Source organism: Microcoleus sp. Pol14D4 (assembly GCF_036701245.1).
Taxonomy (GTDB): Bacteria; Cyanobacteriota; Cyanobacteriia; order Cyanobacteriales; family Microcoleaceae; genus Microcoleus.
In genome coordinates, this window is record NZ_JAUBQM010000034.1 from 1 (window position 1) to 57,671 (window position 57,671).

General features: G+C 45.8%; 48 protein-coding genes and 9 tRNA genes. 43 read left to right on the top strand and 14 right to left on the bottom strand.

Annotated elements, in window-relative coordinates:
• Positions 1-163 precede the first annotated feature (163 nt).
• From QUA33_RS14120 to QUA33_RS14160, 9 genes are all read left to right on the top strand, one after another.
• Positions 164-235: transfer RNA gene (locus QUA33_RS14120), tRNA-Gly, on the top strand.
• 82 nt (positions 236-317) lie between these two features.
• Positions 318-390: transfer RNA gene (locus tag QUA33_RS14125), tRNA-Arg, on the top strand.
• Between the two features lie 354 nt (positions 391-744).
• Positions 745-818, top strand: a tRNA-Arg gene (locus QUA33_RS14130).
• A gap of 7 nt (positions 819-825) precedes the next feature.
• Positions 826-902, top strand: a tRNA-Ala gene (locus QUA33_RS14135).
• Between the two features lie 47 nt (positions 903-949).
• Positions 950-1,022, top strand: a tRNA-Ala gene (locus tag QUA33_RS14140).
• Positions 1,023-1,027: 5 nt separating this feature from the next.
• A tRNA-His gene (locus tag QUA33_RS14145) sits at positions 1,028-1,102 on the top strand.
• A gap of 4 nt (positions 1,103-1,106) precedes the next feature.
• Positions 1,107-1,189, top strand: a tRNA-Ser gene (locus tag QUA33_RS14150).
• A gap of 459 nt (positions 1,190-1,648) precedes the next feature.
• Complete coding sequence (locus QUA33_RS14155; protein ID WP_333149115.1) at positions 1,649-2,221, top strand: dihydrofolate reductase family protein; 573 nt, start codon at positions 1,649-1,651, stop codon at positions 2,219-2,221.
• A gap of 101 nt (positions 2,222-2,322) precedes the next feature.
• Positions 2,323-2,394: transfer RNA gene (locus QUA33_RS14160), tRNA-Lys, on the top strand.
• A gap of 117 nt (positions 2,395-2,511) precedes the next feature.
• On the opposite strand, the gene QUA33_RS14165 is transcribed toward QUA33_RS14160, so the two are convergent.
• Entirely contained in the window at positions 2,512-3,333 is an 822-nt protein-coding gene (locus QUA33_RS14165) for a hypothetical protein (protein WP_333149116.1), read from the bottom strand.
• Between the two features lie 247 nt (positions 3,334-3,580).
• On the opposite strand from QUA33_RS14165, the gene QUA33_RS14170 reads away from it, so the two are divergent.
• From QUA33_RS14170 to QUA33_RS14200, 7 genes are all read left to right on the top strand, one after another.
• Positions 3,581-4,123, top strand: coding sequence for a Uma2 family endonuclease (locus QUA33_RS14170; protein ID WP_333149117.1), 543 nt, complete (start codon positions 3,581-3,583; stop codon positions 4,121-4,123).
• Positions 4,124-4,197: 74 nt separating this feature from the next.
• Positions 4,198-4,271: transfer RNA gene (locus QUA33_RS14175), tRNA-Lys, on the top strand.
• A 189-nt stretch (positions 4,272-4,460) separates the two neighbouring features.
• Positions 4,461-5,423: a GNAT family N-acetyltransferase gene (locus tag QUA33_RS14180; protein WP_333149118.1), complete on the top strand. Its 963-nt coding sequence runs from the start codon at positions 4,461-4,463 to the stop codon at positions 5,421-5,423.
• Positions 5,424-6,051: 628 nt separating this feature from the next.
• The gene (locus QUA33_RS14185) at positions 6,052-6,252 is read left to right on the top strand and encodes a hypothetical protein (protein ID WP_333149119.1); all 201 of its coding nucleotides are present in this window, start codon (positions 6,052-6,054) and stop codon (positions 6,250-6,252) included.
• A 748-nt stretch (positions 6,253-7,000) separates the two neighbouring features.
• A complete protein-coding gene (locus QUA33_RS14190) occupies positions 7,001-7,462 on the top strand; it encodes a hypothetical protein (protein WP_333149120.1) in 462 nt (153 codons plus the stop codon).
• 210 nt (positions 7,463-7,672) lie between these two features.
• The gene (locus tag QUA33_RS14195) at positions 7,673-9,112 is read left to right on the top strand and encodes a hypothetical protein (RefSeq protein WP_333149121.1); all 1,440 of its coding nucleotides are present in this window, start codon (positions 7,673-7,675) and stop codon (positions 9,110-9,112) included.
• Positions 9,113-9,185: 73 nt separating this feature from the next.
• Positions 9,186-9,644 (top strand): DIP1984 family protein, encoded by a 459-nt coding sequence (locus QUA33_RS14200; RefSeq protein WP_333149122.1) that lies wholly within the window; start codon positions 9,186-9,188, stop codon positions 9,642-9,644.
• 309 nt (positions 9,645-9,953) lie between these two features.
• On the opposite strand, the gene QUA33_RS14205 is transcribed toward QUA33_RS14200, so the two are convergent.
• Entirely contained in the window at positions 9,954-10,208 is a 255-nt protein-coding gene (locus QUA33_RS14205; protein ID WP_333149123.1) for a DUF433 domain-containing protein, read from the bottom strand.
• A 415-nt stretch (positions 10,209-10,623) separates the two neighbouring features.
• On the opposite strand from QUA33_RS14205, the gene QUA33_RS14210 reads away from it, so the two are divergent.
• Entirely contained in the window at positions 10,624-10,965 is a 342-nt protein-coding gene (locus tag QUA33_RS14210) for a hypothetical protein (protein ID WP_333149124.1), read from the top strand.
• A 143-nt stretch (positions 10,966-11,108) separates the two neighbouring features.
• Here the strand turns inward: QUA33_RS14210 and QUA33_RS14215 are convergent, their stop codons facing one another.
• Positions 11,109-11,501 carry a DUF4189 domain-containing protein gene (locus tag QUA33_RS14215; RefSeq protein WP_333149125.1) on the bottom strand — a complete coding sequence of 131 codons (393 nt, stop codon included), beginning with the start codon at positions 11,499-11,501 and terminating at the stop codon, positions 11,109-11,111.
• 153 nt (positions 11,502-11,654) lie between these two features.
• Here QUA33_RS14215 and QUA33_RS14220 point away from each other — a divergent pair, with 153 nt between their 5' ends.
• The 7 genes from QUA33_RS14220 to QUA33_RS14250 all read left to right on the top strand — a co-directional run bounded on the left by QUA33_RS14220 (position 11,655) and on the right by QUA33_RS14250 (position 16,304).
• Positions 11,655-12,482, top strand: a complete 828-nt coding sequence (locus QUA33_RS14220) for a hypothetical protein (RefSeq protein ID WP_333149127.1) — start codon at positions 11,655-11,657, stop codon at positions 12,480-12,482.
• A gap of 12 nt (positions 12,483-12,494) precedes the next feature.
• Positions 12,495-13,133: a ThiF family adenylyltransferase gene (locus tag QUA33_RS14225; RefSeq protein ID WP_333149129.1), complete on the top strand. Its 639-nt coding sequence runs from the start codon at positions 12,495-12,497 to the stop codon at positions 13,131-13,133.
• A 128-nt stretch (positions 13,134-13,261) separates the two neighbouring features.
• Positions 13,262-13,711 (top strand): peptidoglycan-binding domain-containing protein, encoded by a 450-nt coding sequence (locus QUA33_RS14230; RefSeq protein WP_333149130.1) that lies wholly within the window; start codon positions 13,262-13,264, stop codon positions 13,709-13,711.
• 202 nt (positions 13,712-13,913) lie between these two features.
• Complete coding sequence (locus tag QUA33_RS14235; RefSeq protein WP_333149131.1) at positions 13,914-14,270, top strand: peptidoglycan-binding domain-containing protein; 357 nt, start codon at positions 13,914-13,916, stop codon at positions 14,268-14,270.
• Between the two features lie 282 nt (positions 14,271-14,552).
• The gene (locus QUA33_RS14240) at positions 14,553-15,119 is read left to right on the top strand and encodes a DUF924 family protein (RefSeq protein WP_333149132.1); all 567 of its coding nucleotides are present in this window, start codon (positions 14,553-14,555) and stop codon (positions 15,117-15,119) included.
• A 280-nt stretch (positions 15,120-15,399) separates the two neighbouring features.
• Positions 15,400-15,831, top strand: coding sequence for a hypothetical protein (locus QUA33_RS14245; RefSeq protein WP_333149133.1), 432 nt, complete (start codon positions 15,400-15,402; stop codon positions 15,829-15,831).
• 11 nt (positions 15,832-15,842) lie between these two features.
• Positions 15,843-16,304 (top strand): DUF6575 domain-containing protein, encoded by a 462-nt coding sequence (locus QUA33_RS14250; RefSeq protein WP_333149134.1) that lies wholly within the window; start codon positions 15,843-15,845, stop codon positions 16,302-16,304.
• Between the two features lie 59 nt (positions 16,305-16,363).
• Here QUA33_RS14250 and QUA33_RS14255 read toward each other — a convergent pair whose 3' ends face one another.
• Together QUA33_RS14255 and QUA33_RS14260 are read right to left on the bottom strand one after the other, a co-directional pair.
• A complete protein-coding gene (locus QUA33_RS14255) occupies positions 16,364-17,710 on the bottom strand; it encodes a sorbosone dehydrogenase family protein (RefSeq protein WP_333149135.1) in 1,347 nt (448 codons plus the stop codon).
• A gap of 297 nt (positions 17,711-18,007) precedes the next feature.
• Positions 18,008-18,508: an autotransporter gene (locus QUA33_RS14260; RefSeq protein ID WP_333098129.1), complete on the bottom strand. Its 501-nt coding sequence runs from the start codon at positions 18,506-18,508 to the stop codon at positions 18,008-18,010.
• A 670-nt stretch (positions 18,509-19,178) separates the two neighbouring features.
• Between QUA33_RS14260 and QUA33_RS14265 the strand changes: the two genes are divergently transcribed.
• Positions 19,179-19,814 carry a L,D-transpeptidase gene (locus QUA33_RS14265; RefSeq protein WP_333149136.1) on the top strand — a complete coding sequence of 212 codons (636 nt, stop codon included), beginning with the start codon at positions 19,179-19,181 and terminating at the stop codon, positions 19,812-19,814.
• A 196-nt stretch (positions 19,815-20,010) separates the two neighbouring features.
• Here the strand turns inward: QUA33_RS14265 and QUA33_RS14270 are convergent, their stop codons facing one another.
• Positions 20,011-21,879, bottom strand: coding sequence for a tetratricopeptide repeat protein (locus tag QUA33_RS14270; RefSeq protein ID WP_333149137.1), 1,869 nt, complete (start codon positions 21,877-21,879; stop codon positions 20,011-20,013).
• A gap of 72 nt (positions 21,880-21,951) precedes the next feature.
• Complete coding sequence (locus QUA33_RS14275; protein ID WP_333149138.1) at positions 21,952-22,725, bottom strand: Uma2 family endonuclease; 774 nt, start codon at positions 22,723-22,725, stop codon at positions 21,952-21,954.
• Positions 22,726-23,006: 281 nt separating this feature from the next.
• On the opposite strand from QUA33_RS14275, the gene QUA33_RS14280 reads away from it, so the two are divergent.
• A complete protein-coding gene (locus tag QUA33_RS14280) occupies positions 23,007-23,756 on the top strand; it encodes an abortive infection family protein (RefSeq protein ID WP_333149139.1) in 750 nt (249 codons plus the stop codon).
• A 140-nt stretch (positions 23,757-23,896) separates the two neighbouring features.
• On the opposite strand, the gene QUA33_RS14285 is transcribed toward QUA33_RS14280, so the two are convergent.
• Positions 23,897-24,103, bottom strand: a complete 207-nt coding sequence (locus QUA33_RS14285; protein WP_333149165.1) for a PAN domain-containing protein — start codon at positions 24,101-24,103, stop codon at positions 23,897-23,899.
• 160 nt (positions 24,104-24,263) lie between these two features.
• Complete coding sequence (locus QUA33_RS14290; protein WP_333149140.1) at positions 24,264-25,130, bottom strand: HEAT repeat domain-containing protein; 867 nt, start codon at positions 25,128-25,130, stop codon at positions 24,264-24,266.
• Between the two features lie 319 nt (positions 25,131-25,449).
• Between QUA33_RS14290 and QUA33_RS14295 the strand changes: the two genes are divergently transcribed.
• From QUA33_RS14295 to QUA33_RS14355, 13 genes are all read left to right on the top strand, one after another.
• Positions 25,450-26,262 (top strand): ABC transporter ATP-binding protein, encoded by an 813-nt coding sequence (locus QUA33_RS14295; protein WP_333149141.1) that lies wholly within the window; start codon positions 25,450-25,452, stop codon positions 26,260-26,262.
• 165 nt (positions 26,263-26,427) lie between these two features.
• Positions 26,428-27,165, top strand: a complete 738-nt coding sequence (locus tag QUA33_RS14300; protein ID WP_333078240.1) for an ABC transporter ATP-binding protein — start codon at positions 26,428-26,430, stop codon at positions 27,163-27,165.
• On the top strand, positions 27,162-28,022 hold the full coding sequence (locus tag QUA33_RS14305; RefSeq protein ID WP_333149142.1) for an EamA family transporter: 861 nt from the start codon (positions 27,162-27,164) through the stop codon (positions 28,020-28,022). The genes QUA33_RS14300 and QUA33_RS14305 overlap by 4 nt, the downstream gene beginning before the upstream one ends.
• Positions 28,023-28,213: 191 nt before the next feature.
• On the top strand, positions 28,214-32,029 hold the full coding sequence (gene cobN / locus QUA33_RS14310; protein ID WP_333149143.1) for a cobaltochelatase subunit CobN: 3,816 nt from the start codon (positions 28,214-28,216) through the stop codon (positions 32,027-32,029).
• Positions 32,030-32,116: 87 nt separating this feature from the next.
• Positions 32,117-33,769: a hypothetical protein gene (locus QUA33_RS14315; RefSeq protein WP_333149144.1), complete on the top strand. Its 1,653-nt coding sequence runs from the start codon at positions 32,117-32,119 to the stop codon at positions 33,767-33,769.
• 357 nt (positions 33,770-34,126) lie between these two features.
• Entirely contained in the window at positions 34,127-35,047 is a 921-nt protein-coding gene (locus QUA33_RS14320) for an NAD(+) kinase (RefSeq protein WP_333149145.1), read from the top strand.
• A 161-nt stretch (positions 35,048-35,208) separates the two neighbouring features.
• Positions 35,209-35,694: a hypothetical protein gene (locus tag QUA33_RS14325; RefSeq protein WP_333149146.1), complete on the top strand. Its 486-nt coding sequence runs from the start codon at positions 35,209-35,211 to the stop codon at positions 35,692-35,694.
• 169 nt (positions 35,695-35,863) lie between these two features.
• Positions 35,864-37,840: a carbamoyltransferase gene (locus tag QUA33_RS14330; RefSeq protein ID WP_333149147.1), complete on the top strand. Its 1,977-nt coding sequence runs from the start codon at positions 35,864-35,866 to the stop codon at positions 37,838-37,840.
• A 115-nt stretch (positions 37,841-37,955) separates the two neighbouring features.
• Entirely contained in the window at positions 37,956-38,363 is a 408-nt protein-coding gene (locus QUA33_RS14335) for an SxtJ family membrane protein (protein WP_333149148.1), read from the top strand.
• Entirely contained in the window at positions 38,364-38,528 is a 165-nt protein-coding gene (locus QUA33_RS14340) for a DUF5989 family protein (RefSeq protein WP_333069521.1), read from the top strand.
• 4 nt (positions 38,529-38,532) lie between these two features.
• On the top strand, positions 38,533-39,765 hold the full coding sequence (locus QUA33_RS14345) for an SGNH/GDSL hydrolase family protein (protein WP_333149149.1): 1,233 nt from the start codon (positions 38,533-38,535) through the stop codon (positions 39,763-39,765).
• Positions 39,766-39,784: 19 nt separating this feature from the next.
• Positions 39,785-41,110: a hypothetical protein gene (locus tag QUA33_RS14350; protein WP_333149150.1), complete on the top strand. Its 1,326-nt coding sequence runs from the start codon at positions 39,785-39,787 to the stop codon at positions 41,108-41,110.
• 6 nt (positions 41,111-41,116) lie between these two features.
• On the top strand, positions 41,117-42,451 hold the full coding sequence (locus QUA33_RS14355; protein ID WP_333149151.1) for a hypothetical protein: 1,335 nt from the start codon (positions 41,117-41,119) through the stop codon (positions 42,449-42,451).
• A gap of 67 nt (positions 42,452-42,518) precedes the next feature.
• Here QUA33_RS14355 and QUA33_RS14360 read toward each other — a convergent pair whose 3' ends face one another.
• On the bottom strand, positions 42,519-43,850 hold the full coding sequence (locus QUA33_RS14360; protein ID WP_333098166.1) for a hemolysin family protein: 1,332 nt from the start codon (positions 43,848-43,850) through the stop codon (positions 42,519-42,521).
• A 289-nt stretch (positions 43,851-44,139) separates the two neighbouring features.
• Between QUA33_RS14360 and mfd the strand changes: the two genes are divergently transcribed.
• The gene (gene mfd, locus QUA33_RS14365) at positions 44,140-47,703 is read left to right on the top strand and encodes a transcription-repair coupling factor (protein WP_333149152.1); all 3,564 of its coding nucleotides are present in this window, start codon (positions 44,140-44,142) and stop codon (positions 47,701-47,703) included.
• A 234-nt stretch (positions 47,704-47,937) separates the two neighbouring features.
• Positions 47,938-48,591 (top strand): S-layer homology domain-containing protein, encoded by a 654-nt coding sequence (locus QUA33_RS14370; protein WP_333149153.1) that lies wholly within the window; start codon positions 47,938-47,940, stop codon positions 48,589-48,591.
• Positions 48,592-48,855: 264 nt separating this feature from the next.
• Here the strand turns inward: QUA33_RS14370 and QUA33_RS14375 are convergent, their stop codons facing one another.
• Positions 48,856-49,572, bottom strand: a complete 717-nt coding sequence (locus QUA33_RS14375; protein ID WP_333149154.1) for a heme oxygenase (biliverdin-producing) — start codon at positions 49,570-49,572, stop codon at positions 48,856-48,858.
• A gap of 249 nt (positions 49,573-49,821) precedes the next feature.
• On the bottom strand, positions 49,822-51,762 hold the full coding sequence (gene gyrB, locus QUA33_RS14380; RefSeq protein ID WP_333149155.1) for a DNA topoisomerase (ATP-hydrolyzing) subunit B: 1,941 nt from the start codon (positions 51,760-51,762) through the stop codon (positions 49,822-49,824).
• A gap of 258 nt (positions 51,763-52,020) precedes the next feature.
• On the opposite strand from gyrB, the gene miaA reads away from it, so the two are divergent.
• Positions 52,021-52,923, top strand: a complete 903-nt coding sequence (miaA, locus tag QUA33_RS14385; RefSeq protein WP_333149156.1) for a tRNA (adenosine(37)-N6)-dimethylallyltransferase MiaA — start codon at positions 52,021-52,023, stop codon at positions 52,921-52,923.
• A gap of 109 nt (positions 52,924-53,032) precedes the next feature.
• On the opposite strand, the gene QUA33_RS14390 is transcribed toward miaA, so the two are convergent.
• The gene (locus tag QUA33_RS14390; RefSeq protein WP_333149157.1) at positions 53,033-53,692 is read right to left on the bottom strand and encodes a Uma2 family endonuclease; all 660 of its coding nucleotides are present in this window, start codon (positions 53,690-53,692) and stop codon (positions 53,033-53,035) included.
• Positions 53,693-53,942: 250 nt separating this feature from the next.
• Positions 53,943-54,926 (bottom strand): protein-methionine-sulfoxide reductase catalytic subunit MsrP, encoded by a 984-nt coding sequence (gene msrP / locus QUA33_RS14395; protein ID WP_333149158.1) that lies wholly within the window; start codon positions 54,924-54,926, stop codon positions 53,943-53,945.
• Positions 54,927-55,360: 434 nt separating this feature from the next.
• On the opposite strand from msrP, the gene QUA33_RS14400 reads away from it, so the two are divergent.
• Complete coding sequence (locus QUA33_RS14400; protein WP_333149159.1) at positions 55,361-57,415, top strand: serine/threonine-protein kinase; 2,055 nt, start codon at positions 55,361-55,363, stop codon at positions 57,413-57,415.
• Positions 57,416-57,671: the final 256 nt, after the last annotated feature.

Sequence of the window (57,671 nt, forward strand, 5' to 3'; positions counted from 1 at the left end):
GAATTTAACCGGCTTCTCAATTCACTTATCATAGACCTTTAGTTTTGTCAAGTCCGAATACTGAACTGACGCCCTAGGCACGAGTTCGAGCCTCGTTATCCGCTTGGCTAAATGAGAGGTTTTTTAAATCCAAAATCTCAAATTTCCCATCTAAAATCGGTTTGCGGGTGTGATGTAAAGGCTAGCATCTGAGTATGCCATTCTCAGCGCATGGGTTCGAGTCCCATCATCCGCTTTTGTAGTCCTGAGCTTCGATGGTAGAGCGTTTGCTTTACAAGCAGACGCGGGGTAATATCCTGCCAGGACTACTAATTTAGGGGAGTGTAGCTCAATGGATAGAGCGCCGCGCTTCGGACGCGGATGTTGTGGGTTCAAGTCCTGCCACTCTCGTTGTTTTTGCTTTAATTTAAGGAGGTTGATTCCATTGAATGGATAATTTTTTATATTAAGAGCGATCCTCTTCGAGGGCTTCGCTAACGCCCTTTGCGTGTCCCAATCTTTGGAGCCTACATACTTTAGTACGAGAGGAAAGGTAACGCTGTCAAAATCAGCGGGCGTTTGAGAACGGGGAGTGCCATGAACCCGGCAGGTTGGCTTAAAGGTAGCCATCCTTTAAAGAGTGTGTAATAACTCATCGGCGGAGTCCCTCTAGTAACTGAGAAAACGCAATGCTCTGATAACTTGCACGTCAAAGTGCGTGAAGCGCAGCTATCCCGTAGGGAATCGCGCATTAACAAAAAACATGGGAGTGTAACTCAACTGGATAGAGTGTCGAGCTTCTACCTCGAATGTTGTGGGTTCAAGTCCTACCGCTCCTGCTGTCTGGGGTTCGTAGCTTAATTGGTAAAGCATCTAACTGGCTGTTAGAAAGATATCGGTTCAAATCCGATCGCAATCCACCACACCAATTTTAGATTTTAGATTTACTCGACAGGTGAATCTTTTACCCGGGGTCATAGCTCAATTGGTAGAGCGCTTGCTTTGCACGCAAGAGGTTAGGAGTTCGATTCTCCTTGATTCCACTGCGGTGTCTGAAGTCGAAGCGGTCGAGACGCTAGCCCGTGAAGCTAGTTATTAGCGGGTTCAAGCCCCGTCAGACACCCCTTGGAAGATGCCGCTAAATGGTTGGCAACCAGTCTTGAAAACTGGGGTACAGGTAACTGTAAGGGTTCGATTCCTTCATCTTCCTTTTAACCACCGGAAGTCGAAAAGCGAGACACCGTGCTGATAACGCGGGGATAGGAGGGGCAGTACCTCCTCGGTGGATTGCTTATGATTTTATATATAAATAAGGGAGAATTATGGTTAATTTTTTCACGAGATTTGCTATCCTAGACTGAGCAAAATTATGGGGAGGTCGCCTAAGTGGAATGGCACCGTAAAAACTTTGGACAAGCGGCTCCCAAAAGGACGATCGGGTTTGTTGAGTAGGGTAAAAAGTTGCTTCGCGACGTTCCCTGAAAACGCAAACTGGCAGCGGGTTGCGGAGGCACTGAAAGGAATTAACAGTCCGAGATGGGGGCAGTTCTCATCTGCTTGCGGGCAGTAAGGAAGCGCGTTTCCTTAAAGTTGCTGTCGATCGATGCGGGTTCGAGTCCCGTCCTCTCCATTTATTGTCTTTAACATTTTAACAAAACAAAGGTTAAATATGAGAAAACTAAAATATTACGTTGCTTGCACAGTTGACGGTTTTATTGCTCGCGAAGATGGCTCATTTGATTGTTTTCCTATGGAAGGGGAGCATTTCGCTGATTTGTTCGATTCCTTTCCTGAGACTATTCCGGCTCACCTTCAGGAAGCACTTGGCATTCCGGCAGAGAACAAGCAGTTTGATGCTGTTTTGATGGGACGGAAAACCTATGAGGTAGGGCTAGATGTTGGTGTAACTAATCCTTATCCTAGCTTGAAGCAGTATGTCTTTTCGCGCACTATGGAAGCCAGTCCGGATGAGAATGTTCAACTTGTTTCGGACAATCCTGTTGCATTGGTTAAGGAATTGAAAAAAGAAACGGGTAAAGACATCTGGCTCTGCGGTGGTGGCGCTTTAGCGGCAACTCTTTTTTCGGAGATTGACGAGATGATTGTCAAGTTGAATCCGCTAGTTATCGGAGCGGGAATTCCTCTTTTTTCCGGTGCAATCGAGCCGACAAATTTGGAACTTGCCGATCGCAAAACCTATAGCAACGGTTTCATGTTGCTTCATTATCGAGTGAAGCATTAGCAATCAAGACTTTATTCGTTGGAATTGCTGCGGGCAAAAAATGACTGAAGTGTTTACTACACAATGATTTTTTAGTAATTACACAAACCCTGAATTTTTAAGGGTGGTTAGCAAAGCGGTTATGCACCCGGCTTTTAACCGGTATCAGATAGGTTCAACTCCTATACCACCCATTTTTAAAGGCAGAAGCTAGAAGCTAGAGAATTAAATAGGTGTTTTGCCATTCGCGAGGGCGATCGTAGTGTCGGTGCGGGCGTCGTCTCCCAAATTCTGAAATAGTTGGATTTCTTCTATTTCGCGCAGGATAGTTCCTCTGTTCTTTTCTGATAAGTAAATCGAACATTTGAGACGAAAGTACCGATACGAAAGTCAAAATTAGCGACACCTATACCTTTCTCACCAACTACTTCTAGCGTAAATTCCCCGGAATGACCTGAACTACCAGGATCATAAAAAACATCGTTTTGACCTTGGGTAGGTGCCACAAATTTTACGCTGCCTACTCGCTTGATGATGGGCTGACAGCTTTTAATTGAATTCACAACTCCGGCATAATTCCAAAATTCTTTGGACGCCCATTGCTGTCTAACTTCCGCAGGGGCTGCTACACCAGGAAAACCGTTGTTGTTAACCAATATAAATGTTAAAGCGATCGCAGACGGAATTAAAATTCTCAACAATGAAAAGATTAGATTGCTTGTGGATTTACTCCGCTTAAATCTTGCCGCAATATAAATCCCTAAAATAGAGAGCAAAAACGGCAAAACTAAAACCCAAAATGACCAAGGAAATTTGTGTCGCAGAGTCGGCATTGATGAGTAGAAATAGGCAACTAAGTAGCCGACCAGCAAACCGATGATGCAACCGAAAACCAGAAACACTGGCTCAATTTCCATTTCTTGTTCTGAAAGTTGTCGATCCACCAGAGCAATGGTGTATAGACCCAGAAGATATAGGGTCATAGCTGTCATTATCCACAAGTAAATCCACTCACCAGGTGTCGCTTCACGATAGTTCAGATAATTGCCTATGGAGATGAGGAATGTAATGTCAATCGCTGCTGTTAAAAAGCACCCTAACATATCTAATAGTGCAACTATCTTGTTTTTCATAAGGCGATTGCCCCCAAAAGTATATAGTTCCTCGCCCTACGACTGTATCTTGATGTTTTACAGAAGTCAATCTTGTATCTACGCTAATTGAAATGGTAATGCCGATCGCTCGTGTGAAGATGTCGGTGAAGTTGGTCAGCGTGATTGTCCTGCGAACAGGCTTCGCGATCGCATTTTAATTAGGTATTGAATAAGGGCGATCGTGTAAAATAAAGTTGTTCTTTTAAGAAAATGCGTTGATTCTGCAATGAAAACGCTAGCTAAATGGTTTGTGGGCGACTATCACCGCATGATTGAAGCAGGGATTCTACGCGATCGCCGTGTGGAGTTGCTAGCCGGTGAAGTTTGCCAGATGAGTCCAGAAACCCCAATTCATTACAACACAACCAAACGAGGTACTAAATACCTCGAAGAATTGCTCGCTGGTAAAGCTGATGTCCGCTTCAACGGGCCGATTACGCTATCAGACTCTGAACCAGAACCAGATATTGCGATCGTGCGATTGCCGGAGTCTGCTTGCAACGATCGCCATCCCGAACCTCAAGATATCTTTTGGATTGTTGAAGTTGCTCAAACTAGCTTGAAGAAGGATTTAGAGTTGAAAGCCGCCATTTATGCCGAGGCAGAAATTCAAGAATATTGGGTTTTAAATTTATCTGCTAAGCAAATGATCGTGTTTCGCTATCCTGAGAATGGCGAGTACGCTACAGAGCAAAAGATCGAGGCTGGAACGGTTATACCGCTGGCATTTCCCGACATTCGCGTATCCGTTGAGAGACTTTTCGGGTGATTGGCGCGATCGCCACAAATTTTTACAAAAATAGTTTATTTTTCAGAACGGTTGTGTTACACTAGCTTAGATGCGGGAGTATAGCTCAGTTGGTTAGAGCAGGTGACTCTTAATCTCAAGGTCGAAGGTTCGAGTCCTTCTACTCCCATCCCAAATCCTGAACCTGAATTTATCGAAACTCACGAGTGCAGTCAACTGCTGTAGCGGTTCGATGCGTCGGGGTGTTTGCGTTGTCGGATTTTGAATGCCGATCGACCGATCGGCTCATCTGATCGATAAAAGTGCGATCGCCCAAGCTATTTTGAAACTGAATAACAACAGGGAATGGTGATTAGCTATGATGGCAAATCTCTCGGCGCGCTGCTATGGGGGCGATCGCGATTTAGAGGCGATCGCCCATTTAATCAATACTTGCGAAGAAGTCGATCGGCTCGACGAAGGTACTTCCATTTCGGAATTGCAACAAGAATTTAACCAACCGTCGCTAGACAAAGCCCGCGATATTCGCCTTTGGGAAGATGTGGAGGGAAAATTAATCGGTTTCGCTCGGTTGTGGATTTCTGAACCAGGGGAAGTAATTGACGGTTGGCTGTGGTTTCGCGTTCACCCCGACGCGCGCGGAGGTGATGTGGAAGCAGCGGCGATCGCCTGGGGTGAAGTGCGGATGCGCGAAGTGTCTGCGATGCGGGGCGCGCGCGTGAAGCTGCGAACCTACGCGCGCGCTGAGGATTGCGATCGCATTTCTGTGCTGGCAAGTTGCGGTTTTAAGGCCGATCGCTATTTTTACCGAATGGCGCGATCGCTCTCTGAACCGATCCCAGAACCGCATTTCCCCGAAGGTTTCGCCCTGCGTCAGTTCCCCGGCGAACAGGAGGCGGCAGCTTGGGTAGAAATGTTCAACCAGTCGTTTATCGATCACTGGAATCATCACGATTTAACGGTGGATAAATTTAAGCACGAGTTAGCTAAACCCGATTACAGAAATGATTTAGACTTGATTGCTGTTGCTGATGACGGCACATTTGTCAGTTTTTGTTACTGCAAGATTAGTGTGCAAGAGTGCGATCGTACCGGGCGCAATGAAGGGTGGATTGCTTGTCTCGGCACTAGGCGCGGCTTCCGCAAAATGGGATTGGGACGAGCGATGTTGCTGGCTGGTTTGCATCGACTCAAAGCTGCCGGTGTCGCTACTGCTATTCTCGGCGTCGATGCTGAAAATTCATCAGGTGCATTGCATCTTTACGAGTCGGCTGGCTTCCACAATATTCGCGATAGCATTTCTTATGTTAAGGACGTTTGATCGATGTTACAGTTCGCGATCGCGCTTTGACCCAAGAAACCGGGTTTTTTAAGGAATCTGCGGGTTGCAACAAAATATTTTGGTGAAAAAACCCGGTTTTTCGCCACTCGTGTAAATTTTATCTAAAAAACTTTTGCTACCCCCTTGACACCTGTGTAGTATTTATGTAGTATAAAACTATGGAAAGCACAGGACAAGCAAAAACCTGTATTTTCCGTGCAAATTCTGAACCTTGACAACTAAATATTACTCAAAATTTCAAGGAACATCAATTTGAAAGTCTTGCAATACAGACTCAATTGTCATGTTGTTACTTTATACGAGACTGTTCGGTTACAAACTGACTCTACCAGAGTCAGATGCTGTAGGATATCAGTCTAATTTCAATGAATTTCATGCGGATTCAGAACAGACAAATTCGGCCAGATTTCAAGCAACCAAAAAGGCTGAGAAAATCCGCAAAATAAAACAAGCTTATCACCTAGAACGGCGCTTCTTTCAGTAAAGGTTATCAGATTTCGTGAATCTTTACCGCTACTGGCAATTTGCTAAGTCTCACAAAAAGCCAAAGTCAAGAGCAGATAAGCTACCAATCCCAAATCCAAAATTGCTCTAGGAGGTATCGGTAATGGTTCACATTCGTTTTGAAGGACGTTCCTATGACTTGGCGGAAAACCAACTGGGTATCGCGGCAGGAATGAGCGACAAGGCTATTAAGGAACGTCTGGCAAATCATTTTGATGTCAAGGGCGATCGCTTCGACTCTTACGTGCTCGATCGCCGTCCCAGCGGTGATTTAATTGTCCGCCCTGAAGCCGTTTATGGCTAAGAATTAACTTTTATTCCACGCCCTAATTCGAGAAGCCTACACACATTGGGGTTCTAGTTCTGAAAAGATTGCGGGTTCGAGTCCCGCTGAAGGCTTCGGTCTTTATGGTGGAATGGCAAACACGCTAGAAGTTGTCAAAAGCTTTTCAAACTTGCGCGGGATAAAAAAATCATCAGCTTTCGGAGGCGCACCCCAACTAAAGAAGCTTACAAACTGGTAACATTCGAGCGATCGAATAGTAGGTTCGACTCCTGCCCTCTCCGCCTCTTGGAGAGGGGTTTTAAAAATAGCTTCTCTGACTTGTGCGCCGCCAAAACCAGCAATTTTTAAAGTGAAAAAACACTTCGCGCCCTAACTGAGGAAGCTTACATACTAGCTCATTGGTAGAGCAATTCCCTCTAAAGGAAATGGTCGCGGGTTCAACTCCTGCGTATGAACAACGGCTTTCTTAACTTGCGCGAAGTGCATTTCACTACTCTAAGGAAATAATTATTTACCGAGGTAAGAGAAATAAAAAGTAAAATTATTCTCCGGTTTTGTTTAAAAAAAAATCTGTTCCGCGCCCTAACAGATGAAGCGCATACACACTATTCAATCGATTGGTCGCAGGTTCAAATCCTGCCAGTCCCGCTTAAGGGACTGTAGCTCAGGGGTAGAGCGGTCGGGCTGTCAAAACGCTTTGCTAACTTGCGCGGAACATCTCATATTTATAAATATTAGATATAAAAGTGGTGAGGAGAATTAAATTATGAAAAATACAACTCTAATTTACCGATCGCCCAAAGAGATAGACAGTCTGATTCATGCCTTCCAAGAAGGCGGCTTGCCGCGAAGTCAATGGACGCACGAAGCACATTTAACGGTTGCTCTGTGGTATCTGTTTTATGACTCGGAGCAAGAAGCAATCAATGCGATTCGCAATGGGATTCAACGTTACAACTCGGTTCAAGGAATTGAAATCACACAAAACAGCGGGTATCACGAAACACTAACGCTGTTTTGGGTGCGAACTATTCGCCGATATCTCGCCGATGAAAGTCAAAATCGGTCGATCGTAGATCTGGCTAACGGTTTGATTGCCAAATATGCCGATCGCACTTTACCATTTCGCTACTACACGCGCGATCGGCTGATGTCTTGGGAAGCTCGAAATAACTGGGTTGAACCAGATTTGAGAGCGATCGAATTAGAAACAGTTTCCCTGAAATAGTTAATTTCAAATCGCAGTTTTTGCCGCGCCCCAATCGCGAGAGCTTACATACAGACCCTATTAGGTTTAGCCATAGGTTTACTAAAAAAAGCTCCCCAAACTTGCGCGGGGATTTTTAAATTTCACTTGCTAGCGTGCAACAACTGCCAACCACCGATTTTGAATACTTCTCAAATCCAAAATCCAAAATCGAATAGGAAGGTAACACCAATGAATATGAATACAGCAGAGCGCGATTTGCGTTTGGAAATGCTCAACAGTCTGCTCACAACTCCGCACCGTCAATTAGAAAAAGTAGCAGAAATTCACAAGTTAATTATCGAATTAGACCCCATTTTTTACGGTCATTTAGCAGTGTGGTATCAGCGTCACGGCGACGTGCGCGATCACAAGGAAGTTTTTGCCGGAAACTTGCTAACTTCAACGCTGACGGAACACCGAGATGCCGGTTTTATGATGCTGCAAGAGTTCCCTCCCTACGAGGTTTCGCGGATTGTGGACTTTATGAAGCGGCACCAGAATAAGGTGCCCGGCAGCGCGCGCACTGCTGTCACTCGCTATCTGAAATCGCGGGAAAAGAATCCGCAGTTTTTCGATCGCGCCGCCATCCGCAACCGCAAGGCGATGAAGCATTTGTACGCAACGCTGCACGTCAAGCCGAGCGATCGCGCTAATGCTATCCTGTTTAAAGACAATCCGCCGGAAGACTCTCTGGCATTCGTTTTGAAGCAGTTAGCAAAGGCGGCCACACCTGCGGAACAGGCGAATTTGATTGTTGAGTACAAGATTCCGTATACGATCGCAGTTGGTGCGATCGGACAGCTAACGCCAACAGTTTTGGCTGCGTTGATTAACTCGATGTCGCCGCAGGAAGTCATCAACAATTTGAAATCGATTCAGTCGCGCGGCGCGATGGATCACGCGGAAGTCAAGCAGTTGATTGACTCGAAGCTGGATGAAGCGGCAAAGTGCGATCGGGTTTCTGCTTACAAAGCGAGTGTTGCGGGCGCGGGCGCGAACTTCGACGCAGCAACGGCGGCAAAGCTGGAAGCGGTGACAAACGAACAGGTGAAGAAGCGCGGCAAGATTGCCAAAGCAACAGGTTTGTTGATTGACAAGTCGGGAAGCATGGAAAGTGCGATCGAAGTCGGTAAGCGTCTCGCTGCTTTGATTTCCGGCATTTCCGAGGCTGCACTGTTCGTTTATGCCTTTGACACGATACCGTATCCAGTGCAAGCAAACGGCAGCGAATTAACAGACTGGGAAGGCGCTTTCAAGCACATTCGCGCTGGCGGCGGCACAAGTTGCGGTTGCGCGGTGGAAGCAATGCGAATTAAAAAGCAGGTTGTCGAACAATTCATTATGGTGACAGATGAAGGCGAAAACGCTGCACCTTATTTCGCAGATGCTTATCAGAATTACTGCCGCAGTTTGGGGGTAATTCCTGATGTTGTGATTGTGCGAGTTGGTTCTTGGTGCGAATATGTCCATAAGCAATTGAAGGACAAACAAGTATCAGTAGAAACCTTTACGTTTGCGGGTGATTATTACTCCTTGCCGAATTTAGTGCCGATGTTGAGTCGTCCTTCGCGGCTGGAATTGTTGATGGAAATTCTGGATACGTCGCTGCCTGTGAGGGATGACAAGTAAAATGTAGGGTGTGGACTGCACACCTTACTTATTATATAGCCAAAATTTGCACCGATCTGAAGGAGAACACACTATGAAACTAGCTGAAGCTTTAATTTTAAGAGCTGACTGTCAAAAAAGAATGGAACAACTGCGAGGCAGATTGACAAGAAGTGCTAAAGTACAGGAAGGAGAAGAACCTGCCGAAAATCCTCAAGCACTGATGAGCGAAGTTGATGCAGGGGTGCAAGAACTGGAAGACTTAATTAAGAAAATTAACAAGACTAATTCGCTGACAATTCTGGAAGATGGAGTGACTTTATCGGATGCTTTAGCCAAGAGAGATGCTCTCGCCCTCAAGCGCGGCATCTACAATTCTGTAGTTGACGCAAGCGCTTTGAGGCAAGACCGCTATAGTCGATCGGAAGTCAAATTTTTCAGTACGATCGATGTTGGTGAAGTGCAAACGCAAATGGATCGAATGTCTAGACAGTATCGGGAGTTAGATACTAAAATACAGCAAGCAAACTGGAATACTGAACTTATGGATTGAGCAAGTTGGTAGCCAATGCAATAGAAGCGAGCACAACCCCCCAACAGGGTTAAGTTGACCTCTGCCATGCTAAGTGGCTTAGATGAATGAGGGGTCATTCTAAAATCTCACAAATTAAGCCCAGTATTGTTACAAGCGTACAGGGCATTGTTAAAGTTACTACCGCGTGCAGGTCTATTGATATTGGTGAGGGTGGGTTAGGGGTTTCTTGCTCAATTGCAAAAGGTATCTGGAATTCCATAAGGCTGTGAGGCTGTTAAAATTTCGATTTTTTTCATCCTCAACCGAAAGCGTTTTCCCTATTTTAAATTATTCTCTAATTTGCTCGATAATTTCTTGTAATTCTGGATTAGCGATGGATGACACTAATTTTGAATCCGCACCAGCCAAAGCAGCGCGCAACTTTTCCGCACTGAGTGCAGGATATTTCTCTAACACCTGCTGTTGAGTCCATCCCGCAGCAAAGAGCCCCAGCAAAAATTCTACAGATAATCGAGTTTCTGGTGCTGCTGGTTGATTTGTTGAAGCTTTCGAGTTTGGATGAATGAGCTTTCGCCAGTCCATTGTTTTACTTAAACGATTTGGGAAGATTCCGCCGATTATACTGCATTTGGGCACAGTAGAAACACGGATATCGTTGACTGATTGTGTAACATGATACGGCAGGTAATACCATTTTAGATTTTAGATTGGGAATCACTGATGCCAACCAGGGTTTGGAGTTTGGCGACAGTGGCATTTTTTTTGAGCGGGTGTCATTTCCCGATTTTGCGATTAAATTGTTATTACGATCGCAGTACAGCACTTTCTTATAGACTAGAGTAATGGGGTAGCGACTGGGCGATCGCCCTTTTTCCTTTTGTCCGTTTCAATACCAAACCGCGTTAGCGAAGCCCTCGAAGAGGATCGCACTCGATCTCAACCCACTGTCTAACGGACTGTGCAACCCACAATACAACTACTTTAACTTCTTAAAACTATGGGAAAAAAGTCGAAAGCCAAAAAATCCCAGGTCAAAAAATCCAGTTTGCTCAGCCAGCGACTGCAAGAAGCTCTCGATCGAGGCAGCAAAGTTTGGATTAAAACAAATAATAGCAGTTTCGGTGGCATCCCGATTAATTTGTTCGGGGAGTTTGCGGAACTTTTGGTGATAGTTCCCCCTAACGAACAGGCGGAAAATATCGATGCTTACGGACAAGTTACGTGGCTGATTCGACTCTCTGATATTATTGCACTTGCTTACCCTACTGAATATTGGTCTAAAGATAGATTAGAAAGTTTGCTGCCACCAGATGCAGTTACTTCCGAAGTAGGAGATTAACTGCGTAGGGTTTGCATTGCGTACCCTAATTTTAGCTGAGTTGTATTTGGTATGGTGTGCAGTGCACACCATACGTTTACTATTTTTTAAGCTGTTTGAGCAGCCCAGATATACACCTGTTCCACCGATTTTTAGCAGTTTAATTAGTTGTTGCAAGCTGAAAGCTGCACTTTACAACTGCCACCCTCTAGTTCGCTGCAACCGGCGAGAGCTTGAGCTTCTGCTGCTGCTTTATCGTCGCCCCAGCCCGCACCGGCTCCTCCTTTGCCTACTGCGATCGCTCCACAATTATTACTATTAGATGTCAGGGGTTCGCAGTCGTTCGCACCTCCGCTTTGTTCATTGCAGACGGCTACTGCTGCGTTTAGTGCTTCTTTCTCTGTCGCATGATCCCAACTAATACCAGTGGCGTCAGAAGTCGGAGAATAAGCAGTAGCTCCATAGGTATCTTGAGCTTTAGCTACCTGGACTGAGCCAAAAAGAGGAAGTGTCAAAGCTGTGACTACAACCAACTTAGAAAAAAGCTTTTGCAGCATATTTACTTAAGATATTTACAAGGTTAAGTTGCGAGGTTCGCTCAATATTAGATTAGGAGATTAATTTCTGTCAATAGTGTTGAGTAATCTTTAGATTTTCTTAAATTTAAAGTGTCTTAGGTAACAAAAAGTAAGATAAGGGAGGTCAATTCAGTGGCAGATATCCGCAAAATCCTCAGCCAACTCGCTACCCAAGAAGGGCAGCTACTCGATACCCAATTCCTGGCTCCCTGCGTGCGCGGGGGAAGCGTGCGGATACGGGTTAGCTCAATGGTTTATACTTTTCAACCGCAGCCACGCAACTTTGAAGGATGGGGTATTTTTGCGCCAGTAAATGAGAAAATTGCTGCGGTAATTGAGGAGCCGAGTTTGCCGCAAGTGGTCGAGTATTTGCAACTCCTCCTCCCCGTTCGCTTGCAGTTGGCTTGCGTGCTGCAAGGGCAAACTTGGCTGGCTTATCCTGTTAACGAATCTGATGCTAAACAGCGCACGGGTGTTGCGAAACCCGTACCCGTGCATTTAGTAACTGAAGGTTCGCAGTTTGAGCCAATTGTTGCGCGGTGGGACGGTCATTGTTTGTGGTTTGAAGAGATTGACAGGCGCGCCGATCCGCTGCCGTCTGAGGAATTGAAAGCAGCTTTGAAAAAGTTGATTTTGCCTCAAGAAGTTCGCTTTAAAGGGATGACACCGGAAATGCGAACAGTTTACGAATTGGTGTCGCGAAATATTAAAGATTTCAATCCAAAAGTGCGGGCAGAACAGCGCTTGCAGCGGGCGCTAAAAATGGGCGGCGGTGAATTGCGGGATTTTGGCGATCGCGACAATTATTGGCTGGTTGAATGGACTAGCGGAACGGGAGAACACCACACTTCTGCGATCGCCAAAAATGACTTGACAGTTATGAGTGCGGGGATTTGTCTCAGCGGATTGGACAAAGACTTCGACTTGCATTCATTGGTTGGAGTCGTCGAAAATCGCTAATTCTTGATTACCATGAGTATATTTTTTCACGAACAACTTTACAGAAGTGCCGCAGTGATGTCGCAGATCAAAAATTTCCCGGTAACGGTGTGCGGGGCGGGTGCTTTGGGTGCGAATATTACAGAAAGTCTGGCGCGATCGGGCTTTTGTCAGTTAAAAGTCATCGACCGCGATCGCATCGAGGAACGCAACCTTTCCACTCAACCCTATTATCGATCGGACATCGGCGCATTCAAAGCCAAAATTATCGCCAACCACCTCTACCGCGCTTTGGGAGTCAGCATTGACGCGCAGTCAAAAGAATTGACAGCCGCAAATGCCGATCGGCTGCTAGCCAACAGCGCCACAGTCATCGATACTTTTGATAACAGTGTCGGGCGACAAGCAGTCAAGGATTACTGTGCGGGTGTCTCCCTTCCCTGCCTGCACGTCGGATTAGCTGCCGATTACTCCGAAATAATTTGGAACCAACACTATCGAGTTCCTTCAGCGGCGAATGATGACGTTTGCGATTACCCGCTGGCGAGAAACTTGGTAATGATGACAGTTGCAGTTGCCTGCGAAGTAATTGTTACCTTTGCTGCTACCAAAGAGCAACAAAATTTAACTTGTACGATCGGAGATTTTGCCGTTAAGCCACTTATATTGTAGAATGTCGGTTGACTGTTGCCAGAAACCCGGTCTAGATTGGATGCCTCCATCCCAGAAATCCGGTTTCTCAGCCTCGAAAGAGATCGTCAAACCTACAACATACGCTTGAGAAAATTAACAGGGAAACTATGTCCGAACAAGTTTGTACTGGTACTATTTCACTAGAATGCAAGCCAAAACCGCCCCCTCCCCCGCCTCCGCCTCCGCCTAAGAAGAAGCCGGAGTCGCCTTTTTTGATTTTAATACCAGTTCTACTTCTATTGATTTTGACTGGCATCGGTGGCGGAGCATATACTACTTCATCAAGTGACGCAATTTGCGCGCCGCACGATGATTGCAACGAACCAGAATTCAGACCCCATAAAAGGATTTTAAAACACGGATCGAGAGGGGCAGATGTGAAGAAACTGCAAAAGTTGTTGAACGCGCGGGGCTTGTCCCCACACCCGATCGTAGTTGATGGCGTGTTCGGGCCGACAACTCTCACAGCAGTGAAGAAATTTCAGCGGCAAAATCATCTTCATGTAGACGGAGTTGTGGGAGGCAAAACTTGGGACAGACTGTTTGCTAGTTCGTAACTTTAAGCACCGGACAACAAAGGTTCCTAAGTCATCATTGCTAATCATTAATCCCTGCGGTTTGTAGTTGTGCAGATAGCGCATTTTGTGCAACTACAGACACAGAAGCTGCAATCAAAAATCAATCGTCTACTAGATTGCTAATGAATGAAGTTTGAGATTTTTGGTTTGGTCGATCGAATGAAAAATTAACAGGGAAAATATGGCAGGATCGCAGACTTTTTATTATTTACTAGCAGTTCTCGCGCTATTAGTTTTGACGGGCACAAGTAGAGCAAACTATGCAGCGGGTTCCGCAGTTTGCTACACAGATGATTGCCATCGACCAGTAGTCAGACACCATAAAAGGATTTTAAAATGCGGCTCGAAAGGGCACGATGTGAAGAAACTGCAAAAGTTGTTGAACGCGCGGGGCTTATCCCCACACCCGATCGTAGTTGATGGCGTGTTCGGCCCGACAACCGAAGATGCAGTGAAAAGATTTCAGCGGCAAAATCACCTTCATGTAGACGGAGTTGTGGGAGGCAAAACTTGGGACAGACTGTTTGCTAGTTCGTAAATTTAAGCACCTGAAAACAAAAGTTCCTAAGTCAGTCGATTTGAGATTTGAGATTTGAGATTTGAGATTTACTCGATAACAGATGAATCTGGAAGCTTAAACTCTGTAATCTAATTTTGTTTCTCTACCCTCGATAGCGTCTGAAAGCAAGTACCTGTGTTTGGGTGGAGTCATCTTTGGTAATAATTAATCCCTGGGATTTGTAGTTGCACATCAAGTAGGTTTTGTGCAACTACAGATACCTAAATAGCCATCAATAATCAATGGCTAACTAGATTGGTAATGAATGAAGTTTTAGATTTTTGGTTTGGTCGATCGCAGTCTCCTGAGTTTGGCAAAATCCAAAACAAGTGGTTTGAAAAAGATGGGGATTTTGATGCCGAAGTGCGATCGCGCTTTCTGCAGCAATACGAACTAGCCGCCTCCGGTAAACTCGACTCATGGCAAGATTCCCCCGAAAACTGCCTAGCATTAATTCTACTGCTCGATCAATTTCCGCGCAATATGTTTCGCGCCACACCTCAAGCATTCGCCACAGACAGCAAAGCTTTAGCCACCGCCGAATACGCTGTTAATCATAACTTCGATCGCGAATTGCTGACTGTACAAAAATTATTTGTTTATCTCCCTTTTCAACACAGCGAAAACTTAGAAAACCAGCAAAAATCTGTCGAACTATTTAGCCAACTCAGCGGCGAACCTGACAGCGATTCACTCATTGAATACGCGCAGCAGCATTTGGAAATAATCCAGCGTTTTGGGAGATTTCCGCATCGCAATCAAATTCTCGGACGCGAAACAACCCCGGAAGAAGCAGAATTTCTGAGACAACCCGGTTCGGGATTTTAAAGCGCGATCGCCAAATTTTCAGGTTATTTGCTGTACAGATTTTAAAAATACTATAGTGTAAGAGGAATACCACTGATTTTACAGCCAAAAGCACGGATTACAATTTATATAAAAAATAGCGATTTTCGGCTAAAAATTAAAATTTAAAATCAAATAGGCTACTAAAATTATTAATACAGCGTATTCCAGGTTTGTGAAATGTAGGGACACGGCAGTGCCCTGTCCTGGGAGGGGAAGCTCACGATACGCGGGTGTACTTCATAAATGTGGAATCTGCTGTATGTGTTTCAAACACCAAGAATATATAGATAAGCTTTCAACTCAATGCCCGCCACAGGACTATGAACCTAAAGAAATGCTGGCTTTTAGATTTGTATTTGAACCCAACGATGAACGATCTATTAATAACTTTAAACCAGTGCTGATAATAACTCCGCAGCGCCACCTAAAACCAGAAACTGAAGCAACCAGATGTCAAGGTTATGCGCTATCATTATTTGATACCAGGGAAAATGCCGAAAAACGTTATTTAAAACTAACAAAAAAAAGAAAAAAACTGCGCGATTCTCTGGGGACTCACATAGCAGCAGGATCGATCGACAAAACAGATGGAGTTGCCTCCAAAATAGATGATAACGGTCACTTGAGTCTACATGAATTTGCTAGTGCTGATTTAGCAGCAAAATTTGTAATAACATCTTGTTTATTGTAAGGTACAAAAAAATGGAACAATTAATAGGATTTAAACTAAGTAAATTTCCTTTATCTCTCAGAAGCATAGTCACTTTAGAGTATTTCGACGGCCCCCTGCTATCGCTTTTTGAGAATGAATACGGCGATAGCTATCTTTATTCTTGGTGCGATGTAGATAATTTGTACAATCGCTGGTTGGTTTTCAGAGTTGCACAACTAACTCTCAAGCTTTACATAGAGGGACAAGTTTCATTGCACGAGTTAATTGTAAATCCTGTTGACGGATTTCTATATTCATTAGATATAGACAGTGATTTACAGGTGAAAAACACTTATTTAATCCTGCCTGAAAATTTACCTGCAATCTACTTTCCCGAAAAAGATTCCTATTACGAACTGTCTGATTTAAATCGCGAAACTGCGGAAGAAGATAGGTTATTAATTTTTCAAAAAATTTCCGGTGAATCTCAACTTAGCAAGGTTGGAAGCTGACTAAACAACCAGAGCCCCGACTTCTGGAACAAGTCGGGATCTAATCGATCGCCCAATCGTCAGCCGCGATACTGCACCCGATAAATCCGGTTGTTCGCTTCCTCGGTAAACAGCAAACTCCCGTCAGGTAAAACCAACAAACCAACCGGCCTCCCCCAAGTTTTCGGACCCGACGGATCTGTGAGAAAACCAGTCAGAAAATCTTCATAATAACCTTGAGGGCGTCCGTTCGCCGCATTAAAAGGTACAAACACGATTTTATAACCAGTTCCAGCGTTCCGATTCCAACTGCCGCGAAACGCCACAAATGCCCCGTTCATGAATCTTTTGGGAAACGTTTTGCCGTCGTAAAACTGAAGCCCCAAAGCCGCCGAATGCGCCTGAAACAGCACGTCTGGCATTAATGTTTTAGCCGCTAAATCAGGTCGATCGCTATTGCCGTTTCTGGCGTGGCGCGGGTCGAGCAAATTAGGCTTAAAATAAGCGTAAGGCCACCCGTAAAACTCGCCTTGACGAATTCTTGTCAAGTAATCCGGCACCAAATCATCTCCCAAACCGTCGCGTTCGTTGACTGTTGCGTAAAGTTGATTGGTTTTTGGGTGAAAATCCAATCCCACTGGATTTCGCAAACCGGAAGCAAAAATTTGCTTGTTCTGACCGTCCAAATTCATTACTTGAACAGAGGCCCTCGGCAGCGGTTCTACATCGGCATTAGACTGCGAGCCAACTGATACGAAAAGCTTGCTGTTGTCGGGGGAAACGACAACATTTCGCGTCCAGTGTTGGTTGTAGCCGCCGCCCGGTAAATCAGCAATTTTTTGACCGCTACCTGTCAATTGTTCTTGCCCTTTTGTGTAGGGAAATCGGCGGACTTCATCGGTATTCCCGAGGAAAAAATAGCGATCGGCAAAAGCCATACCAAAGGGAATATTTAACCCGTTTTGGGCACTTGCAAAAGTTTTGCGAACCTCAGCAACGCCGTCGCGGTTGGTATCCCGCAACAGTGTAATCCGATTCTGTCGCGTTTCTGTTACCAAAACATCGCCTGTAGGCGTCAAAGCCAGCCATCGGGGAGCGTCTAAATTGTCAGCAAAAACGTTGACGACAAAGCCCGGAGGCACTCGCAGCACTGGCGATGCGGGAATCGGTACTACTTGAGGAGGTTTTGAGGCGCTTTGGCTGGCTCCTGGCTGCGGCAAAGAAGTTGCAACAATGCGGATTGGCTGCGGCGACAGCGGTTTGGTCGGTACAATTTGATTTGTCCCAACATTTACCAGCGGTGCACGGGAGGGAATTTGCGACAGGGGGCCGTTGTCGCCCACAGCAGGGGCGATCGCATCTGTAGCTCGATCGCACGCAATCACCGGCAACAGCAGAATTAGCAGCAAGAAACGCAGGTAATACATAGCAGCGATTTCTAAACAATTGCTGGACAATTCTATTATTCTAACTGGTATTAAACAGCTAAGCCACCGCCGGCGCGGTGGCTTAATTCCATTTACTGATACCAGTTGCAAAAAAGAATACAACTGTAGACGTGCGATCCAAACCTTGAGCTTTATCAGTCAATGGATTTTAGATTTTAGATTTTAGATTTTAAATTGAAGAAAGCGACCCCACGAATGAATCCAAGGGTCTCGGATCGAATTGCTTGATTGTCATTGCCAATCTTCAATCGAAAATCTAAATCGTATAACCTAGCTCTACCAAAGTCCTCTCACAGGAGCCGGACGGGGAGCCGGAGCCGGAATTGGACGGGGAGCCGGAATCGGAGCCGGAGCCGGGGCCGGACGAGGAGCCGGACGCGGTGGCGGTTCTGGGGCCGGACGCGGTGCCGGTGCTGGGGTTGCGGGACGAGCAACCGTTGTGGCTACCACCTTATAATCGGGGATCACCGCGATATTTTGTATCTGAGATCCGGCGACTGTGGCTCTGACTTTCATTCCCGGTACTAGGCCAATAATTCTCAGGACGCATCTTTGAATCCTGAGAGTCCTGTACGGCGCGCTTTCTTCGCGAATAGTTACTACGTCGCCGACAATACTTTTGACAAAACCGACAATGGTTCTAGTGTTTGCTGTAGTGGTGGTTTGCGTTTGGGCTATTTGAGTTGCAGGGTTAGCCATCGCAGGATGTACTGAGACCGCCGAAATTAGCACCGACAGTGTTGCACCTGTCAATAATTTGATCTTCTGAAGACGCATTGAAACCTCACATTAACTGCTATTCAGGGTCGGGTTTGCTTCCGCAGCGCGAAAGTCCCAACCTCTATACCTAATCCAGTTTAATCCCCAGAGTAGGAAATTTATGACAATCTCAAAAAAAGATTATCGAACAAGTATTGAAAGACTAAATTTTACATCATAAGTTCCCGATTTACAACAAGTTCAGCGGTTTGGTTCTCTAGAGTGTTGCCGTGATATATTGAGTTTATTCGATCGACCTTAGCAGTTTTTTTCCGCCAACCTAACTGTTGCTGGGGGGGAGTCTACCCAAAGACAGATTGTGCTTGCCGGATACAGCAGCGCCATAGTTTGAATACTCGATCGCCAGTCGGCCATTGCTAAAAAATCAAATTAGTCGGAGGTAAAATTTAATCATTTTCTGGCAAGATTTACGCATAAACCGGGTTTTCTCACGACATTCTATTGCGTAACTCCACTGAGCCGCTTATAAAAACAGTGTGGTTTTAGTATTATTGCCTAAGCTTTGTGTTGAGTTACAAGCTATCAGTTGTGGAATTTTAACTAAAAACTGTGCAGCGCAGTTCCCCTCAAAAAGCCATCTCAAAATTTTTCTCATCGGGTGCAGTTGGCGGATAATTAGATAGGAACTTTGTAGGAAATGCTGGTGAGGAGTTTAGCGAACAAAACAATGGTGAAGAGCAAATTTTTGTTTGACAAGTTAATTGTACTGAGCTTGAGTGCCGCCGCGCTGTCGGTGGGCCTACAGCAGCAGGCGACTGCCGAAGTGGTGGCTAATTCAAGTAAGAGTGCGATCGCAGCGCAGCGGGCCACATCCGAGACACAATCGCCGAATCTCGGAACCCCAGAACTGCCGCCCCTGGGAGAACCATTTCGTTATATTCCCCAGGAACCAAAGCCTGCGGTAAATCCTATTGAGGAAGTGCGTTTAGTCCTGAAATTGCGAGAACGCCGCGTCTATGTTTACCGACAGAATAAGGTGCAAACCAGTTTCCCAGTTGCTGTGGGAAAAGGCGGGTGGGAAACTCCTACAGGCAATTTTAAAGTTATTCAAATGATCAAAGATCCTGTTTGGCAAAATCCTTGGACAGGAGAACTTATTCCTGCTGGGCCAGACAATCCATTAGGGAGTAGGTGGATGGGGTTTTGGACGGATGGCAAGAATGTGATTGGTTTTCACGGTACTCCGAATCCAGAGTCGATCGGGGGGGCGGCTTCTCACGGCTGCGTCAGGATGTTTGATAAAGACGCACAGGCTTTATTTGAGAAAGTCGCAGTTGGCACACCGGTGATAGTTGAGCATTAATTATTTGGAGGTTGGGGTGCATAAAAACATCCAGGAACAGGCAAGATGCCTGTTCCACAAAGACTTAAATTTGGTTGTGGAGTGGGCAGGAGAGCCCGTTCATGAAAGACTGATTGATAATGGTGATTTTCGGTGAGTTAGAACTTACACCTTAAACCCTCTCAGCAACAGGCTTTCCCGCCTGTTGCACAAAGAGTTAAATAGATTGCTGATATTTTTCCAGCAACTCCGGGATGTAATCGTAGCCGTCAACACCGATCGCCGGAATGATATTCGCTCGACTTTTCGCCAAAGATTGTTTAAAAGATTCCGCCCCCATTTGACCCTGCAAAATTGTCAACAAACCAGCCGATTGACGCCACTCCATCGCACCAATTTGCTCCAAAGTATACATCCCCAAACTGCCCGCAAATATCGCTTTTTCTAGTGAGTTGATTCTGTAATAAGCTTGAGCCAAGTAAGCCAAATTCAGACCTTGCAAATATAAATCCCCTGAGAATTGAGCTGCTTGCCAACCTTTGAGCAAATATTCGATCGCAGCTTCAGCATTTTCCAGGGCGATTTTAGCGATACCGAGACTGCTGGAACAAAAAGCTTGACTTTGGCGATCGCCCAATTTTTCCGATAGCAACAAACCTTGTTCCAAATAACCGATCGCACTTTCGTAAATCTCTGGTTCCACCTCCTCCAACTGCCGCGCTTGAAACACTTCACTGTAACCCAAATTAGCCAGAGCATTTGCCTCGCCTTGTCGCTCTCCCGCTTGTCGTGCCATAATTAAAGCCCGCTGGCTGTAATTAATCGCTTCCTGATAATTTTTTTGAGCAACATAGTTGCGGCTGATGTGATTGAGATTGGCCACTTCGCAAGCTTTGTCTCCTTCAGTACGGGCAATTTCCAGCGCTTGCTTGTGCAGCAAGAGCGATCGCTCGTAGGCCCCAGCCGCCTGCATCGAATAACCCAAAAGCGTCAGAATCCGAGCTTTTGCCTGAGTGCCTTCAACTCGCCGCAGCGGTTCGTCTAAATAATCCAAAGTATGTCGCAGGGCTTTACCATCAAACGAAGCAAAAATTCCCCCGTAAAGGGGAAAGTATTCCCGCTGAGAAAAAGCCCGCAAAATTTGCAAAGTTACTTGAAAACAAGCATTTGCCAACTGCTCGCCGCTCTTGGTAGAATTATTAAACCCACTAGCTAGCTGACTCCAAATTACCGCAAAAGTAATGTAAGTAGAAATTGAAGCTTTTGTTGACACTTTGGAATCGTAAACTTGCTTGTCAAACCATGTCGCCAACGCCCGCTGCAAGCACTGCAAAATAATCGCCAATTCCACCAATATTCTTAAATCTAAATTCGATTCTTTTGCCGCGAATTGAACTACAGATTCACCAAGCGCAATAGTATTCAACAGAGCCTGGGGAAAGGGACTATTAACTTTTTTTGCCCAAAAAGCCCAAGGCCCATTTTGTTCGGGACTACCGGCAAATCCTAGCTGCTGCGGCTGATAAATCCAGCCCACAAGTTCCGGTTCCAAACGCTGCCAAGATTCTAAACCTTTGGCGATGCCGGCGGTGATTTGCTGCAAATCTTGTTCGGTTTCGGGATTGGCAGTTTGCAGCATTTGTTGGTGCAGAGATTTTGCCAATTGCTGCAATTGAGCAAGAGTCAGCGGATGTTCTTTATTCGGATCGATTACTTGCAATAATGCCAGGAGGCGGGCGTTAGATTCGGCGGTAACAATTTGTTGGATTGAGGATGCAATTGCGCGATCGACGCGGTTATCTTTCTGCCAGCGTTCCCATTCTCCTTGGATGGTTTTGAGAGCTCGGAGGGTGCGATTTGCCTTTGCTTGTTTGATTTCGTCTTTTTCATTTCTGAGTTGATTTTCGGCGGCATCAAGGCGTTCGCCGAAACAGCGTTCAAAGATTTCGCCAGTACCGGTACTAATGTCTTGCACCAGCATTTGATAAACTTGTTCTTTGGAGCGAATTTGACCTTTGAGGGTGATTTCGACAATTTTGTCGATTAGGGCTAGGTAGCGATCGCGCAGTGAGGTAGATTCAGGCATAAGTTATTTTTAGTTAATAAATTTTTATGGACAGCGCTTGCAGCTTGCACCATTTCATGCTGCTACTTAATTTTACAGCTCCTCTGGATTAATGCCCATTGCTCTGAGGCGATCGGCTAATCGATTTGCTCGCTGACTTTCTAATTCAGCTCGCTGACTTTCTAATTCGGCTCGCTGCCTTTCAAACTCCTCTGGAGTCAGAACCCAATCGCCACTGACATCGTAACAACGCAGCCACAATCTCGAACAACCTTGATAACAACCTTCCCACAAACCTATACCTAATTCTAATTCCGGTATCCAGAATCTGGGTTCGGTTAAAACTTGTTCGCGGTAACGATTGCCAATCAAACGAAATACTCTCAGTTGATTGTTGTACCGACTGAAAACAAAGTAGTAAGGAATCTGCAAAATCTGTTCGTAAACTCGCCACTTAGTAGGCGGTTTATTTCGTGATTCTTCTGTGATTCCTAAATCCTCCTCTTCAGTTCCAGGTGACAGCAGTTCCACTACTACCAGAGGACTGACATTTTCTTGCCACATCACGTAGCTGAGGCGTAATTCGTCACCTCGATAAAATCTCGGAACCCCCAAGACGACAAACCAATCAGGTCTTTTGTACCAATTGAGATGGTTAGAATCGTAGTAGAGATTAAGGTCTGTCGCTATAAATATTTGTTCGGGCGGATGGTTGGCGGGGCGGCAGGTTAGACGCAGCAGTTCGGGTTGAAACTCGTGGAATTCGTCAGGCAAACCGGGTTCCTCCGGGTCTTCACTGGGTAAATCATACATCGTAGGGAGGACTTTTGTTTGCGAAGGCTGCGAATCCGGTACGTACATCGTCATAAGATTACCCAGGCGAGACGGCTTGAGGAGATTGAAGCGGTACGGCAATTGTAATATTATAGCGCGATGTTATTTCTTGCGGCATAATTTCAGTATTTTTGGCACCGGGAATCTTCGCTAAATGGCGATCCTTGGGAACACCATATTTAATAGTTGTAGTTAGTGAGGAATTACAAAAAAGATGAAAATAAAGATATACGATGTTAAGCTTGACAGTTAATTGGAAAATTTGAGTTAGTAAAGGTTAGAATGTTGAGGTTAGAATTCAGCTTCTAGAAACGATGATGACACGCTTAGATAAAGTACGGCAACTCCAAGAGATATTTATTGCTCGTGCGACAGGTGGCGATCCCAGTGAGCGGGAATACAGTAAACTCCGTTTAGAGTTATTGAGAAATAGCGCACTCAGAGAGCGCCTTCCTCAATTTGTTAGAAATTGCGACGAACTCTCCAAATTCTGGGGTTTTATTAAAGCAAAGTTCGATACCTACCAAGAACGAAGGATATTTATATGGGAAGAATTTGGTTCATTGATTGCGTCTATAGAGCAAAATATTATTGTGGCTCAACCAGCAGATGATGATATTTCCGCCATTCTGATCAATTTCGATACAGAACAGGTTCATATTGCTTGGCAAAAAGCTCTTGAACGCCGAAATCCCGATCCAGAAGCAGCGATTACTATGGCGCGTACATTAATCGAATCGGTTTGTAAACACATTTTGGATGAAGCAGGCATTTATCATAGTGATAAAGATGATTTGCCTAAACTATATTATGAAACTGCTAAGCAACTTAATCTGGCTCCTCAACAACATCAAGAAGAGGTTTTCAAACAAATTCTTGGTGGTTGCCAGAGTGTGATTTCAGGACTTGGTACTTTACGTAATAAGCTTAGTGATGCTCATGGTAAAGGGAAACAAGCTATTAAACCTTCTCCTCGACACGCTGCACTTGCTGTCAACTTGGCGGGTTCAATGGCAGCTTTTTTGGTCGCAACTTGGGAGGAAAGATTGTCGAAAGCGACCTAACAAGGCGATTGGAACGGACTGGGGAAAGCGACTGGTAAGATTACAAAGGCTAGTTGCAGTCACTCAACCAGAACTTTAGACCGTTGAAATGCTGACCTTGCAAAGGGAAACGTTAAAAACATTTCGTTTCCCTCTTTCTGTTACCACCTCGGTCTAATACTAGAATTCCGGTCTTCTCTGGTAGTTGGCGACGGCACAGCATTCTTGAAATAACACCAAGCTCGATCGCCCTCCACTCCCGACCTCACGAAAGTAAAAGCCTGACATTGTTCATCAAACGCACGGATTTGTTGGCAAATATCCGGGTCGGGTTGGCTAATGTACATATTCCTATAATCAGCGCCGATTCTGTCAGAATTTTACTCTAAATTCCACCTTGTCAACAGCCACTAGCTGCGGCACAACAGTTTTAACCTTTGCACGGATTTTATTCAAAGCAGAGGCTGCACTACTACGCACATTTAGATTGGAGTCTTTCAGCAAGACAATTAGCTGCGGCGGTACAGTTTAAGCTTTTGCACGGATTTTATTCAAAGCAGAGGCTGTACTACTACGCACAGTTGCATCTGAGTCTTTCAGCAAGACAATTAGCTGTGGCAGTGCAGTTTTAGCTTCTGCACCGAAACTTCCCAAAGCATTGGCTGCACTACTACGCACAGTTGCATCGGAGTCTTGAAGCAGGAAAATTAGCTGTGGCAGTGCAGTTTTAGCTTCTGCACGCATTCTTGCCAAAGCATAGTCTGCACGGCTACGCACCTTTGCATCGGAGTCTTTCAGCAACAGAATTAGCTGCGGCACAACAGTTTTAGCTTCTGCACCCATCCTTCCCAAAGCATTTGCTGCACGGCTACGCACAGTTGCATCGGAGTCTTTCAGCATCAGAATTAGGTGTGGCACAGCAGTTTTAGCTTCTGCACCCATCCTTCCCAAAGCATAGTCTGCACGGCTACGCACAGTTGCATCGGAGTCTTTCAGCATCAGAATTAGCTGCGGCAGCGTAGTTTTAGCTTCTGCACCAACCGGCACATCTGAGTCTTTCAAGGTTTTGACAAAGGCAGGAATAGCAGGAAGAACGATTTGTCTTAGAACCTCAGCAGCACTCTGGCCGACTGACAAATTCTGATCCTGCAAAGCTTCCATCCAATCAGGGATGGCTGGTTCACCTATTTTTCGTAACAGCTTAATAGCTGCATCAAGTGCCGTTTCATCGTTAATATTTAACTTCTCGGTGAGGAAGGCAATCTGTTTGGGATTAGCTGTGGGTTCGTCCTTAATTCCAGCCGCAGCATTGCCAGTCAACAGCAAAGGCGATGTGAAAGATAGAAACGAGAGGGCAATTACGGCAACTAATCTTTGTCGGTAGTGCTTCGTCATGGGCCAGAATCCTTGTATTTGATGAGCCGTCTCAGCCATTTGAATAATTGTGTATACATTCTCATCAAACTGTTTCAGGACTCCGGGCGATCTAAATTTGTTCTTGTCTGTGGTGAAATCGATCGCCCTAAATACTGCTTAAAAAGCGCCACTTTAAGAACATTCCGCAGTCTAAGGCATAATTATAGGAATCCTTGCAGGAGTCGTAATTTTTTTACCCCACCCCAACCCTCCCCGAACCCGCTCGCTCGGGAGTAAGAAATTCACAAATGATGCGAGGATTGCTATAGATATCTTATATTCGTTCTATGATGTGTTTATGATTTCCGAACCCCTTACCCTCTCAACAAGCAATCCTGTTTTAGCAGCCAAAGGATTAACTCGTCGTTTTGGTGGTTTAATTGCTGTAAACAACGTATCTTTTACAGTTGAAAAACACGAAATTTTTGGATTAATTGGCCCTAACGGTGCGGGCAAGACAACTCTATTTAATCTAATGACTGGACTGATACCTGCTTCTAGCGGCAACCTGATTTATCAAAATGAAAATATTTCCCAATTGAAGCCTTATCAAATTGCTAATAAAGGTATTGCCAGAACTTTTCAAAATATCCGTTTATTTGGGGAACTTTCTGCTGTGGAAAATGTGGCGATCGCGCGACACATCCACAGTCGATCGGGCAATCCTGTTTTATCCGTGCTGGCGGGGATTTTCGGCTTGCCAGCATCTAACGCAATGGAACGCAAAACCCAGCGAAAAGCCTTAGAATTGTTGGATTTAGTCGGATTGGGCGATCGCGCGGGCGAACAAGCCAAAAACTTGGCCTACGGCGATCAGAGGCGCTTAGAAATTGCCCGCGCTTTAGCCTTAGAACCGCAAATACTCTTGTTAGATGAACCGGCAGCAGGGATGAATCCCAGTGAAAAGCACAAATTAAGCGAATTTATCCGAGAAGTACGCCAACAATTCAATTTAACTGTAATATTGATCGAGCATCATGTACCGCTAGTTATGGGGTTGTGCGATCGAATTGCCGTCTTGCATTTCGGTCAGCTTATTGCTTTGGGAGAACCTGCTGTTGTCAGGAATGACCCGGCGGTAATTGAGGCTTATTTGGGAGATGAAACGTAGAAATTGTAAATGTTTCCCGGCTCTGGCGGGGAACGAGTAAAATTAATAGTTAGCCTTAAATGAATCTTCCAGCCCTCTTAAGAGGAATTCAGCTAGGAGCCAGGTTGCAACCCCTGGAGGAATGGGAAAGAGACAGTTTGGTCATCAAAAATCAACTCACAAAAAATGCAACATAGCCCACCCAAAACAACCCAAAACATCCTCTTAGAACTCAAAAATGTTTCTGTAAGTTATGGGGGAATTCAAGCCATACAAAATATTAATCTCACGATTAATGCAGGCGAGGTTGTCAGTCTCATCGGTGCCAACGGTGCGGGCAAAAGTACCACCCTGAGAGCGATTTCTAAAATAGTAAATTTGCGACAAGGACAAATTCTTTATAGCGGGCGGGATATTAGCCGCCGCCAAGCTCACGAAGTGGTGAAATTGGGAATCGCCCACAGTCCAGAAGGACGGCGGGTTTTGGCGCAGCAAACGGTCTTAACTAACTTGGAATTGGGGGCCTATATTCGATCGGACTCGGCAGCAGTAAAAGCCGATTTAGAGCGCCAATTTGAGATATTTCCGCGCCTAGCAGAAAGGCGCCGCCAGCTAGCAGGAACCCTCAGCGGCGGGGAACAGCAAATGTTGGCGATCGCTCGCGCTCTGATGAGTCGCCCGAAGCTGCTATTATTAGACGAGCCTAGTTTAGGGTTAGCACCTGCGATCGTCAAAGAAATTTTTGCCATTATTCAAAACCTCCGCTCCACAGGCGTTACAATCCTCTTAGTCGAACAAAACGCCAGTTTAGCACTGCAAATTGCCGATCGGGGTTACGTACTAGAAGCTGGTAATATTACCCTCACAGGTATTGGAGCGGATTTGCTAAACGACGAGCGAGTCAGGAGCGCATATTTAGGTTGACTTGGTTAATTTTTGGAATCTTGACCGCTTTCTTTGAAGCCGTCAAAGACGTTTTTGGCAAACAAAACCTCAAAAAAAGTGACGAATATGTCGTCGCTTGGTCTCTCTCATTTTTTTCAGTCATCTGTTTGCTTCCCTGGGTATTATATACAGGAATTCCGCCATTAAACTCTCAATTTTGGCTCGCCCTATTAATCGGAGGTAGCATCAACGCTGTCACAGCCCTCCTCTACATCAAAGCCATCAAAGTATCTGATTTATCCCTGACACTACCGCTGCTAGCTTTGACACCATTATTCATGTTGGTAGCTTCACCGTTAATTGTCGGTGAATATCCCACACTTTTTGATTATATTGGCATTTTACTAATCGTAGCAGGCTCTTATTTATTAAATATCAAAGAGAAATCTAAAGGATATTTAGCTCCATTCAAAGCACTTCTGCATGAACCAGGGCCAAAATTGATGTTAATCGTCGCATTTCTATGGAGTATTGCCGCAAATTTTGACAAAATAGGAGTTACAAATTCCTACCCTATTTTTTGGGTATTCTCTTTGTTTAGTACAATGAGTGTTTTGCTACTGCCAGTTTTATTGTACAAAACCCCAAATCCAGGGCGACAAATTCTCAAACAATTACCAATGCTAGCTGCTATGGGGTTTATCAATGCTACTGGAATAATTTTTCAAATGCAAGCTTTGACATTAACTTTCGTAGTGCGAGTGATCGCGATTAAGCGTACTAGCCTGTTAATGGGTGTATTGTTCGGTCATTTCATTTTTAAGGAAAAAGATATTCAAGAAAGATTATTAGGGGCGGGAATAATGATTTTGGGAGTTTTATTTATCAGTTTATAGGTTGAGATTTCCGGGACTCAGACGCTCATTCTCCCCCTGAATCTAGGGGCGGTGCCCCCGTGCCCGCCCTCTCTCGGTTGGGGGGAATGTCCGGGTTGGGAAACACGTCCTCGCTTCTATTGATGTATAAGTCATGTTATACTCAAGGCGATCGCACTTTCTCTCACTATTTATTAACATAAAAAAAATTAATGCACAAAATAGCAGCCACACCCGGAGGTTGGAACCCTCAAGCAGAAGGAGTAATTTTTATTCAGCAAACCCCAGCACCAATAGTATTTATTAGTGCTGCTGACACGGACATTCAAACTCTCGCAGCGGCGGCATCCAAAATGCCCGCAGCATTCCCCAAAGTGCGCGCAGTCAACCTGCTTCAATTGCAGCAACAACTAACAATTGATACTTATGCCGAGGAAGTTTTAGAACGCGCCGAGGTCATAATCTTAAGACTGTTAGGAGGGCGTTCTTATTGGTCTTACGGGTTAGAAATTCTGCGAGAAACTGTGGACAAAACTAACGCAGCACTGATTGTAATGCCGGGAGAAGACAGTCCAGATCCAGATTTAATCAGCCATTCAAATGTATCGCTATCAGCAGTCAATCAACTTTGGCGCTATTTCACAGAAGGCGGAGTTCAAAACTTTGTTAACGCACTCAAGTTTGCCGCCGATACTTGCCTGAAAACTGCTTATAATCCGCCCCTACCTCAAACAGTTTCCCGCGTCGGAATTTATGATTGGAAAAAGCCAATTGACTCGTCCCCAACTTGCGGACACGGGGACATCAATTCTAAACCTAAAGTAGGAATTTTATTTTATCGCGCTCATTATTTATCAGGAAACTTAGCACCAATTGATGCACTTTGTCAAGCTCTATCTGAGCGGAATTTAGTCCCCGTTCCCGTCTTTGTATCTTCTTTGCGGGAACCAGATTTGCAAATAGAATTGCTGGAATATTTCCAGCCCAAAGAATCAGAACCTATTCAATTATTGCTGAACACCACAAGTTTTGCAGTCTCCGGTTTTAGCAGCCAAGAACCGGAACAAAACAGCTTAAAATCCTTAGACGTTCCTGTATTGCAAGCAATCTTCAGCGGTGGCGGTTTGGAACAGTGGGAAACGGAACTTCAGGGACTTTCGCCCCGGGATGTGGCGATGAATGTAGCATTGCCGGAAGTAGACGGAAAAATCATTACTAGGGCTGTTTCTTTTAAAGCGGTACAGACTTGGAACAGCGAATTAGAAACAGATGTAGTAGGCTATGTAGCAGCGGGCGATCGCATTTCATTTGTAGCAGATTTAACCGCGAATTGGGTGAAGATGAAACAAACCCCAGCCGCCAACAGACGCATCGCCATAATTCTAGCAAATTACCCCACTCGCAACGCCCGCTTAGCCAACGGTGTCGGCTTAGATACGCCCGCTAGCTGTGTCGAAATCCTCAAAGCTATGCAGCAAGCTGGCTATCAAATTGAAAACATCCCAGCTAGCGGCAACGAGTTAATTGAACTCCTGACTTCTGGCGTAACAAATGACCCGGAAGGACGCGAATTGCGGCCTGTTCATCAATTTTTGGATTTGGCAGAATATGAAGGATATTTTGCTAGTTTGCCGCAAGAAGTGCAAGATGGGATTTGTAAAAGATGGGGGCTTCCGGGAAGCTATGCACAAGATTTTATAAGTAACAATACGTCTTTTCCGATTCCGGGGATTCAGTTCGGTAATGTATTTGTAGGAATTCAACCATCGCGGGGATACGAACTTGACCCCGCATTAAATTATCACGCCCCAGACTTAGAACCCACTCACAATTATCTAGCTTACTATTACTGGCTGCGAGAAAAGTTTGGAATTGACGCTATAATTCATGCGGGAAAACACGGCAATTTAGAATGGCTGCCCGGTAAAAGTATAGCATTGTCTAACAAATGTTATCCAGAAGTGGCATTAGGCGCGATGCCTAATTTTTATCCCTTCATTGTCAACGATCCGGGGGAAGGTTCCCAAGCAAAAAGACGATCGCAAGCTGTGATTATCGACCACCTGACACCGCCGATGACTCGCGCCGAACTCTACGGGCCTTTGCAGCAGTTAGAAACCTTAATCGACGAATATTGCGAAGCCCAAAGTTTAGATCCGTCCAGATTGCCCATGATTCGCGATCGCATTCTCGCCCTCACCAACAAAGAAAACTTAGATAAAGACTTAGGAATACAACTAAATAAATCAGAATTTACAGAATTTATCACCCGTACAGACGGCTATCTTTGCGAACTCAAAGAATCCCAAATTCGCGACGGATTGCACATTTTCGGTCAGTGTCCCGAAGGTAGACAGTTGAGAGATTTGATAATTGCGATCGCCCGCCATCCCACCAACGGGCGATCGGGCTTAACCCGCGCCCTAGCAGAAGACTCAGGCTACGATTTCGACCCTTTAACCTGCGATCCAACCTCGATAATTCAGCACCGCACAGCAGGCGATTTAACAGCAGAACTCGAAGAAAAAGCCACTAAATTAGTAGATAACTTAATCGAAAACATCGGCGTTCATCCGCGTTCATCTGCGGTTATAAATTCCCAAACCGGAGAAGCAACTAAACACGAATTAGACTGGATAAATAACTATCTTTTACCTTCCCTACTCCAAACAAACCAAGAAATTACCAACCTTTTGCGCGGGTTAGATGGGCGGCACCTACCAAGCGGCGCATCCGGCGCGCCCACTCGCGGTCGGCCAGATGTATTGCCCACCGGTCGCAATTTTTACTCAGTAGATATCCGCGCCATTCCCACAGAAACCGCCTGGAGAGTTGGCAGAGTTGCTGCTGAAACTTTAATCGAAAGATACACCCAAGAAAACGGCGAATATCCGAAAACTTTGGGTTTGTCAGTGTGGGGAACATCCACCATGCGGACGGGGGGAGACGACATCGCCGAAGCCTTGGCGCTGATAGGAGTTCAACCAGTTTGGGATGGCCCTTCGCGCCGGGTTGTAGATTTTGAAATCTTGCCAGTTTCTGTTTTGGGGCGACCGCGGGTTGATGTTACTTTGCGAATTTCTGGCTTTTTCCGCGATGCTTTTTTTAATTTAATTGATTTGTTTGACAGTGCCGTAAAAGCTGTGGCAGATTTAGACGAATCGGCAGAAGACAACCCTTTAGCAGCACAAGTTAAGGAAGAGATTTTGTATTGGGAATCTACAGGTTTGAGTCAGGAAGAGGCGCAAGGGCGATCGCAATTTCGAGTCTTTGGCTCAAAACCGGGTGCTTACGGCGCAGGACTTCAAGGCATAATTGAAGCTCAAAACTGGACAGACGACAGCGATTTAGCAAAAGCTTACATTAATTGGAGCAGTTACGCCTATACCTCCTCTAGTTCCTCAAATTTGCCGGGAGATGTAGCAGGAGTTAAACAGAGTGAATGGGGATGTTCTGCACCCGAAGCATTTGAACAACGCCTCGGCCAAATGCAAATAGTTCTGCAAAACCAAGACAACCGGGAACACGACATCCTCGACTCGGATGATTATTATCAATTCCAAGGCGGAATGACTGCCGCAATCCGCAATTTGCAAGGCAAAAATCCTGAAACCTATTTCGGCGACAACTCGATTCCCGAAAATCCGAAAGTGCGGCAACTGCGGGAAGAAATTGCACGGGTTTATCGCAGTAGGGCGGTAAATCCGAAATGGATAGAAGGTGCGATGCGACACGGTTATAAAGGCGCGTTTGAAATTGCAGCAACTGTTGATTTTTTGTTCGCTTACGATGCTACGGCAAATTGTGTAGAGGATTTTATGTATGAAGGAATCGCAGAGGCTTACATTTTTGATGAGAAAGTGCAGGCATTTATTCAAGAAAACAATCCTTGGGCACTGCGAGATATGGCGGAAAGATTGCTAGAAGCTCGTCAGCGGGGGTTGTGGGAGAGTGCGAACCAGGATACATTGGATAAATTGAGGTCGATCGCCTTGCAAGCCGAAGCCGTCATCGAATCCCATGCATAAATAGGCAATTAACGTCACGATCGAGGCTGGAGACGAAAGGCAGTTTGCGGTAATATCTAGTAATATTTTGCCCACGGTGAAAGCTGTATGATTCGCCGCTACATTGCTAGCCTCAGTACCAGCATCTTAAAACGTACCTGCGCCGCTGCTGCCGTGTTCGCGCTAACAGTCGGATGTTCGCCTCCCAAGCCGCCCAACACCGCAGCGGCTTCTGGTTCGATCGAAGAATCCCCAGCCCTAGCGCAGTCGTCAACGCCTCTGTTAGCTAAAAACGCCAACCAAACCCAAAAATCCCTCAGCGCTGCTTCATGCCCCCAAAACGATGGCTTCACGGAGGCAGTTAACTTTGCGACCCAAGCTTCTAATTTGGCTCAATCAGCCAATTCAAAACAAGACTGGGACGAAGTAGCCGCCCTGTGGGTGCAGGCCGTCGCTTGGATGCAAGCGGTTCCCCCCGGCAGTCCCAGACGGGCGTTTGCGGAGAAAAAAGTAATCGAGTACATGAGAAATCTGGTGTATTCCCAGCAGCAAGCGGGCACAACCCGATCGCAAGCCAGTACAGTCAGCTTCAGCAGCGATTTGCTAAACGAACAACTAGAACTTTACCTATCCTACGTTGCTGCGGTCGGGCCACCAGATGTTTTGATTGTCGGGAGTTCCCGGGCATTGCAGGGCGTCGATCCCAAACAGCTAAAACAATCTTTGGCCCAAAGGGGCCGTCCGGGCTTAAAAGTATTTAACTTTTCAGTCAACGGCGCAACTGCACAAGTAGTTGACTTTCAACTGCGGCGGCTTTTGAAGCCGGGTCATTTGCCTCAAATGATTGTCTGGGCGGATGGTGTGCGTGGATTTAACAGCGGCCGGGACGATCGCACTTTTAATTCGATCGTCGATTCTGAAGGCAGCCAACTTTTAGCAGCAGGCATTCGCCCCGAACTGGAGTTGGATGAACCCAACGAGATTCCGCTGTGTTACAGATTCCCGCAGCCCTGCGCTAACAACACTTTCCGCAAAGCATTGGCATCTGTCGATCGACCTTTCAGGGGCGGGCAAGATGCCCACCCCAAAATCAAATTCCCGTCCAGTGGAACAGGCATCTTGCCCGTTGCTGACACCCACCCTACACTCAAATTCCTGTCCAGTGGAACGGGCATCTTGCCCGTTGCTGAGAATGCTGCAAGATATGAGTTAAAACCGATCGCAGCGAATGCAGCAACCCAAAAAGCACAATTGATTCCAGTCTCGCGACGCACAACAGTAGCCATCAGACAACTCAACCAATTGGCAGATTCGATCGACTCTAACGGATTCATGGCTATGTCGGGCAGGTACAATCCCAACACTTATTATCGAGAACGCGCTTACGTTTCAGGCCAGTACGATCGCGACTACGAAAACTTCAACCTCGGAGGCAAACAAGCAACAGCCTTTAATTCAGTTGTAGCATTTACCAAAGCTCGAAAAATTCCCCTTATTTTCGTCAATTTGCCCCTCACAGACGACTACTTAGACGGGACTCGCCTGTGGGCAGAACAGCAGTTTCGGCAGCGAATGCAGCAACTCTCGCGGCAAAAAGGCTTCGCTTTCCGCGACTTGTCGCAGCGGTGGCCGGGCCGTAACGACTATTTTGTTGACCCCAGCCACCTCAACCGCTTTGGGGCGATCGCAGTTTCTCGCCTACTCGCGGCCGATTCCAGCATTATCTGGCCGCGGCCCAAATCCAGCCGCAGCGATGGGTGAAGGAAGTTCGGCAACGGATTCTGTAACGGATGTAACGGATGTAGCGGATGTAAAGGATAGAAGGAAGAAGGAAGAAGGAAGATGTGGAAATGCAGTCATAATAATATTTCTTATTCCCGGCTTTCTTTTTACCAGGCAGATCCTGGTAACGCAGATCCACAGGCTCTGCCTCGCAATGCTCAAAAATAGTTTAAAATCTAACCTGATGTCCAAAACCAATTTGTGCGATCGAACATTTTAAGATATTTCACTCAGCTTAAAATCTAACAATCAAAAATCCAAAATCGATAGATTGTGAGGTCACTCTAAAATCTAACAATCGAAAATCCAAAATCTAAAATCTAAAATCGATAGGTTGTGCAACTAAAACAAGTAATTATCGCCCACAAAGCCAGAGATACCCTCAGCCAGCGGTGGGCAGAACAGTGTTCCCGCCAATTAGAAAGTCGCGGGTGTCAGGTTTTAATGGGGCCCAGTGGCCCGAAAGATAACCCGTATCCGGTTTTTTTAGCTTCTAGTAACAGCCCAATTGATTTAGCGGTGGTGCTCGGCGGCGACGGTACGGCCCTAGCTGCCGCGCGGAATTTGGCGGCAGATGGCATCCCGATTTTGGCAGCGAATGTGGGGGGACATCTGGGGTTTTTAACCGAGTCTTTTGAGGATTTCCAAAATACTGAGGAGATTTGGGACAGACTTTCGGAAGACAGGTATGCTGTGCAGAAGCGGATGATGTTGCAGGCAACAGTTTTTGAGGGAAACAGAAGCAATCTCGAACCCCAAAGCGATCGATTTTTGGCACTAAATGAAATGTGTGTCAAACCTGCTTCAGCCGATCGAATGCCGAGCTGTATTCTAGAAATGGAAGTTGACGGCGAAGTCGTCGATCAATATCAAGGCGACGGTTTAATTGTGGCAACTCCCACCGGTTCGACTTGCTACACTGCATCTGCCAACGGGCCGATTATGCACTCGGGAATGGAGGCGATCGCAGTTACTCCGATTTGCCCTTTGAGTTTATCCAGTCGGGCGATCGTACTACCGCCCGGTTCAGTCGTCAGCATTTGGCCTTTAGCAGATTACGAACTCAGTACCAAACTCTGGACAGACGGCATTTTAGGTACTGCAATTTGGCCAGGACAGCGCGTAGATGTGCGGAGGGCAGACTGCGAAGCCAAGTTTATCATTTTGCGGGAAAACTATTCTTATTTCAACACTTTGAGGGAAAAACTTCACTGGGCAGGAGCCAGAATTCGGTACAGCAACAATCACCGCAATTAATCCCAATCATCCACCGTGAAACTGCATTAACCCCTGGGACAGGTAAGCGTGAAAAAACCTGTTAAATCACCAACAATCTAGATACAAAAACCGCCATTAGCCAACCCATAATCTCTGTACTTTGTTAAGATCGCTCAATCTCTTGACAAACAGCCTGATCTATGCAGATTTTCAAAAAATCAACCCGACCTTTCAACCCTCAAGATACATATCCCTGTCCCGTGTGCCGCACCGGTCAAATTTCCACCCTAGCGCTGATGGACGCCCTAGCTTGCAACTTCTGCCAGCACATTTATACCGCCAGCGTTGAAAGACAATCGCTCGAAATGGCCGATCGCCAACCGCCCGTAACTTGGCACTGGAACGGCAAACAGTGGATAGGAGCCCACCTCGAAGGCGTAGAATTCGGATGGCCCTATTTTGCAGCAGCGATCGGTCTAATTTTCCTTCCCACTACCTTGCTGGGACTTTCAGCTTACTATTTTCCCCCGGTTCCCGGCAGCCGGTTGTCGTGGCTGCCCGTAGCTTGGACAGGCTTAGCTTTTTTGTCCCATTTAGGCATTGTGCTGTGGTTGGTAGGTGAATTTTATCAATTCCCGGTGGTCACTTACTTCAGAGCTTGGGGGCGCAGGATAAGCCGGCGTTAGCTTAAATGCTCTCTAACAGCCGATCGTCCTCCGGCGGCCCACCGACATCGATCCAGGTAAAATTAGAGGCGATCGCAAAATTCAATTCCCAATCAGCACTGAAACAGCTATAATCGTTAGCTATTCTAAATAGTCAAAAGCAAACGCATTGCGATTTGTGAGGAGAGCGATGAACATACTTGGAATCTCGGCGTACTATCACGACAGCGCCGCAGCCTTAATTCGCGACGGAGAAATTATAGCAGCAGCGCAGGAAGAAAGATTTTCCCGCAAAAAGCATGACGCCAGATTCCCTAAGAATGCGATCGCTTATTGCTTAAAAGAAGCGAACATAGATTTGCGGGAACTCGATCAAATAGTTTTTTACGACAAACCTTTAGTCAAATTCGAGCGCCTTCTCGAAACCTATTTAGCCTACGCACCCCAAGGTTTTCGCTCTTTCCTAGCCGCCATGCCAATATGGCTCAAAGAAAAGCTTTACCTCAAAACCATGCTCAAAAGAGATTTGGCAGCAATAGCAAACTGCAAAACGAATAAACTGCCATCTCTGCTATTTACCGAACACCACCAATCCCACGCAGCATCGGCATTTTTCCCCAGCCCGTTTCAAAAAGCAGCCGTTTTGTGCCTAGACGGCGTGGGCGAGTGGGCAACAACCTCGGTTTGGTTGGGAGACGGGAACCAACTGACACCTCAGTGGGAAATCGATTTTCCCCACTCCTTGGGTTTGCTTTATTCAGCTTTCACGTATTATACCGGCTTCAAAGTCAACTCTGGCGAATACAAACTCATGGGTTTAGCTCCTTACGGCGAACCCAAGTATGTAGACAAGATTCTCAACTATTTAATCGACCTCAAAGATGACGGAACTTTCCGTTTGGACATGGATTATTTCAACTATACTGTTGGCTTAACCATGACAAACAAGAAGTTTGACGAACTGTTTGAAGGGCCACCACGTCAAGCTGAAGGAAAATTGACTCAGCGAGAAATGGACATTGCAGCTTCCATTCAAGTTGTTACCGAAGAAGTTGTTTTGCGGCTTTGTAGAACAGTTAAAAAAGAATTGGATGTCGATTATCTTTGTCTTGCCGGCGGCGTTGCTCTCAACTGCGTTGCTAACGGCAGACTCTTGCGGGAAGGTATTTTCAAAGATATTTGGATTCAGCCGGCGGCGGGAGATGCTGGCGGTGCTTTGGGTGCGGCTTTGGCGATTTGGTATCAGTATTGCGAACAAACTCGCACTGTGAGCGCCAACTCGACAGCAAATAGTAGAGAATCCCTCAAAACTGAACTTGTCACTACAAACGCAGCGGTTGAGGAGAGGACTGAAGTTGTCACTGCAAACCAAGCGGTGGCAACTGTGGCGAAGTCTGTTGCTCATTTAACTTGTCACGATCAAATGCGCGGCTCTTATTTGGGCCCGAGATTTACAGACGCAGAAATTCTCGAATATTTGGATGCTATCAAAGCTAGCTATCACCGATTGGACGATGCCGAATTAATGCCGCAGTTGGCTGAGATTTTGGAACAGGGAAATGTGGTGGGATGGTTCCAGGGGCGGATGGAATTTGGGCCGCGGGCTCTGGGCGGTCGATCGATCATTGGCGATCCCCGCAGTGCTAAAATGCAGTCCGTGATGAACCTGAAAATTAAATATCGGGAATCATTTCGACCTTTTGCGCCGTCAATCTTAGCCGAACGAGTTGCCGATTATTTCGAGATTGACCATTCTAGCCCTTATATGCTATTGGTAGCACCTGTCAAGTCCAGTCTCCGCATTCCGATGACTCCCGAACAAGAGCAGTTGTTTGGCATTGAAAAGCTCAACATTCCGCGATCGGAAATTCCGGCTGTCACCCACGTCGATTACTCGGCTCGCATCCAAACTGTTCACAAAGAAACCAATCCTCGCTACTATGACTTAATCAGTCATTTTGAAGAGCGATCGGGCTGTTCAATTGTGGTAAATACGTCTTTCAACGTCCGAGGCGAACCCATTGTTTGCACTCCCGAAGATGCTTACCGCTGTTTCATGCGAACCGAAATGGACTATCTGGTTTTGGAAAATTACTTGCTTCCCAAGTCCGAACAAATTCCTTGGAAACAAGATGATGCTTGGAAAAACGAATTTGAACTAGATTAGTCATGAGTCATTAGTTATTAGTTATTAGTTATTAGTTATTAGTTATTTGTTGGTACGAATAACTAATAACTAATTCCCCATTCCCCATTTCCCAATTCCCAACTCCCCATTTCTAATGAGCGACGAAATTAAAAAACTCGACAAAAAAGGCTTGCGCGATTTCGGGCTGCTAATTGGTGGCTTGATTGCAGTGCTGTTCGGTTTAGCAGTACCTTTACTGAGGCGGCATTCTCTACCTTGGTGGCCCTGGGCGATCGGCGCAGTCCTAATCGTGCTAGCATTGGTGGCGCCGAAATCGCTGAATCCCGTTTATCACGCGTGGATGCGCTTTGGACTTATTCTTAACAAAATCGAAACGCCGATCGTCCTAGGGATAGTTTTTTACGTGATAATTTGGCCGATGGGAGTTATTAAAAGCCTGTTGGGCGAAGATGCCATGCGGCGAAAACTCAATCCGAAAATGGATACTTACCGCGTCCCAAGTAAAGCAAGAACAAAAGTTAGTATGGAGCGTCCTTTCTAAGTGTTTGAATCAACATTAGACTTTCTCAAAGATTTGTGGGCGTTTATGAGAGAACGCCAAAAGTATTGGCTGTTGCCGTTAATTGTGACTTTAGTCTTTTTGGGAGCTTTGATTGTATTGAGTCACGGTTCTGTGATTGCTCCGTTTATTTACACCCTGTTTTGAAAGAATGAGCAAGTGGAAAAATTTGGGTGTCAATTTAGGTTTGACACTCGGCGGTTTATTTATGGGGGTGGTAATTGGTGAAGTTGGGTTGCGAGTTGCTAGAGTTGAGGGATATCCAAAAATAGGAGATTTCGTAGAGTCGGCGCCAACTCGTTTCCACACTTCCGATCCAAATTTGGGCTGGAAGCTGAAACCGGGTGCGTCGGGGGAGTGGAATGGGGAAGGTGCGAGTTTTGTGCAGGTGAATAGCGAGGGTTTGCGCGATCGCGAACATACAAAAGCAAAACCTCCAAATACTTTGCGGGTGGCGGTTTTGGGCGATTCTTTCACCGAAGCAATTCACGTACCTGTCGAACAAACATTCTGGTCGAAATTGGAACGAAAGTTAGGCAACTGCGAGGCCGTTAAGGGACGCAAAAAAGTTGAGGTCATCAATTTCGGCGTGCAGGGTTACGGTACTGCTCAAGAATTAATTATGCTGCGAAAAAAAGTGTGGGATTACAGTCCTGATATTGTAATTCTTGCTTTTTTTATTGGCAATGATGTGATAAATAATTCTCCGAAACTGGAATACGATCGCTACCGACCATTTTTTGCTTATGATGCTAGCGGCAAGTTAGTACCGGATATGTCTTTTCGCAATCTGGCGCCGATCGACCGCAACGAAAGAGCAGTTTCCTTTGTAGATCGAATGCCCAGTTTTCTCGTCAACAATTCGCGAATTTTGCAGGTCATAAAAAAAGTAGACTTAGATCGGAAAAAGCGGGAGTTATCGGGGGACTTTACCACTTTAAGTACCCTGAACCTCAAGGAACCTCAAGATGCAGTTTGGCAAGAGGCTTGGAAGGTGACAGAGGGTTTGATTGTGACGATGCGGAATGAAGTTGTGCAGAAAAATGCTGATTTCTTAGTTGTGACGATCGGCGATCCGATGCAAGTTAGACCGGAGGCCCAGAGGCGAAAAAATTTTATGAGAAAGAACAAAATTCAGGATTTGTTTTATCCCGATAGGCGGCTGGAAAAATTGGGCGCGCGCGAGGGTTTTCGGGTACTGAATTTATCCGAACAGATCCAAGGCTACACTGAAAAATATCAAGTCTGCGCCCACGGTTTTGAGAATTCTGTACCCTGTGGGGGTCACTGGAATGAACTCGGACACCGACTGGCTAGTATCCTGATCAACCGAAATTTGTGCGAAAATTTGAAGCAGTCTCCATTCCCCAAAAAACAACCCTAAGCCGTCAAATTCAAATTTCATGAAAGATTCAACGGTATTCAAAAAAAGCAAAAATATATTCATTATAATCGCGGTTAATTTGGCGATCGCCTTTATTTGTCTGGAAGCTTTGTCGCTAGCTTTTTATTTTATCAACCAAAAGCAGTTTTTTTATACCAGAAGTAAAGCCAAAGAAAAAGTAGTAGAAGATATTGAAAGGATCGGCATTAGACTGGATGAATCTATCGTAGAAAGACTGCACCCACTTTTTGGCTATGTACTCAAACAAGGTGCTTTCACTAATGAAAAATTAAAGTTAAAAGTCAACAAACACGGCTTTTTTTCCCTCTACGAATATCCCTTTGTTAAAAGTAATAAAAATCAAGTTATTATCGGAGTATTTGGCGGTTCAGTTGCGAATAACTTTGCAGTAGATGAATACGTAACTCGTAGATTGTCTAACAAGTTGAAAACTTATCCAGAATTTGCGAACAAGGAAATTATTGTTTTAAATTTTGGCAACGGTGGCTACAAACAGCCCCAACAATTATTAATTTTAAATTACTTTCTGGCTTTGGGTCAAGAGTTAGATTTAGTCATCAATATTGACGGTTTTAACGAAGTAGCACTGTCAAATTTAAATAACAAAGCCCAAGTAGAAATAGGAATGCCCAGCGTTCAGCACATACAGCCTCTGACTGGTTTAGCCAACAACAACTTGTCACCGGAAGCTATGAGCTCTATCGTGCAAATTAACGAAAATAAAAAACAGTTGAAAGCAGGTATTGACAAATTGCAAACTTGTCAGCTTGCTTTGTGTCACGCTGTTACCTCGCTACAGGTGCAACAATTAGTCAACAATTACCAGCAAGCCGTTGTCAAGTACGATAGGCAAGTCAAACAATCCAACCCAGACACGGCAAATAGCGGTATAGTATACATTCCCAAAGCAGACTTTGTTTTGCAGGATGTCGCTGCTTTTGACAAAATGGCATCAATATGGTACGAATCGTCGATCGGGATGAATCAAATTTTATCAAGTAGAAAGATTAAGTATTTTCACTTTATCCAGCCCAACCAGTATTATCCCACTAAGCGAGCGTTTACCGCCAAGGAAAACGAAATTGCGATCGACCAAAATAGCCCTTACATTGAAGGTGTGAAAAAAGGTTATCCGGTGCTATTGTCCAAAGTCAATGATCTGCAAAAAGCTGGGGTTAATGTTTTTAGCGCAGTGAATATTTTAGATAATACAAAAGAGACGGTTTACAAAGATGCCTGCTGTCATTATAATTCAGTGGGAGAGGAAGTATTGGCCAACTATGTTTCTAGTTCCATTATTAAAGTAGTAAGAGAGTCGAAATAGAGGTTTATGAAAGATTTAAAATTCCTCAAAAAAGGACAAGAATTTCTCAAGATAACTTTGATTAATTTATTGCTTTTACTGGTTTTTCTCGAGCTTGGCTCCTTGGGATGGTATTTTGTCAAGCACAAGCAATTTTTCTATACTAGAGAAAAGAAGCAAGATAAATCTGCCTTGGGAATTAATTTAGAAGGAGTGCGACTCAATGAGTCTATAGTCGAAAGATTTCATCCTTTTTTTGGGTTTATTCAGAAACCAGGCCTTGACTTTCGCCCCGGTTTTAAAAATAACAACTATGGGTTTATCTCACCTTACGATTACCCTTTCAAAAAGACTAAACCCAATCAATTTATTGTCGGAGTTTTTGGCGGTTCTGTGGCTTCTAATTATGGAATATTTGAAGTTCAAAATAAAATTTTACCTCAATACCTCAAGCAGCTTCCGGGTTTGAAAGATAAAGAATTTGTAATTTTGTCTTTTGCTACCGGCGGCTACAAACAACCCCAGCAATTATTGATTTTAAACTATTTTTTGGCTTTAGGGCAAGAACTGGATCTGGTCGTCAATATAGATGGTTTTAATGAAGTAGCACTTTCTAACTTAAACAATAAAAATCAAGTCGATTTGGCGATGCCAAGCATTCAGCATATTTTACCGCTGACTAGCTTGGCGAATAATAGCCTTTCTACCAAAGCTATGAAAGCAACTATCAGAATCCAAGAAAATAAAGCTAGGATTAATCAGGGTTTAGAACGTTTGCAAAACTGTTCTTTTGCTGCGTGCGATGCTTTGACTTCTGTTTACGTTCAAAATCTAGTTAATAACTATAAAACCGATGTTATTAAATTTGAAAAAGAACGGACTAAACAAAAAAAAGATGACAGCGGCAGCGTTATTTACATCAATACTAATAAATCGGTTTTACAGGATTCAGTAGCTTTTCAAGAAATGGCGTTAAATTGGGCAAAAAGTTCAATTTTTATGCACAAAGTTCTGTCTGCTAGTAATGTGCCTTATTTTCATGTTCTTCAGCCTAATCAATATTATCAGACGAAAAGAGTGTTTCCTGAAGCCGAAAAGCAGATTGCTTTTAACAAGGATACTCCTTATGCTAAAGCTGTGCAAATTGGATATCCGGCTCTTTTCAAAAAGTTTCCTAATTTGGAAAAAAATAATATCAATCTAGTGAATGCTGTCAATGTTTTTGACAAGACTAAAGAGGCTGTTTATGTAGATAGCTGCTGCCACTACAATCAAGCTGGAGAGGTAGTTTTTAGCAATTATGTGGGCCGTTCTATTCTGGAATCTTTGCGGAAAGATGCGGCTAGAAGCAAAAAGAAGTAGGTCTGAAATATTCGCGGAATGGTCAATGTAGGGTGCGCCTAGCGCACCTTACCGCTGAGTTTAAATTTTAGGTTGTTGGTTGGGTTCTAGATCGATCGCCCGCTGAGTCGATCGGCATTACCAAGATTTTATCAACTCGGTTCCCGTCCATATCGACTACTTCCACGCGCAAACCATTCCACTCAAAATGCTCGGCTGCTGTGGGAATTTTGCCCAAATTAGTAATCACAAAACCGCCCATTGTGTGGTAACTTCCTTTGTGTTCTGCTGACAATTCTTCGATTCCAAACAGCTCAAAAAAATCTTCGACTGCTAGCATTCCGTCTAACAGCCAAGAACCGTCTTCGCGCTGCACGGCTTGAGGCTCGTCTGCATCTTCAATAGAGGGAAAGTCCCCCACCAATTCGACTAAAATGTCGTTGACTGTGACCAATCCTTGAATCACCCCGTATTCGTCTACTACCAAGGCAATTTGATTGCTAGATTGTTTGAACAGTTCTAATACTTTTAAACCCCGCGTGCTTTCCGGTACAAATAACGGTCGCCGTAAAGAAGCGCTTAAATCGAGGGGTTGACCAGTTAAAGTCCGCGACAGCATATCAGTAACGTGTACTAAACCGACAACGTTGTCGAGTCCTCCCTGACACACCGGAAACCGAGAATGACCGCTGCCGAGCATTTTTTGGCGATTTTCTTCTACTGAGTCGTCGAGGTCGAGCCAGGTAAGATCGGGACGCGGGGTCATTAAGGCGCTGACTCGCCGATCGCCCAAACGAAAGACTCTTTCCACCATATCTTGTTCGGCTTCTTCAAAGGTTCCGGCTTCGGTTCCTTGCTCGATTAAAACTTTAATTTCCTCTTCTGTAACTTGCGGTTCTGTCGAGGGCGATATCCTCAGCATTCGCATCACCAAGTCAGTGGAATGACTTAACAGATAAACCGCAGGAGCGCCAATTTTTGAGAGCATTCGCATGGGAATGGCGACGCTTGAAGCGATCGGCTCTGGGTTGTTGAGTGCCAGCCGCTTTGGCACCAGTTCGCCGATAATTAAGGTCAGATAAGTGATGGTTAAAACTGCTACTACTGACGCGATCGTCTGAGAGTAGGGCGCCAGGGCCGGAACCAGCCGCAACAAAGGCTCTACCCTTTTAGCAATTGTCGTTTCTCCGAAAGCGCCCGACAGAATGGCCAGCATCGTAATCCCGATTTGAACTGTCGGCAAGAACTGATTGGGGGCATTAGCCAGATCCAAGGCTATGCGGGCATTGGCTGAACCTTGGTTGGCCATCTGTTGCAGTCTCACCTTCCGTACAGAGATGATGGCCATCTCTGACATCACAAACAAGCCATTGAGGAAAATTAGCAAGAGAACAATCAGAATATCGGTACTTGGGGACATTTCTAAAATTTTCGGTAGTAACGGCGAAGCGCTCTGCCCGGTTAAAGGAGAAGCCTGCAAGCTGCGAATCTCGATAGCAAAATCGAAATTTTTTCTAAACCTGTCATTAGATTAACGGAACTGGCTCAATCGCGATCGCAGGATCGAGATATTAAAGCAGAAATCTATCGCCAGTTAAGTTCCCAGGCGTCAACCGCAGAGCGGTACAATCATGGATGTTTGTCGTACAATCTCCTTAACAGGCAAAGGGAAAGAGCCGGAGCCGATCGGGGATTAAAATTAAAAGCGCATGACTTTCTCTTCAATAATTCGTACCCTGGGGCGATCGCCCCTAGCCACAGAACTTCTCAACAAGCTCAAACGGCATCGCTGCTTGCAACTGTCCGGCATCGCCCGTTTGCCTAAAGGTTTAGTAGCTTCCGCCCTCGCACAGCAAGAGGGGCGAAACTTATTGGCAGTAACAGCTACTTTAGAAGAAGCCGGTCGCTGGGTGGCTTCTTTAGAGGCGATGGGCTGGCAAACCGTACATTTTTACCCGACTTCGGAGACCTCACCCTACGAGCTATCTTACTCCGACGAAAATGAAATGACGTGGGGGCAAATGCAGGTGCTGGCGGATTTGGTGGATAAGGAAGAAAAAACCGCCAATCAGTCGAAGCCGATCGCAATTGTAGCTACCGAAAGAGCTCTCCAGTCTCACTTGCCGCCGCCTGCTGCTTTTGAACCCTACTGTCTGACGCTGAAGCGAGGTGCGGTTCAAGACTCGAAGATTTTAGACCGCCAACTTGCTTCAATGGGCTACGATCGGGTGGCTCTGGTGGAAATGGAGGGTCAATGGAGCCGTCGGGGCGATATTGTCGATGTGTTTCCGGTGGCGGCTGAGTTGCCGGTGCGGCTGGAGTGGTTTGGGGATGATTTGGAACAAATTCGGGAGTTTGACCCGTCTTCGCAGCGATCGCTCGATAAGGTCGAGCGATTAGTTTTAACTCCTACTAATTTTAATACAATTATTAAAGCAGTTTTAGCTGAAAAAAATATTGACGAAATCAACCGCGTAGGCTCTATTGACACAGAAGAAAATGAAACAGAAAAATTTGTCCGCCGGCTGTTGGGTTTAGCGTTTGAAAAACCTGCATCTTTGTTGGATTATTTGCCCGAAAATACTTTAGTTGTTATTGACGAGCCGCAAGGGTGCGAAGCTCACAGCGACCGCTGGTTTGAGAATGCACAGGAACAGTGGAATAATTGCAATCGCGAATCGGAAGTTTCTGGTGCGGGAACAGAAAAGTTACCAATTGCTAATTTGAAAGTTCCGAAAATTCACCGCACTTTTGCTGAATCTATGGTCGATGTCGCAGCTTTCGACAGGCTAGAACTTTCAGAATTGGCAGAAGATTCTACGGCTAAAAAAATTCAAAGCTCTGCGGAGGGCGACCAACTACCGTCTGCGATTAATTTGGCAAGCAGGCCTGTGCCGGTGATGCCTCACCAATTTGCGAAGCTGTCTCAAATGCTCAGGGAAGAGCGCGATCGGGGTTTTACCATTTTTCTGGTTTCTGCTCAACCGAGCCGATCGGTTTCTCTGCTGTCGGAACACGACTGTCCGGCTCAGTTTGTGGTAAATCCGCGCGATTATTTGGCGATCGACAAGTTGCAATTGCAGCACATTCCGGTTGCTTTGAAGTACAGCGGCTTAGCAGAATTGGAAGGGTTTATTCTGCCGACTTTTCGGATTGTTTTAATTACCGATCGGGAATTTTACGGTCAGCATTCTCTTGCTACTTTTAGCTACGTCCGCAAGCGCCGCCGCGCTGCTTCTAAGCAAGTAGACCCGAATAAATTAAGCCCTGGTGATTATGTGGTTCACCGCCAGCACGGAGTGGGCAAATTTATCAAGTTAGAACGTTTGACGATCGATCGCGAAACTCGCGAATATTTGCTGATACAATACGCTGACGGTACTCTGAGAGTGGCGGCAGATCAATTGGGGGCTTTGTCAAGGTTTCGGACTGTAGGCGATAAAGTACCGGATCTAAACAAGCTGACAGGTCAAACTTGGGAAAAAACTAAAACAAAGGTTCGCAAAGCTGTTAAAAAATTGGCAGTGGATTTGCTGAATCTTTATGCTAAAAGAGCTAAACAAACAGGTTACGCTTTTCCTCCTGATATGCCTTGGCAACAAGAATTAGAGGATTCTTTTCCTTACCAGCCAACGCCGGATCAGTTGAAGGCAACTCAGGATGTGAAACGCGACATGGAGGGCGATCGACCCATGGATCGCTTGGTCTGCGGCGATGTCGGTTTTGGCAAGACAGAAGTTGCTCTGAGAGCGATTTTTAAGGCGGTTACGGCGGGCAAGCAGGTGGCTTTGCTCGCGCCGACGACGATTTTGACCCAACAGCACTATCACACGCTCTCGGAGCGTTTTTCCCCTTATCCGATCGAAGTTGGTTTGCTCAATCGCTTTCGCACTGAAACCGAGCGCCGGGAGATTCACAAGCGTTTGGCGACTGGGGAATTAGACGTGATTGTCGGTACTCAAGCTGTTTTGAGCAAAGCGATTAAATTTCGGGATTTGGGTTTGTTGGTGGTGGATGAAGAACAGCGGTTTGGGGTTAAGCAAAAGGAAGCGATTAAAGCTCTCAAAACAGAGGTAGATGTTCTGACTCTGACAGCAACGCCGATTCCCCGGACTTTGTATATGTCGCTGTCGGGGATTCGCGAGATGAGTTTAATTGCGACTCCGCCTCCCAGCAGGCGCCCGATTCAGACGCATTTGGCTCCCTATAACCCGGAAGTGGTGCGATCGGCAATTCGTCAAGAGTTGGACAGGGGCGGTCAGGTTTTTTACGTGGTGCCGCGGATTGAGGGGATTGATGAGTTGGCGGATAAGTTGCAGGAGATGGTTCCGGGGGCGAGAATTGCGATCGCCCACGGTCAAATGGAGGCTTCGGAATTAGAATCGATCATGCTGACTTTCAGTGCGGCGGAGTTCGATATTTTGGTGTGTACGACGATTATTGAGTCGGGTTTGGATATTCCGCGAGTCAATACCATTTTAATTGAGGACGCGCAGCGGTTTGGTTTGGGTCAACTGTACCAGTTGCGGGGACGGGTGGGACGCGCGGGGATTCAAGCTCACGCTTGGCTGTTTTATCCCAAGCAGAACCAACTTTCGGATGCTGCAAGGCAGAGGTTGCGGGCAATTCAAGAGTTTGCCCAGTTGGGATCGGGCTATCAGTTGGCCGTCCGAGATATGGAAATTCGCGGTTCGGGTGATGTTTTGGGTACTGAACAGTCTGGCCAAATGGAGGCGATCGGTTTTGATTTGTATGCTGAAATGTTAGAGGAGGCTATTCGGGAAATCAAGGGTCAGGAAATTCCGAAAGTGGAGGACGCGCAAATCGACCTCACTTTGACGGCGTTTATTCCTGCCGATTACATCGCAGATTTGGATCAAAAGATGAGCGCTTACCGGTCTGTGGCTTCTGCTAATACCCCTGAAGAATTACAGCAGATTCAGGCTGATTGGTGCGATCGTTACGGGCCAATTCCTCTTCCCGCCCAGCAACTTATCCGTATTGTCGAACTCAAACAAATCGCTAAAAAAATTGGTTTTTCTCGGATCAAACCGGAGAATAAGCAGCACATTGTGTTGGAAACACCTATGGAGGAGCCTGCTTGGAATTTGCTTAAGGCTAAGTTGCCGGAACATTTGCAAGCTCGTTTTGTCTACAGCAAGGGGAAGGTTACTATTCGAGGTATGGCTGTTTTGACGGCCCAAAAGCAATTGGATAATTTGATTGATTGGCTGGGTAAAATGCAGAACGCTTTGCCGGAAGCAAATCTTTAATTTTGATATACAGCATATTCCACGCAAATAGAGTACACCTTAATCCCAAACACTTACCAAAATGGTTGACAAACCCTTGCAACCGTACTCCATAAAACTGGAAATTGCTGTATAATCGCCCAATCTAGCGCCCTGCCGAAACCACAGAATTATACCGATAGAACCGGAAAAAATATTACTGCTGTTTTCATGATTGTTTTAGCGACAGAAAGGATTAAAATCGTGAAAAGGTTAGTGAATGTTTTTTTGGCGATCGCCCTACTGCAAGGAGTGCCTATGGCGGTTCAATCTCAAGAAATAATTGACCCGATCGAGCGGGTTGTGAGTGCAGGGTTGATGAATAAAGATGCCAGTGGCAATTTTCATGCTGAGGGTCTTGTCAGTCGCGCTGATTTGGCGGTGATTTTAGTAAAAACTTTTGGTTTGGAACGGCGGAAAACAGCTCAGAAACCGGATCGGGAATTGCCGGACGTACCGAAGAGTTACTCGGCTTACAGTGCTATTCAAACTGTTTTGAAAACGGGAACAATGAGTGGATATCGCGACGGAATGTTTTTCCCAAATCAAAGGGTGACTCGCGCTGAAGCTTTGGCGATTTTTGCTCAAGCTTACGGGGTTTTTCAGTTTCCCGATGCCAGTATTTCCGAGATTTTAGCTAAGTATCCAGATGCAGGGGAAATTCCTAATTGGGCTAGAAAGTCTATTGCTACTGCACTTTATGAAGGGTTTGTTAATGTTGAACTCGGAACTAATAAGATTAATCCTTTGAAGCCGATGACTCGCTGGGATATCGCTTACGCTTTGAGCAAGTATTTGGAGCGGCAGATCAGGCCGACTTCTTTGCCTGTCCCCGACGAACAGCCTCCCGATCGCGGCGTGGGAAGGTGATAGTGTTGACTTGTGATATTCTTTCCGGTTACACCGGAATGATGTTGACGGTTGACGGTTGACTGTTCGCTGTCAACTGTCAACCGTCAACAGTGCACTCGAATTTACTATTCCGATGCTAACGGATTTGATATGAGTTAAAAAGTCGATCGCCCGCCATGCAAAATCCCGGAGATTTGGTGACTGTAAAAGCAGCCATCAAACCCCCAGGATTTAAAGTTTTCCTCTTAAACGAGGCTTAAATTATCCCCAGTGAGCTTTAACTCAATCAGCAGTAGCCAATTCGGTACTGCCACCACCGCGCTTCCGCGTCAGGGTATTGAAAAGCATCTGACCGACAGCTTTAATCAAATTGCCTTCTAATTCCATGAACATCTTCATGTTCATGCCAAAAGCTGCATTAGCTTCGTCAACAATTCGCTCTGCTGTTGCTTCGTCAATCGGCAGTTCATTCATTGCCTGACGGTAGTTAGCCTTGAATTCTTTTTCATCAGGAATATCCTGGAATTCATAGAAAGCAGTGCCTTCTCCCTCGGTAAGATTCATGCCACGCTGGGCAATTCCCTTCAGGATTTGTCCGCCAGATAAATCGCCAAGGTAGCGAGTATAAGAGTGAGCTACTAACAGTTCTGGTGCGGTCGCCGAAATCTCGTGAATTCGCTCCACATAAGCTTTAGCTGCGGCTGACGGAGCTACTTGTTCGCGCCAATTTGCACCGTAGTAGTAAAATAAATCTTGCTCTAAGCTTTGTTTGCGATTCAACTCAGAAAAGTAAATTTTTGAAACAACCGGATGCTGCTTTTGGCGTTCCATTTCCTCTTCGATTGCCGAGTAGACAAAGTAGAGGTTTCCTACTAACTTCCGGTAAGAAGTTTTTTCTACAACGCCTTTTAAAAAACACTTGACAAAACCGACGTTTTCTGCCATTGTGTGGGATTTTTTCGTTCCCTCACGCAATTTGGTCGCTAAATTGATGCTCATGCTATATTTGTCCAACCTTCTATTTTTGTGGTAGCTGATGGATGCGCCAAAAATCTAAAATTTACCTAAGTGTTTACCTTAGATCGATTTGATGAGAGATTGTATTAATTTTTATAACAAAATCTAGAAACATCAAACGGCCCTGATGCCCGATCGCCCGAAAGGGCAGAAGGCATCAGGACCACAAAAGTTTAGTCATTAGTCGTCAGTGGTTAGCTAACAGCTAATAGCTGAGGACTAATGGCTAATTTAGATGTCCAAGTCAAGGAGGTTGAGTTTCGGGCCGTAGGTTTCGATGAATTCCCGGCGGGGGGCGACACGATCGCCCATTAAGATCGTAAAGATGCGATCGGCCTCAGCAGCGTCTTCAATCTCCACCCGTTTCAGCGTCCGAGTTTCTGGGTTCATCGTCGTATCCCACAACTGTGTCGGCATCATTTCACCCAAACCTTTGAACCGCTGAATGGTGTAGTTAGCATTCGCCGGAAATTCATTGCGGATGAGATTGTTCATTTCGCGATCGCTGTAACAGTAGTAATGATTGCGTCCCCGTTCCACTTTATAGAGAGGAGGACAAGCAATATAGATGTAACCTTGGTCTACAAGTGCGCGCTGATAGCGGTAGAAGAAAGTCAGCAACAGCGTGCGGATGTGAGCACCATCTACGTCAGCGTCAGTCATAATTACGATGTGGTGATACCGCAATTGACCCGGATCGAATTCTTCGCCTTTAATGCCCAAACCCAGGGCTGTAATTAACGATTGAATTTCGTTATTTTTGTAGATTTTGGCGTCGTCGGTTTTCTCAATGTTGAGAATTTTACCGCGTAAAGGCAAGATTGCTTGGAATTGGCGATCGCGCCCTTGTTTTGCCGAGCCGCCTGCAGAATCCCCCTCCACTAGGTAGATCTCAGACAGGGCGGGATCTCTGGAACTACAGTCTGCTAATTTACCGGGCAAAGGAGAGGATTCTAAGACTGATTTTCGGCGCACTAAATCGCGGGCACGGCGGGCGGCTTCAGCGGCCTTAAATGCCTGAATTGCTTTTTCCAAAATAGCGTCAGCTACCTGGGGGCGAAACTCCAAATATTCGGTCAATACTTCGCCTACCAAGGAATCGACAATTCCCCGAACTTCTGTATTTCCTAGCTTAGTTTTAGTTTGACCTTCAAATTCCGGGTCTGGGACTTTGACCGAAATCACTGCTGTCAAACCTTCGCGAACGTTTTCGCCGGCGAGGTTGGGCTCGTTTTCTTTGATTTTGTTGCGCTTGCGGGCGATCGAATTCATCGTCCGCGTCAAAACAGCCTTCAAACCTTCTAAGTGCGTGCCACCGTCGATCGTCCGAATGTTGTTAGCAAAACCTAGAACGTTGTCGCTAAAAGCATCGACGCACCACTGCAAAGCCACTTCTATCTGCACGTTGTTGCGTTCTCCTTGCACGTAGATCACTTCTTCGTGCAGAGGCTGCTTGTCGCGGTTCATGTAGGCGATATATTCCTTGATTCCGCCCTCATAACAGTATGTTTCGATGCGAGGTTCGCTACTTTTGAGCAGTTCCAAACGGTGGTCGCTAAATGTAATTCTCACGCCCGCATTCAAGTAACCCAATTCTCGCAAGCGCCCGGCCAGTATAGTGTAATCAAATTCAATGCCAGTGGTAAATATTTGAGTATCTGGCAAGAAAGAAACTGAAGTGCCGGTGCGAGTGCCTTTGTTGGGCTTGGCAGTAAGTTCAGTAACTGGATTGCCTCTTTCGTAGCGCTGTAAATGTTCTTTTTGGTCGCGCCAAACTGTCACTTCTACCCACTCGGACAGCGCGTTAACAACAGAAATACCTACACCGTGCAATCCTCCAGAAACCTTGTAGCCACCACCGCCAAATTTACCGCCGGCGTGAAGTACAGTCATTACTGTTTCTATTCCCGATTTGCCAGTCTTGGCAACGATGCCGGTCGGAATACCCCGGCCGTCGTCTGTCACGGTAACGGAACCGTCGGCGTTGATGTCAATCTCGATGTGAGTGCAGTGGCCAGCCAGCGCCTCATCTATGGAATTGTCCACAACCTCGTAAACTAGATGGTGGAGTCCTCGCGGGCCGGTAGTACCGATGTACATCCCCGGTCGTTTACGGACTGCTTCGAGACCTTCGAGAACTTGAATCTGGTCGGCGCTGTAGCTGCTGGTCATACAAAAATAGCTCCAATAATGAGGCCTAAAGCCCCGAAAGCTTCTAAAATGGGAAAACTCCTAAAATTATAGCACAAAACCGTTAAAGGCGATGCTAGGGCTTTCTGAAGGGAAATTTATTGGGGGGAGGGAGGGGAATAGTTTTGAGATTGCTGGAGGACTGCCCTGGCCGATCGCGGTGAATCCGTGGATGGAGAGAGGCGAAAGCATTGATAGGAGAGGATTTGAGAGTTTTTATAGGGAAATGTGCGACAGCTTATGCCTAGATTAATTACGATTTGCGGGGCGACGGCGACGGGGAAGTCGGGAGTGGCTTTGGCTTTGGCGGGGCGACTGCAATCCTCGATCCTGAGTGCGGACTCCCGTCAAGTGTACCGCGAATTTGACATCGGAACCGCAAAACCGACGGCGGCCGATCGCACTTGTGTACCGCATCACTTAATTGACATCTGCGATCCGACAGAAACTCTGACACTAGCAGAGTACCAACAGCAAGCTCAAAAATTAATTGCTGATGTCGATTTTCCTGTTTCTCTCCCGCTGTTGTTGGTGGGAGGGACGGGTTTATATATTAAATCGATCGTGCGCGGTTTGAAAATTCCGAGAGTAGCGCCGATGCCCGAATTGCGATCGCAACTTGCGGAACTCGGACAATCTCAATGTTACGCCATGTTGCAGCAGGTCGATCGCTCTGCGGCTGAGAAAATTCACCTCAATGACCCAGTAAGAACTTTAAGAGCACTGGAAGTATTTTATGTCACCGGCCGCCCTATTTCCGAACAGCAGGGCGAAAATCCTCCCAATTATCCTATTTTACAAATTGGGTTGGATTGCGCGATCGATGTTTTGGTCGATCGTATCAAACAGCGCACCGAACAAATGCTAGAACGCGGTTGGATAGCTGAAGTAGAATATTTGTGTAAAAAATACGGCTGGGATTTGCCACTGTTGAACACCCTGGGCTATCAGGAAATGAAACAATATTTGGCTGGCGACATTAAGCTTGAAGAAGCCAAAGAATTAACAATTTTGCACACTCGGCAATTTGCCAAGAGACAGCGGACTTGGTTTCGAGCTTATCCTGAAATTGAATGGTTTGATGTTAGCACGCCAGATTTATTGGAGCGAGTTTGGCAGAGAGTTCAGGAGTTTATCAATTGATTTTTATCGAGATTAAAGATTTTATTAACCGCAGATCTACGCAGATCTACGCTAATGTAATTTAAATTGATTTGCTAGTTTTTCAACTACAGCAATTCTGATTTTTGCGTTAACTTTGACTCGCTAAGATTTCTCTAATTCTTTGCCGAAATAAACGCACAGCCGCCCGCTGTCCGACTGTTCTGCTTTGTTCGATGAAACCTGGAATTTCGGCAACGGGTAAAAAGGGAAATGCTAAACTGCGATCGCACATTTCATATTTTCCATCTACAAGTTGATAAACTTGCAGAGATTCCCGCCGATACCTCCAAAGTTCGGGAACACCAAGAGCAGCATAAATTGTAAACTTATTGATAGAAGAATTTGTGTAATCTGACTCTATTGCTAAATCCGGCGGCGGGTCATTTGGCAAATAGATATTTCTGCCTCTAACTAAAGATTCATTTTGAATGTAGAAACAGGAATCAGGTTCTACAGCACGAGTTAAATCTTCTCGTTCAAGAGTCAGCGAACCAAGACTCCTAAGTTCAATTTCCAGTTCATCTACAATGACTTCAACAAAGCTTTCTATCAGTCGTTTGGGTTCTTCGTGTTCTTCCAGCGGCATCCTGATTTCTAATACTCCTTCATCGTAAGCAATTCTCCAAGCTCTATCGTCCCCAACATCTGCCAGTAATGCTTTAAAAGTTGACCAACTGACACCTTTTAAAATAACTCGGTTTTCTGGGGTAGTTTGCTGCTCTACGGGAGTTGATGTTGTTGTTACCATTTAACCATTCCTTGGTAGCTTCATCAATTTTTATTGTAGTCGATCAATTTGAAATTTAAGGTAAAAGTTACAAACATAGTAGGGACACGGCACTGCCGTGTCCTGTATTTCATTTTTAAAGAGCGAAGAAAAAAGATTTTTTTTTATTAACCGCAGAGAACGCAGAGGGCGCAGAGAAAGAGAAAAGAGAGAAATTAATAATTTGAGAAGCAGAAAAGCCTGTTCCTCAAATTACATCTCGCGTAGTTAATTAACTGTACAAACTCGCCACATATTCACCGTAACCGTTATAGGGCAAAGTTGGGCGAGTTTCCCACGACCAACTGTTACCGGGGCCGACTATCCGTTCGCTGGCCTGCGACCATCTGGGGTGCGGTTTGTCGGGTTCGACATTTGCTTCAAAAGCGTATTCGTTGGGGCCGATTGTATTCCAAAAAGTGGCGGGCTGTTTTTCGACAAATTCAATTTTGACGATCGACTTTGCGCCCTTAAAACCGTATTTCCAAGGAATTACTTGCCGCAGCGGCGCACCATTTTGTTTTGGTAGTCTTCGGCCATACAAGCCTGTGGCAAAAAATGCTAAATCATTAGCCATTTCTTCAATTCGCAGACCTTCGGTATAAGGCCAAGGATAAAATTGCGACATCAAACCGGGGCCGGGAGTTATTTTGGGATCGTAAAATGAGGTGAAGCGAACGAATTTAGCCTTCGATTGCGGTTCGACATCTGCCATCAGCAATTTCATGGGAAATCCGACCCAAGGAACTACCATTGCCCACGCTTCTACACAGCGAAATCGATAAACTCGTTCTTCGATGGGAAATTTTTTGTAGAGGTCGTCGATATCATAAGTGCGGGGATTTTTTACTAAACCGCCTACTTCAACTTTCCAGTTTTCTGTTGGCAAAGCTTGAGCGGCTTGCCAAATAGATTTTGTGCCGCCGTATTCGTAAAAATTGTTGTATTTTGTAGCTAAGGCTTCGTCGGTAATCGCTCGATCGACTTTCGCAAAGGCGGGATTCCGGCTCAATTCCGAATATGCTTGGGTTGAGCTTTGATCCAAAGCAGTTTTTGAGCTAGGATTGCTTTGGCAGCCGGTCAGCGGCAGCAGCGAAGCTGTCACGCCGGCTCCAATTAAATTTGTCATGAAGCGGCGGCGGTTGAGAAAGGATGTTTCTGGGGTAATTTCTGGGTTGAGAATTTCCCAAGATTTGGGTACGCGAATTAACGGCATAAGTAATAGTTAAAAGTTAGTAGTTAGTTTGGCAAATTTTGCCTAAGTTTTAATCGGTTAGTCGATTTGAGATGGGAAATGGGAAATTTTAGATTCACTCCATAGAACAAAGAATCGGCGATATTTGGCAAGGCCTCGCGAATACTTTCAGTGCGATCGCACTGAAAGTATTCGCAATGACAGTATAACGTAATTCGGTAACAGCAAATCCAGCCGAGCGATCGCTCGATCGACCTATTAAACCTCCCTCGCAGGAAAGTCAGCAATAATTTACGTGCGATCGACCAAAGCCATTGTGGCGAAAATCTGGGAAACAATTATGATCAAGCAAAGATTCCAATTATTTAATTTGTCCACAGGAAGCGGCACGCACCGCCCCGCTTTCCTCCCCCACCAGCAATAATGCCGGACGGGGGTCTCCAGCGGAAAGACAAATGAGTTACTGCACCAATCCCCATTGCCAGAATCCCCAAAATCTCGATCGCGCGACAGTCTGCAAAAGTTGCGAGTCGAACTTGCTGCTAAAAGGCCGCTACCGAGTCTTTCACACCCTCGGTCAAAGTCTCACTTGCCGCACCTTCTTAGCAGTCGATGAAGACCAACCTTCGCAACCCCGCTGCGTTATTCAACAGTTCTGCGGCCCCGCAGCAGCCGCAGACGGTGGCACACAGCCAAACCGGACATTTCGCGGCTCGGCCTCAGTTCTCGACGAGTTGGGGAAACATCCGCAAATACCGAAACTCCTGGCATCTTTTGAACTCGAAGGCTGCCAGTATTTAGTGCAAGAATACATCGAAGGCCGCAATTTAGCCGATCGGCTTTCAGAAAAAGGTGTTGTTAAAGAAATTCAAATTTGGTATCTGCTGGGCGAATTGTTGCCAGTCCTGCAATTTGTTCACGAACATCAACTGATTCACGGAGATATCAAACCGTCCAATATTATTCACCGGAAAACTCCCCAAGCATCCCCAGCTTTGGCAGGGAAAGAGGATTTACATTCCGTGTCCCAAGAAAGTGCCTCTGGGCTAGTTTTAGTCGATTTCGGCGCGGCAATTCCGGCAAATAGCGGGCCGCTGAAAACAGAAACGGTCACAGGTTCTGCTGAATACGCGGCCCCGGAACAAATTAAAGGCCAAGCAATTAAAAGCAGCGACATCTACAGTTTGGGCGTCACTTGCATTCACTTGTTAACGGGAATGTCGCCGTTTGATTTGTTTGACATCAAAGCCGAAAGTTGGACTTGGAGAGATTATTTGAAAGTACCAGTTTCGGCGCGACTCGGCCGCATTCTGGATAAAATGGTGCAGCGAGAACCATCAAAACGCTATCGCTCAACCGAGGCAATTCTCACAGACATGAAATACGGCCCGGCACCGGTAGACGTGATTCTCAGCAAACCCAAATGGAGTTTAGCCATGTGGGGAGCAAGTGCGGTTGCCCTGCTGTCCGTAGTGCTGGGTGTTCGCTTGCCATCTCCTGCACCGCAGGCTTTCACTTCTTCTGAGCCTGTTTCTAGCATTCCCGAAATTCGGTTCAATCCGCCCCCGATGCAGGATTTCAACGGTGAGGCATCGCAATCCCGGCCCGCAGTGCGGACTCTGGCGGATCAAGACAAAAACCCGGTTTGGGCGGTAGCAGTCGCTCCCAACGGTCGCGTGATTGTCAGCGGGAACAACGACGGCACAATTCACCTGCTGCACAAGCGTCACGGCAAGCTGCTCAAGGTTTTAGCAGGACATTTGGGACCGGTGTGGTCGGTGGCTGTCAGTCCCGACGGCAGGACGATCGCCAGTGGTGGCGTTGACGGTACGATTAAATTGTGGAATTTCTATTCTGGCAGGTTAATTCAGACTTTGGACGGACACCAAGACGGCGTGTTCTCGGTGGTTTTCAGTCCCGACAGCCAAACCGTAGCCAGTGTCGGTAAGGACAAAACTTTGAAGCTGTGGCAAGTCGAAGGCGGGGCCGAGTTGGAAACTCTCAAGCGGGTTTTTGATGAGGTGCAGTCGGTGGCTTTCAGTCCCGATCGAGAAACTTTGGCGATCGGCAGCAGCGACGGTAAGATCGGCCTGTGGAACTGGCAGACTGGGGAATTGAAAGAAACTCTTTGGGGTCATTCCGAGGGGGTTTGGTCTCTGGCCATCAGCCCCGACGGTCAAACTCTCGCCAGCGGTAGTTGGGACAACACGGTGAAGTTGTGGGATATCAGCGCAAATAATCAGTTCCGGCAGTCCAACGGTTCTCTGCTACGAACTTTGATCGGCCATTCCGACAAGGTTAAGTCCTTGGCTTTCAGTCCCGACGGAGACAAGCTGGCCAGCGCCGATTTGAGCGGGACTATCAAGCTGTGGCGGATGGGTTCCGGCGAAATCGCGGGCACGCTGAAAGGTCATTCTACCTGGGTGGAATTGGCTTTTAATCCTCAAGACAAAACTCTGATCAGCGGCAGTTTTGACGACACGATTAAGGTGTGGCGGCTGTCTCCTTGATTTTTGCGATCGCCCGGAGTTAGATATACACTTTTAAGAAAGGACAGTCTCAACAAACTCTGATTGGGCGGTGGGGCTGTCTTTTTCTTAGGTCATATCATTTCCGGTTACACCGCAATGATGTTCAGTGTTGACGGTTGACGGTTGACGGTTGACGGTGAACAGTGAACTCGAATTTACTATTCCGATGCTAACGGATTTGATATCAACCTTCATATATAACCTTTCTCAGTTAGAAATAAAAAATAATATCATG

Coding starts and splice junctions, on each gene's coding strand:
- QUA33_RS14155 (WP_333149115.1), top strand. CDS start 1,649: ATGAGAAAACTAAAATATTACGTTGCTTGCACAGTTGACGGTTTTATT.
- QUA33_RS14165 (WP_333149116.1), bottom strand. CDS start 3,333: ATGAAAAACAAGATAGTTGCACTATTAGATATGTTAGGGTGCTTTTTA.
- QUA33_RS14170 (WP_333149117.1), top strand. CDS start 3,581: ATGAAAACGCTAGCTAAATGGTTTGTGGGCGACTATCACCGCATGATT.
- QUA33_RS14180 (WP_333149118.1), top strand. CDS start 4,461: ATGATGGCAAATCTCTCGGCGCGCTGCTATGGGGGCGATCGCGATTTA.
- QUA33_RS14185 (WP_333149119.1), top strand. CDS start 6,052: ATGGTTCACATTCGTTTTGAAGGACGTTCCTATGACTTGGCGGAAAAC.
- QUA33_RS14190 (WP_333149120.1), top strand. CDS start 7,001: ATGAAAAATACAACTCTAATTTACCGATCGCCCAAAGAGATAGACAGT.
- QUA33_RS14195 (WP_333149121.1), top strand. CDS start 7,673: ATGAATATGAATACAGCAGAGCGCGATTTGCGTTTGGAAATGCTCAAC.
- QUA33_RS14200 (WP_333149122.1), top strand. CDS start 9,186: ATGAAACTAGCTGAAGCTTTAATTTTAAGAGCTGACTGTCAAAAAAGA.
- QUA33_RS14205 (WP_333149123.1), bottom strand. CDS start 10,208: ATGGACTGGCGAAAGCTCATTCATCCAAACTCGAAAGCTTCAACAAAT.
- QUA33_RS14210 (WP_333149124.1), top strand. CDS start 10,624: ATGGGAAAAAAGTCGAAAGCCAAAAAATCCCAGGTCAAAAAATCCAGT.
- QUA33_RS14215 (WP_333149125.1), bottom strand. CDS start 11,501: ATGCTGCAAAAGCTTTTTTCTAAGTTGGTTGTAGTCACAGCTTTGACA.
- QUA33_RS14225 (WP_333149129.1), top strand. CDS start 12,495: ATGAGTATATTTTTTCACGAACAACTTTACAGAAGTGCCGCAGTGATG.
- QUA33_RS14230 (WP_333149130.1), top strand. CDS start 13,262: ATGTCCGAACAAGTTTGTACTGGTACTATTTCACTAGAATGCAAGCCA.
- QUA33_RS14235 (WP_333149131.1), top strand. CDS start 13,914: ATGGCAGGATCGCAGACTTTTTATTATTTACTAGCAGTTCTCGCGCTA.
- QUA33_RS14240 (WP_333149132.1), top strand. CDS start 14,553: ATGAATGAAGTTTTAGATTTTTGGTTTGGTCGATCGCAGTCTCCTGAG.
- QUA33_RS14245 (WP_333149133.1), top strand. CDS start 15,400: ATGTGTTTCAAACACCAAGAATATATAGATAAGCTTTCAACTCAATGC.
- QUA33_RS14250 (WP_333149134.1), top strand. CDS start 15,843: ATGGAACAATTAATAGGATTTAAACTAAGTAAATTTCCTTTATCTCTC.
- QUA33_RS14255 (WP_333149135.1), bottom strand. CDS start 17,710: ATGTATTACCTGCGTTTCTTGCTGCTAATTCTGCTGTTGCCGGTGATT.
- QUA33_RS14260 (WP_333098129.1), bottom strand. CDS start 18,508: ATGCGTCTTCAGAAGATCAAATTATTGACAGGTGCAACACTGTCGGTG.
- QUA33_RS14265 (WP_333149136.1), top strand. CDS start 19,179: ATGGTGAAGAGCAAATTTTTGTTTGACAAGTTAATTGTACTGAGCTTG.
- QUA33_RS14270 (WP_333149137.1), bottom strand. CDS start 21,879: ATGCCTGAATCTACCTCACTGCGCGATCGCTACCTAGCCCTAATCGAC.
- QUA33_RS14275 (WP_333149138.1), bottom strand. CDS start 22,725: ATGACGATGTACGTACCGGATTCGCAGCCTTCGCAAACAAAAGTCCTC.
- QUA33_RS14280 (WP_333149139.1), top strand. CDS start 23,007: ATGATGACACGCTTAGATAAAGTACGGCAACTCCAAGAGATATTTATT.
- QUA33_RS14290 (WP_333149140.1), bottom strand. CDS start 25,130: ATGACGAAGCACTACCGACAAAGATTAGTTGCCGTAATTGCCCTCTCG.
- QUA33_RS14295 (WP_333149141.1), top strand. CDS start 25,450: ATGATTTCCGAACCCCTTACCCTCTCAACAAGCAATCCTGTTTTAGCA.
- QUA33_RS14300 (WP_333078240.1), top strand. CDS start 26,428: ATGCAACATAGCCCACCCAAAACAACCCAAAACATCCTCTTAGAACTC.
- cobN (WP_333149143.1), top strand. CDS start 28,214: ATGCACAAAATAGCAGCCACACCCGGAGGTTGGAACCCTCAAGCAGAA.
- QUA33_RS14315 (WP_333149144.1), top strand. CDS start 32,117: ATGATTCGCCGCTACATTGCTAGCCTCAGTACCAGCATCTTAAAACGT.
- QUA33_RS14325 (WP_333149146.1), top strand. CDS start 35,209: ATGCAGATTTTCAAAAAATCAACCCGACCTTTCAACCCTCAAGATACA.
- QUA33_RS14330 (WP_333149147.1), top strand. CDS start 35,864: ATGAACATACTTGGAATCTCGGCGTACTATCACGACAGCGCCGCAGCC.
- QUA33_RS14335 (WP_333149148.1), top strand. CDS start 37,956: ATGAGCGACGAAATTAAAAAACTCGACAAAAAAGGCTTGCGCGATTTC.
- QUA33_RS14345 (WP_333149149.1), top strand. CDS start 38,533: ATGAGCAAGTGGAAAAATTTGGGTGTCAATTTAGGTTTGACACTCGGC.
- QUA33_RS14350 (WP_333149150.1), top strand. CDS start 39,785: ATGAAAGATTCAACGGTATTCAAAAAAAGCAAAAATATATTCATTATA.
- QUA33_RS14355 (WP_333149151.1), top strand. CDS start 41,117: ATGAAAGATTTAAAATTCCTCAAAAAAGGACAAGAATTTCTCAAGATA.
- QUA33_RS14360 (WP_333098166.1), bottom strand. CDS start 43,850: ATGTCCCCAAGTACCGATATTCTGATTGTTCTCTTGCTAATTTTCCTC.
- mfd (WP_333149152.1), top strand. CDS start 44,140: ATGACTTTCTCTTCAATAATTCGTACCCTGGGGCGATCGCCCCTAGCC.
- QUA33_RS14375 (WP_333149154.1), bottom strand. CDS start 49,572: ATGAGCATCAATTTAGCGACCAAATTGCGTGAGGGAACGAAAAAATCC.
- gyrB (WP_333149155.1), bottom strand. CDS start 51,762: ATGACCAGCAGCTACAGCGCCGACCAGATTCAAGTTCTCGAAGGTCTC.
- miaA (WP_333149156.1), top strand. CDS start 52,021: ATGCCTAGATTAATTACGATTTGCGGGGCGACGGCGACGGGGAAGTCG.
- QUA33_RS14390 (WP_333149157.1), bottom strand. CDS start 53,692: ATGGTAACAACAACATCAACTCCCGTAGAGCAGCAAACTACCCCAGAA.
- msrP (WP_333149158.1), bottom strand. CDS start 54,926: ATGCCGTTAATTCGCGTACCCAAATCTTGGGAAATTCTCAACCCAGAA.
- QUA33_RS14400 (WP_333149159.1), top strand. CDS start 55,361: ATGAGTTACTGCACCAATCCCCATTGCCAGAATCCCCAAAATCTCGAT.